This window comes from Phycisphaerae bacterium, assembly GCA_017999985.1.
Classification (GTDB): domain Bacteria; phylum Planctomycetota; class Phycisphaerae; order UBA1845; family Fen-1342; genus JAGNKU01.
This window is the reverse complement of sequence record JAGNKU010000022.1, coordinates 1-45,680: the sequence shown is the minus strand read 5'-3', so window position 1 is coordinate 45,680 and position 45,680 is coordinate 1. Positions and strand designations below refer to the sequence as shown.

General features: G+C 66.7%; 51 protein-coding genes and 1 tRNA gene. 41 read left to right on the top strand and 11 right to left on the bottom strand.

What is annotated here, in order from left to right; translation table 11 throughout:
- The first annotated feature begins 316 nt into the window (after positions 1-316).
- From KA383_19665 to KA383_19490, 36 genes are all read left to right on the top strand, one after another.
- On the top strand, positions 317-1,192 hold the full coding sequence (locus tag KA383_19665) for a hypothetical protein (GenBank protein MBP7748339.1): 876 nt from the start codon (positions 317-319) through the stop codon (positions 1,190-1,192).
- 16 nt (positions 1,193-1,208) lie between these two features.
- Positions 1,209-1,376, top strand: coding sequence for a hypothetical protein (locus tag KA383_19660; protein MBP7748338.1), 168 nt, complete (start codon positions 1,209-1,211; stop codon positions 1,374-1,376).
- Between the two features lie 126 nt (positions 1,377-1,502).
- Positions 1,503-2,543, top strand: coding sequence for a rod shape-determining protein (locus KA383_19655; protein ID MBP7748337.1), 1,041 nt, complete (start codon positions 1,503-1,505; stop codon positions 2,541-2,543).
- A gap of 85 nt (positions 2,544-2,628) precedes the next feature.
- On the top strand, positions 2,629-3,525 hold the full coding sequence (locus tag KA383_19650) for a hypothetical protein (GenBank protein ID MBP7748336.1): 897 nt from the start codon (positions 2,629-2,631) through the stop codon (positions 3,523-3,525).
- 285 nt (positions 3,526-3,810) lie between these two features.
- A complete protein-coding gene (rpsJ, locus tag KA383_19645) occupies positions 3,811-4,119 on the top strand; it encodes a 30S ribosomal protein S10 (GenBank protein MBP7748335.1) in 309 nt (102 codons plus the stop codon).
- Between the two features lie 85 nt (positions 4,120-4,204).
- The gene (rplC, locus tag KA383_19640) at positions 4,205-4,861 is read left to right on the top strand and encodes a 50S ribosomal protein L3 (GenBank protein ID MBP7748334.1); all 657 of its coding nucleotides are present in this window, start codon (positions 4,205-4,207) and stop codon (positions 4,859-4,861) included.
- A gap of 19 nt (positions 4,862-4,880) precedes the next feature.
- Positions 4,881-5,525: a 50S ribosomal protein L4 gene (rplD, locus tag KA383_19635; protein MBP7748333.1), complete on the top strand. Its 645-nt coding sequence runs from the start codon at positions 4,881-4,883 to the stop codon at positions 5,523-5,525.
- 6 nt (positions 5,526-5,531) lie between these two features.
- Positions 5,532-5,825 (top strand): 50S ribosomal protein L23, encoded by a 294-nt coding sequence (gene rplW / locus KA383_19630; GenBank protein ID MBP7748332.1) that lies wholly within the window; start codon positions 5,532-5,534, stop codon positions 5,823-5,825.
- A gap of 29 nt (positions 5,826-5,854) precedes the next feature.
- Positions 5,855-6,727, top strand: coding sequence for a 50S ribosomal protein L2 (gene rplB, locus KA383_19625; protein ID MBP7748331.1), 873 nt, complete (start codon positions 5,855-5,857; stop codon positions 6,725-6,727).
- Positions 6,728-6,745: 18 nt separating this feature from the next.
- A complete protein-coding gene (rpsS, locus tag KA383_19620; GenBank protein ID MBP7748330.1) occupies positions 6,746-7,024 on the top strand; it encodes a 30S ribosomal protein S19 in 279 nt (92 codons plus the stop codon).
- A gap of 16 nt (positions 7,025-7,040) precedes the next feature.
- Positions 7,041-7,373 carry a 50S ribosomal protein L22 gene (rplV, locus tag KA383_19615; GenBank protein MBP7748329.1) on the top strand — a complete coding sequence of 111 codons (333 nt, stop codon included), beginning with the start codon at positions 7,041-7,043 and terminating at the stop codon, positions 7,371-7,373.
- 3 nt (positions 7,374-7,376) lie between these two features.
- The gene (rpsC, locus tag KA383_19610) at positions 7,377-8,066 is read left to right on the top strand and encodes a 30S ribosomal protein S3 (protein ID MBP7748328.1); all 690 of its coding nucleotides are present in this window, start codon (positions 7,377-7,379) and stop codon (positions 8,064-8,066) included.
- Between the two features lie 21 nt (positions 8,067-8,087).
- Positions 8,088-8,510, top strand: a complete 423-nt coding sequence (gene rplP, locus KA383_19605; GenBank protein MBP7748327.1) for a 50S ribosomal protein L16 — start codon at positions 8,088-8,090, stop codon at positions 8,508-8,510.
- 9 nt (positions 8,511-8,519) lie between these two features.
- The gene (gene rpmC / locus KA383_19600; GenBank protein MBP7748326.1) at positions 8,520-8,759 is read left to right on the top strand and encodes a 50S ribosomal protein L29; all 240 of its coding nucleotides are present in this window, start codon (positions 8,520-8,522) and stop codon (positions 8,757-8,759) included.
- Between the two features lie 39 nt (positions 8,760-8,798).
- Complete coding sequence (rpsQ, locus tag KA383_19595) at positions 8,799-9,119, top strand: 30S ribosomal protein S17 (protein ID MBP7748325.1); 321 nt, start codon at positions 8,799-8,801, stop codon at positions 9,117-9,119.
- A complete protein-coding gene (gene rplN / locus KA383_19590) occupies positions 9,116-9,505 on the top strand; it encodes a 50S ribosomal protein L14 (protein MBP7748324.1) in 390 nt (129 codons plus the stop codon). The genes rpsQ and rplN overlap by 4 nt, the downstream gene beginning before the upstream one ends.
- A gap of 2 nt (positions 9,506-9,507) precedes the next feature.
- Positions 9,508-9,888, top strand: a complete 381-nt coding sequence (rplX, locus tag KA383_19585; GenBank protein MBP7748323.1) for a 50S ribosomal protein L24 — start codon at positions 9,508-9,510, stop codon at positions 9,886-9,888.
- Entirely contained in the window at positions 9,885-10,448 is a 564-nt protein-coding gene (rplE, locus tag KA383_19580) for a 50S ribosomal protein L5 (GenBank protein MBP7748322.1), read from the top strand. Before rplX ends, rplE begins: the two co-directional genes overlap by 4 nt.
- Before the next feature lie 7 nt (positions 10,449-10,455).
- Positions 10,456-10,641 (top strand): type Z 30S ribosomal protein S14, encoded by a 186-nt coding sequence (locus KA383_19575; protein ID MBP7748321.1) that lies wholly within the window; start codon positions 10,456-10,458, stop codon positions 10,639-10,641.
- A 12-nt stretch (positions 10,642-10,653) separates the two neighbouring features.
- Entirely contained in the window at positions 10,654-11,052 is a 399-nt protein-coding gene (rpsH, locus tag KA383_19570) for a 30S ribosomal protein S8 (protein MBP7748320.1), read from the top strand.
- A 4-nt stretch (positions 11,053-11,056) separates the two neighbouring features.
- Entirely contained in the window at positions 11,057-11,656 is a 600-nt protein-coding gene (rplF, locus tag KA383_19565) for a 50S ribosomal protein L6 (protein MBP7748319.1), read from the top strand.
- Positions 11,657-11,682: 26 nt separating this feature from the next.
- On the top strand, positions 11,683-12,051 hold the full coding sequence (locus tag KA383_19560) for a 50S ribosomal protein L18 (protein MBP7748318.1): 369 nt from the start codon (positions 11,683-11,685) through the stop codon (positions 12,049-12,051).
- An 18-nt stretch (positions 12,052-12,069) separates the two neighbouring features.
- The gene (gene rpsE, locus KA383_19555; GenBank protein ID MBP7748317.1) at positions 12,070-12,735 is read left to right on the top strand and encodes a 30S ribosomal protein S5; all 666 of its coding nucleotides are present in this window, start codon (positions 12,070-12,072) and stop codon (positions 12,733-12,735) included.
- The gene (gene rplO, locus KA383_19550; protein ID MBP7748316.1) at positions 12,725-13,252 is read left to right on the top strand and encodes a 50S ribosomal protein L15; all 528 of its coding nucleotides are present in this window, start codon (positions 12,725-12,727) and stop codon (positions 13,250-13,252) included. Before rpsE ends, rplO begins: the two co-directional genes overlap by 11 nt.
- A 33-nt stretch (positions 13,253-13,285) precedes the next feature.
- Positions 13,286-14,662: a preprotein translocase subunit SecY gene (gene secY, locus KA383_19545; GenBank protein ID MBP7748315.1), complete on the top strand. Its 1,377-nt coding sequence runs from the start codon at positions 13,286-13,288 to the stop codon at positions 14,660-14,662.
- 8 nt (positions 14,663-14,670) lie between these two features.
- Positions 14,671-15,327, top strand: coding sequence for an adenylate kinase (locus KA383_19540; protein MBP7748314.1), 657 nt, complete (start codon positions 14,671-14,673; stop codon positions 15,325-15,327).
- Entirely contained in the window at positions 15,327-16,124 is a 798-nt protein-coding gene (map, locus tag KA383_19535; protein ID MBP7748313.1) for a type I methionyl aminopeptidase, read from the top strand. The genes KA383_19540 and map overlap by 1 nt, the downstream gene beginning before the upstream one ends.
- Before the next feature lie 26 nt (positions 16,125-16,150).
- The gene (gene rpmJ, locus KA383_19530) at positions 16,151-16,264 is read left to right on the top strand and encodes a 50S ribosomal protein L36 (protein MBP7748312.1); all 114 of its coding nucleotides are present in this window, start codon (positions 16,151-16,153) and stop codon (positions 16,262-16,264) included.
- Between the two features lie 22 nt (positions 16,265-16,286).
- Positions 16,287-16,676: a 30S ribosomal protein S13 gene (gene rpsM, locus KA383_19525; protein MBP7748311.1), complete on the top strand. Its 390-nt coding sequence runs from the start codon at positions 16,287-16,289 to the stop codon at positions 16,674-16,676.
- A gap of 21 nt (positions 16,677-16,697) precedes the next feature.
- Complete coding sequence (rpsK, locus tag KA383_19520) at positions 16,698-17,102, top strand: 30S ribosomal protein S11 (protein MBP7748310.1); 405 nt, start codon at positions 16,698-16,700, stop codon at positions 17,100-17,102.
- 2 nt (positions 17,103-17,104) lie between these two features.
- Positions 17,105-17,746 carry a 30S ribosomal protein S4 gene (rpsD, locus tag KA383_19515; GenBank protein ID MBP7748309.1) on the top strand — a complete coding sequence of 214 codons (642 nt, stop codon included), beginning with the start codon at positions 17,105-17,107 and terminating at the stop codon, positions 17,744-17,746.
- A gap of 59 nt (positions 17,747-17,805) precedes the next feature.
- Positions 17,806-18,852: a DNA-directed RNA polymerase subunit alpha gene (locus tag KA383_19510; GenBank protein MBP7748308.1), complete on the top strand. Its 1,047-nt coding sequence runs from the start codon at positions 17,806-17,808 to the stop codon at positions 18,850-18,852.
- 19 nt (positions 18,853-18,871) lie between these two features.
- The gene (rplQ, locus tag KA383_19505; protein MBP7748307.1) at positions 18,872-19,552 is read left to right on the top strand and encodes a 50S ribosomal protein L17; all 681 of its coding nucleotides are present in this window, start codon (positions 18,872-18,874) and stop codon (positions 19,550-19,552) included.
- Between the two features lie 5 nt (positions 19,553-19,557).
- Complete coding sequence (locus KA383_19500; protein ID MBP7748306.1) at positions 19,558-19,977, top strand: HIT family protein; 420 nt, start codon at positions 19,558-19,560, stop codon at positions 19,975-19,977.
- Between the two features lie 50 nt (positions 19,978-20,027).
- Positions 20,028-20,100 (top strand) — tRNA-Ala (locus KA383_19495).
- A gap of 105 nt (positions 20,101-20,205) precedes the next feature.
- Positions 20,206-21,324, top strand: coding sequence for a DUF1573 domain-containing protein (locus tag KA383_19490; protein MBP7748305.1), 1,119 nt, complete (start codon positions 20,206-20,208; stop codon positions 21,322-21,324).
- A 175-nt stretch (positions 21,325-21,499) separates the two neighbouring features.
- Here KA383_19490 and KA383_19485 read toward each other — a convergent pair whose 3' ends face one another.
- From KA383_19485 to KA383_19470, 4 genes are all read right to left on the bottom strand, one after another.
- Positions 21,500-22,417 (bottom strand): prepilin-type N-terminal cleavage/methylation domain-containing protein, encoded by a 918-nt coding sequence (locus tag KA383_19485; GenBank protein ID MBP7748304.1) that lies wholly within the window; start codon positions 22,415-22,417, stop codon positions 21,500-21,502.
- Between the two features lie 435 nt (positions 22,418-22,852).
- Entirely contained in the window at positions 22,853-23,767 is a 915-nt protein-coding gene (locus KA383_19480) for a prepilin-type N-terminal cleavage/methylation domain-containing protein (GenBank protein MBP7748303.1), read from the bottom strand.
- A 406-nt stretch (positions 23,768-24,173) separates the two neighbouring features.
- Positions 24,174-24,572, bottom strand: a complete 399-nt coding sequence (locus KA383_19475; GenBank protein ID MBP7748302.1) for a hypothetical protein — start codon at positions 24,570-24,572, stop codon at positions 24,174-24,176.
- 224 nt (positions 24,573-24,796) lie between these two features.
- A complete protein-coding gene (locus KA383_19470) occupies positions 24,797-25,711 on the bottom strand; it encodes a prepilin-type N-terminal cleavage/methylation domain-containing protein (protein MBP7748301.1) in 915 nt (304 codons plus the stop codon).
- 321 nt (positions 25,712-26,032) lie between these two features.
- On the opposite strand from KA383_19470, the gene KA383_19465 reads away from it, so the two are divergent.
- Positions 26,033-28,414, top strand: a complete 2,382-nt coding sequence (locus tag KA383_19465; protein MBP7748300.1) for a DEAD/DEAH box helicase — start codon at positions 26,033-26,035, stop codon at positions 28,412-28,414.
- Positions 28,415-28,548: 134 nt separating this feature from the next.
- Here KA383_19465 and KA383_19460 read toward each other — a convergent pair whose 3' ends face one another.
- Together KA383_19460 and KA383_19455 are read right to left on the bottom strand one after the other, a co-directional pair.
- On the bottom strand, positions 28,549-31,395 hold the full coding sequence (locus KA383_19460; GenBank protein MBP7748299.1) for an insulinase family protein: 2,847 nt from the start codon (positions 31,393-31,395) through the stop codon (positions 28,549-28,551).
- Between the two features lie 1,384 nt (positions 31,396-32,779).
- A complete protein-coding gene (locus KA383_19455) occupies positions 32,780-33,778 on the bottom strand; it encodes a MoxR family ATPase (GenBank protein ID MBP7748298.1) in 999 nt (332 codons plus the stop codon).
- Positions 33,779-33,971: 193 nt separating this feature from the next.
- On the opposite strand from KA383_19455, the gene KA383_19450 reads away from it, so the two are divergent.
- Both KA383_19450 and KA383_19445 read left to right on the top strand, forming a co-directional pair.
- Positions 33,972-35,150, top strand: a complete 1,179-nt coding sequence (locus tag KA383_19450) for a Gfo/Idh/MocA family oxidoreductase (GenBank protein MBP7748297.1) — start codon at positions 33,972-33,974, stop codon at positions 35,148-35,150.
- A gap of 57 nt (positions 35,151-35,207) precedes the next feature.
- Complete coding sequence (locus KA383_19445) at positions 35,208-35,834, top strand: sigma-70 family RNA polymerase sigma factor (protein MBP7748296.1); 627 nt, start codon at positions 35,208-35,210, stop codon at positions 35,832-35,834.
- 47 nt (positions 35,835-35,881) lie between these two features.
- On the opposite strand, the gene KA383_19440 is transcribed toward KA383_19445, so the two are convergent.
- The 3 genes from KA383_19440 to KA383_19430 form a co-directional block, all read right to left on the bottom strand.
- Entirely contained in the window at positions 35,882-36,247 is a 366-nt protein-coding gene (locus tag KA383_19440; GenBank protein MBP7748295.1) for a PilZ domain-containing protein, read from the bottom strand.
- Between the two features lie 210 nt (positions 36,248-36,457).
- A complete protein-coding gene (locus KA383_19435) occupies positions 36,458-36,709 on the bottom strand; it encodes a hypothetical protein (protein MBP7748294.1) in 252 nt (83 codons plus the stop codon).
- Positions 36,710-36,800: 91 nt separating this feature from the next.
- Positions 36,801-38,846 (bottom strand): VWA domain-containing protein, encoded by a 2,046-nt coding sequence (locus KA383_19430; protein MBP7748293.1) that lies wholly within the window; start codon positions 38,844-38,846, stop codon positions 36,801-36,803.
- A 425-nt stretch (positions 38,847-39,271) separates the two neighbouring features.
- Between KA383_19430 and KA383_19425 the strand changes: the two genes are divergently transcribed.
- Both KA383_19425 and KA383_19420 read left to right on the top strand, forming a co-directional pair.
- Complete coding sequence (locus KA383_19425) at positions 39,272-40,363, top strand: DUF3466 family protein (protein ID MBP7748292.1); 1,092 nt, start codon at positions 39,272-39,274, stop codon at positions 40,361-40,363.
- A gap of 256 nt (positions 40,364-40,619) precedes the next feature.
- On the top strand, positions 40,620-41,573 hold the full coding sequence (locus KA383_19420; GenBank protein ID MBP7748291.1) for a ChbG/HpnK family deacetylase: 954 nt from the start codon (positions 40,620-40,622) through the stop codon (positions 41,571-41,573).
- Between the two features lie 260 nt (positions 41,574-41,833).
- Here the strand turns inward: KA383_19420 and KA383_19415 are convergent, their stop codons facing one another.
- Positions 41,834-43,942: a hypothetical protein gene (locus KA383_19415; protein MBP7748290.1), complete on the bottom strand. Its 2,109-nt coding sequence runs from the start codon at positions 43,940-43,942 to the stop codon at positions 41,834-41,836.
- A 524-nt stretch (positions 43,943-44,466) separates the two neighbouring features.
- Positions 44,467-45,318, bottom strand: coding sequence for a DUF58 domain-containing protein (locus KA383_19410; GenBank protein MBP7748289.1), 852 nt, complete (start codon positions 45,316-45,318; stop codon positions 44,467-44,469).
- Between the last annotated feature and the right edge of the window lie 362 nt (positions 45,319-45,680).

Genomic DNA, 45,680 nt, shown 5'->3' with positions numbered 1-45,680 from the left:
AAAAAACCGCAGCGCCCGTTCTGAAAAGCCGCTCCGTGCGCAGAAATGAGGCCCGCCGCGGGTACGCCAACCCGCCGACCTTCGTACGCATCCCACTCTGCGAGACTTATGACAACGCAACCGTCTCCGTCGACCGCCCCCCGCGCAGGCATTGCAGAACCGCCCCCGACTTGACACAATGTGCCCCGATGGTTGCAAAGTCGTCCGGTGGTCGTACAATCCGGCCGGCTTGTCCGGAGCGGCGGGCGACCTGCCCGGTGGGCGCCTTGCTCCGCAGCCCTACGCCCAGACCGGCGTCGTGTGAAGGAGTCTGTTCGTGAGCACACTGACGAGAGTCTTCGTGGTCCTGACCTCCGTCGTCGCCATCGTCCTGAGCTGCCTGACGGTCGCGACGGCCGCCCGCTGGTCCAACCAGAAAGAAAACCTCGAAAGCTACCAGCAGCTCTACCAGAGCGAACTCGTCCGGCGCATGAATGCCGAGGCCGTCATGGCCACCAATCTCGCCATGAAGGACGACGAGCTCCAGAAGCTCAACGCCGAGCTGGCCAAACGCGGCGACGATCTGCGGCAGACCGCCGATCAGCTTGCCGCCGCCCGCAACGACCTCGCCCGCCGGACGAACGAAGCCGTCGCCGCCGAGGCCGGCCGCAAGAAGCTCGAAGAGATCCTGAACGTGCAGATCGCCGAGCTGACCAGCACCCAGAAGCAGAACCAGATGCTGGTCGCCGAAAACATCCAGTTGCAGACGCGGAACCAGAACCTCGCCACGCGCAACCTGGAGCTGACCGGCCAGCTCACGATCGCCGTCGATGAGACCCGCAATCTGCAGGAGAAGCTCTACGCCGCCGAGCAGCTCGTCCGCGACGCGCAGCACACCGCGGCGGGCGGCGGGCGGACGGCCCCCGCGTTCGAGGCCCCGGTCGGCGCCGTGCCGGTCTCACGCCAGGTGGTCGGCCCGATCACCGGCGAAGTCACCCAGATCGACGGCCGCTACGTGAGCGTCAACGTCGGCCAGAGCTCCGGCGTGGTCGCAGGCATGGAATTCATGGTCTACCGCGGCCAGACCTACGTGGGCGATTTCAAGGTCGAGAGCGTGCGGCCGAAGGAAGCCGGCGGCAAGCTGACCCTCGTGCGCGAGGGCCAGCAGGTGCAGCCGGGCGACCGCGTCGTGTGTGGGCTGCAAGGCAGCTAGTGCGGCAGGTGCGTACATGACGAGCTTGAACACCGGGCCGCGCGGCGCACGGCCGAGCGGCGAGAACGACGTCTACACGGCCTTGCTGCTGGTGGCGTTTCTCTTTCTCTTGGTGGCGACGATCTACGTCGCTTACCGCTCCGTCGCCATGTTCGGCGGTCTTTTGCCCCCGGGCGGAGCGTGACGCCACGGAAGGCGGCAGGCTGGAAGAAGTGCGTGTGACGGCAGACCCCGTGTGAACGGCGCGGCCGAGGGGCTTGCCTGACCGAGTGGACCTCCGTGGGAGAACACGGTGCTTTTTCCTCGCCTGATGGGGTTGTTCAGCCTGGACATGGGCATCGACCTGGGCACGTGCAACACCCTGGTCTGCGTCCGCGGGGAGGGCATCGTCCTCAATGAGCCCTCCGTCGTCGCCGTTCGCAAGGGCACCAACGAGGTCCTCGACACCCCGACCGGCAAGGCCGTGGGCCTCGAGGCCAAGGCCATGCTCGGCCGTACCCCCGGCTCGATCACGGCGATCCGCCCTCTCAAGGACGGTGTCATCGCCGACTTCGAAATCACCCAGGCCATGCTCGGCTATTTCATCCGCAAGGTGCACGGCAATCGCGTCCTCGCGCACCCGCGCGTCGTCGTGTCCGTCCCTTCCGGCATCACCGCCGTCGAGAAGCGCGCCGTGCTGAACTCGGCCGAGCGCGCCGGGGCGCGCCGCGTGTACCTGATCGACGAGCCCAAGGCCGCCGGCATCGGCGCGGGCCTGCCGATCCACGAGCCGCGTGCCTCGATGATCGTCGACATCGGCGGCGGCACGACCGAGGTGGCGGTGATGAGCCTCTCCGACATCGCGGCCTGCACGTCCCTGCGCGTCGCCGGCGACGACATGGACGAGGCCATCATGAACTACATGCGCCGCACGTATAACCTCATGATCGGCCCACAGACCGCCGAGACGATCAAGATCCAGATCGGCTCCACCGCGCCGCTCCAGGAAGAGATGAAGATGGAGGTCAAGGGCCGCGACATGATCAGCGGCCTGCCGCGCCGCGCCGTCGTCAGCAGCGAGGAAGTGCGCGAGGCGCTCAAGGAGCCCACCGGCCAGATCATCGAAGGCGTGCTCCACACGCTCGAGCAACTGGAGCCCGAGCTCGCCGCCGACCTCGTGGACAACGGGATCTGCCTTGCCGGCGGCGGCGCCCTGCTGCGCGGCCTGGACAACATTCTCGCCAAGGCCTCCGGCCTCGACGTGCGCATCGCCGACGACCCGCTCACCTGCGTGGCGCGCGGCACCGCCGAGTACCTCGAAAACCTCGACGAGTGGGGCTCGGCGATGGATTCCGACGAAGACGAATACTGAATCGCTCGCCGGTCTGGGGGCGGTTCCAGCGACGCGTCGCTCCCGGCCGCCGGGGGCCGCGGTTCGGTGCCAGTGAGTCTGCGACATGCGGCCGCCTTCGAAATCAGCAACATTCTGGATACTGATCGCGTTGTCCGCGATCTCGGTCTTCGTACTGCCAGGCGCGTGGACCCGGCTCGGGCGGGGGCCCTTCCAGACGCTGGCCTTCCTGAAATGGCCCGCGACCTGGTTTGCTCACCAGGTTGGTGACGCCGTCGACGCCGCCACCCCCGAGAAGGTCCCCTCCGAAAAAGCCCGGGACCTGCGCCTCGAAAACGAGCGCCTCCAGCGGCAGGTCCTCCAGCAGCGTCTGCTCCTGCAAGCGGCCGAGCGACAGCTTGAAGAGGTGACGCGTATCGCCGGGCAGATGCCCGACGCCCACGCCGGCATCATCATCGCGCCGGTCGTTGCGTGCGACGCCGACCCGCGCCACGCGACGCTCCTGATCGCCAGGGGCCAGCAGAAACACTGGGTCATCGAGGGCGAGTGGGTTGTGGCGGCGGGCAAAGCCGCGCCCGCGTGGGACGCGGAGGCCACGCTGCGCGATTTGCTGTCGCGCGGCTGGATCATCGGGCGCATCAGCGAGGTTCACCCGAACGTCGCGCGCGTGCGCCTCACGACGGATCCACGGTTTGAGACCGAGGCGTGGTTGGCGCGCACGCTCGCCGACGGCGCGGTACAGGTGGCGCCGGACCCGTGCGTGCTCAACGGGCAGGGACGCGGCCAGATGCGCATCAGTCAGGCCCGGGCCGACTATTTCCGCAGCGGGCATGTCATCGTGCTGGTTCCCGAATCCCAGGGCTTGCCGGCGCCGATGACCGTGGGACGCGTCACGAGTGCCGCCGCGCGTGGTGACTCGGCCCAGCACTTCGACCTGCAAGTCACCCCATGGGGTCCCGCGGAAAAGCTGACGCATGTCTACGTAATTGTCACGGAGCGGTAGGACTCTGCTGCGGGAGTTCCTGTCAGCCGAAACGCGCTATTATCGGACGTGTTACAACACCCCGACGTGCGAAAGGGGGGCTAGTCCGCGTGGGTGCGCCCGGCCGTGTGGGTCGCCCTTCGCACGCGACGACACCGGCGCGCCCGCGAGCAACGTTTTGCTCATTTTGGCCGGTCGGCTCTTGACGCAAGTTTCCGCACGTGTATCCTAACCTGTCTCGGCGCAGCAAGGCCGGGACTGTGAGCCGGGGTAACGGTCGGACGCGCATAGGTAAAAGAGAAGTCTATGGCGGGAGAGCGAATTCGTATTCGGATGGAGGCGTACGATCACCGGGCGCTGGATGCCTCGGCGCAGGAGATCGTGGACCAGGCCAAGCGGACCAGCGCCACCGTGCGCGGCCCGATCCCACTTCCGACACGAATCGAGCGCTTCACGGTCCTCCGTTCACCCCACATCGACAAGAAGTCCCGCGAACAATTCGAGATGCGCACCCATAAGCGGGTGATCGACATCTTCGAACCGACTTCACGCACGGTGGAAGCGCTCAATCGACTGGTCGTTCCGGCCGGCGTCTTTGTCAAGATCAAGGCCTAGGCGCCTGCCGACGCCCGTGACGACGAGGTAAATACTGGCGGAGGGGCCGAGGGCACGGTCTCGCCCGATGTAGGAGTGCCGCGGTATGCTCCCGGCGATACTCGGAAAGAAAATCGGCATGACGCAGGTCTTCGAGCCGACCGGCCAGCGCGTCCCTGTCACGCTGGTCCAGGCCGGGCCCTGTGTCGTGCTCCAGGTCAAGCGGGCGGACGGCAAAGACCGCTACAACGCCGTCCAGCTCGGCTTCGCCGACGTGAAACCGCATCGCTCCACGCTGCCGGAGATCGGTCACGCCCGCAAAGCGCAGACGGCCCCCAAGGCCTTTGTGCGCGAGATTCGCCTCCAGGAACCCACGGACAAGGCCGTCGGCGACACCGTCACGGTCGGCCTGTTCGAGGACGCCGGCGTCAAGTTCGTCGACGTCATCGGCGTCACCAAGGGCCGCGGTTTCCAGGGCGGCATGAAGCGCTGGGGCTTTGGCGGCCAGCCCGCCTCCCACGGCACCGAGCGCAAGCACCGCTCGCCCGGCAGCATTGGCGGCCGCGGCCAGAACCGTGGCACCAGCGGCGCGGTCAAGAAAGGCAAACGCATGGCCGGGCACATGGGCAATGCGCGTCGCACGGCCCCGTGCCAGGCGCTGGTCGGCGTCGACGCGGAACACAACCTGCTCCTGATCGCGGGCTCGGTCCCGGGGCCGGTCGGCGGGTTCGTGGTCGTGCGCAAGTCGAAGACCCGGTCGTAACGCGAGCGGAAGCACTGCGATGGTTAAAGTCCCAGTCTACAACATGTCCGGCCAGAAGCTCGGCGAAGAGGCCCTCGACGAAGTCCTCCTCGGCGGCGAAGTAAGCCCGGCGCTGCTCAAGCAGGCCGTCGTCATGTACCACGCCAACCTGCGTCAGGGCACGGTCCAGACCAAGTCGCGGGCCGATGTCGAAGGCTCCAGCCGCAAGCTCTACCGCCAGAAGGGCACCGGCCGCGCGCGCATGGGCAACGCCCGCACGCCGCAGCGCCGGGGCGGCGGCATGGCCTTCGCCAAGCGCCCCCGCGATTTCCGCCAGGCCATGCCGGTCAAGATGCGGCGCCTGGCCCGCAATCACGCGGTGCTCGCGAAGATCCAGAGCGCCGACGCGCTGATCGTCGACGGCCTCAAGTTCGCGACCCCGAAGACCGCGCCGTTCGCGAAGCTGCTGTCCGCCGTCCACGCCGAGCGCGGCTGCGTCGTGGCCACCCGCGGCGTGGATCTGCCGGTCTACAAGAGCGGTCGCAACATCCCGCGCACAGAAATCACCGATGTCGCCGCGCTGAATGCGTACCAGATCCTGTCGCGCCGCAAGCTGATCTTCACGCGCGACGCGTTCGAGCAATTCAAGGAGATCGTCAGCGCGGGCCCCGCCGCCGGCGAGTAAGCTGCCATGGACATCTACCACACGATTATCCGCCCGCTGGTGACCGAAAAGAGCACACACCAGGCGCGCCAGACGGCCAGGGCCCACGGCGGCACCTACAGCTTCGAGGTGCACCCCCTGGCCAACAAGGTCCAGATCAAGGACGCCGTCGAGAAGATCTACGGCGTCACGGTCGTGGACGTCCGCACGTCGAACCGCCCGGGCAAGGTCCGGCGGTTCCGTTTTCGTTTTGGGCAGACGCGCCGCACCAAGAAGGCCGTCGTCACGGTGGACAAGGACAGCCACATTGATTTGTTCTAAGCCCCGGGCTTAGGGACGAGGATACGCGGATGGGTGTCAAGACATACAAACCGACTTCCGCCGGACGACGCAACTCGAGCGTCAACGACTTCTCCGAGATCACGTTCAAGCACGAGAACCGGCCCGAGAAGTCGCTGACCGTGCCGCTCAAACGCACCGGCGGCCGCAACCATTCCGGCAAGATCACGGCCTGGCACCGCGGCGGCGGCCACAAGCGCAAGTACCGGCTCATCGACTTTAAGCGCAACCTCGATAACACGCCCGCCAAAGTGCTCGAAATCCAGTACGACCCCAATCGCACCTGCCACATCGCCCTCCTGGAGTACGCGGGCGGCGAACGGCGCTACATGCTGGCCCCGATCGGGTTGAAGGCCGGCGACACGGTGGAGAGCGGCCAGAAGGTCGAGCCGAAGGTGGGCAACTGCATGCCGCTCGCCTCGATCCCGATCGGCCTGGAAGTGCACAACATCGAGATGTCCGCCGGTCAGGGCGGCAAGCTCGTCCGGACCGCCGGCGGCCAGGCCCGCCTTATGGCCCGCGAAGGCGCCTGGGCGACCATCCAACTGCCGTCGGGCGAGATGCGTCAGGTGCGCGTGGAGTGCCGCGCGACCATCGGTCAGCTCGGCAACCTGGATCACCAGAACATCACCATCGGCAAGGCCGGGCGCAAGCGGCACATGGGCCGCCGCCCGCACGTCCGCGGCAAGGCCATGAACCCGCATGCCCATCCGATGGGCGGGGGCGAAGGCCGCAGCAACGGCGGCCGGCACCCGTGCTCGCCGTGGGGCACGCTGGCCAAGGGCGGCCGCACGCGCAGCCCGCGGGCGCGCTCCAACCGCCGGATTCTGCGGCGGCGCATCACGAAATCGTTCGGGGAAGCGAAGCTCAAGAGGAAGTGGTAGTCGGCGAGAGGATTGGCGATGTCGCGCAGCTTGAAAAAAGGCCCGTATGTCGACGAGGTGCTGTTCCGCAAGGCGGTGGCAGCCCGCGACTCCGGGTCGACCATGCCCATCCGCGTCTGGAACCGGGCGTGCACCATCGTGCCCGAGTTTGTCGGTATGAATTTCGAGATTCATAACGGCAAGACGTTCATGAAGTTGTACGTGACCGAGGACATGGTGGGGCACAAGCTGGGCGAATTCGCGCCGTCGCGGACCTTCCGGGGCCACACTGCCCGGTCGGTCGCGAAAGCGCCGTAGCAGGAGACCGAGGCGCATGGCCTGGTTAGCAAAACATCGTTATGCCCGGATCTCTGAACGCAAGGTGCGCTTGGTCGCGGACATGATCCGCGGCCTGCCCTGCGATCAGGCCGTCGAAGTCCTCCGCTTCACCCACAAACGGGCGGCTGGCATGGTGGACCGCGTACTCAAGTCGGCCATGGCCAGCGCCAACGAGAGCGAAGCGGCGATGAACAAGCTGTTCGTGGCGGAGGCCCGCGTGGACGCCGGGCCGATCATCAAGCGCTTCCGCCCCAAGGACCGCGGGCGCGCCCATTCCATCCAGAAGCGGACGAGTCACATCATCGTCGCGGTCGACCAGAAGGATTAAGCCGTGGGCCAAAAGTGTCATCCAATCGGGTTCCGGGTCGGCGTCACCGAAGGCTGGAAGTCTCGCTGGTATGCGCCCAAGGCCGCGTTCGGCACCTTCCTCGTCGAAGACGAGATGATCCGCAAATACGTCGACAGCACGCTCAACAAGCAACCGCCGTTCGCCGGCGTGTCCAAGGTCGTCATCGAGCGGACCCGGGACGAGGTCAAGGTCATCCTGCATACCGCCCGGCCCGGCATGGTGATCGGCGCCAAGGGCTCCGAGGTGGACAAGCTCAAGGAGCGCCTCGAGGATCTCATCGACCGCCGCGTCTCCGTCAACATCGTCGAGATCAAGAACCCCGACCTGGATGCCTTCCTGGTCGGTGCGTCGATCGCCGAGCAGCTCAAAAAACGCATGAGCTTCCGGCGCGTCATGAAGCAGAAGTGCGAAGTCTCCATGGAAGCCGGCGCCAAGGGCGTGAAGATCATCTGCTCCGGTCGCCTGGGCAACGCGGAAATGGCCCGCACCGAGACGCAGATGCTCGGCTCCATTCCGCTGCAGACGCTCCAGGCCGAGGTCGACTACGCCCACACCACCGCCGTCACGACCGTCGGCTCCATCGGGATCAAGGTCTGGATTCATCGTGGCATGTACGGCGAGCAGCCGGCCGAACGCGGTGAAAGCCGCTTCCGCCGCCGGGCCCGCCGCTAGTTGTTTTGAGGAGTCGTCGCCATGCCGGCCAACATGCCCAAACGCGTGAAGTACCGCAAGGCCCAGAAGGGCCGCAACCGCGGCAACGCCACGCGCGGGAACACGGTGTCCTTCGGTGACTACGGGCTGCAGGCCCTGGAGCTGGGGCGCGTCACCGCGCGGCACATCGAGGCCGGCCGTGTCGCGGCGTCGCACTTTCTGGCGCGCGAAGGGCGGGTCTACATCCGCATCTTCCCGCACAAGCCCGTCTCCTCGAAGCCGCTCGAGACGCGCATGGGCAAGGGCAAGGGCGAGCCGGAGTTCTGGACCGCCCTCGTCAAGCCCGGCACCGTGATGTACGAGGTCGGCGGCGTGGCCGAGTCCGTGGCCAAGACCGCGTTGCTGCGCGTCGCCCACAAGATGCCCGTGAAGACGCGTTTCGTGTACCGCCGGCACGGCGTGTAGGAACCCGCGATGAAGATCGAAGCTGTCCGACACATGAAGATCGATGAGCTCCACAACGAGCTGGAGCACCTGCGCCGCCACCTGTTCGACCTGCGGGCGCAGGCGGTCACCGAGAAACTCGAAGACCCGACGCAGTTGCTCAAGACACGCCGGGACATTGCCCGAATCCTCACGGTCCTGCGCGAGCGCGGCGACACGCACGTTGAGCAGCGCCAGGCCCGGATGAGCGCGCAGGCGGCCCGACGATAGGCCCCGAACCTGGGAAGACGCTAGTACTGGAACGCTTCCATGACCGCACAGACCCAGCCCGACGCAACGGCCACGGCCCCCCGGGGTGCCCGCAAACAGCGCGCCACCCAGACGGGCGTCGTGACCTCCTGCGTCCGCAACAAGACCATCAGTGTGACCATGACCTACATGGTCCGGCACCCGAAGTACGGCAAGTTCGTACGCCGCCGGACCGTGTACCACGCCCACGACGAAAAGAACGAGTGCCGCAACGGCGACGTCGTCGAGATCGTCCAGACCCGCCCGCTCAGCAAGACCAAGTGCTGGCGGCTGCTGCGGATCGTGACGCGCGCCCCCGGTACGCCAGGGGGTGAGGCATGATCACCCAGTACACGCGCCTGGACGTCGCCGACAACACCGGCGCCAAGCGCCTGCAGTGCATCCAGGTGCTCAAGGGCCGCTCGGCGCGCCACGGCAAGCCCCGCCTGAACAGCGGTGGCGTCGGCGACATCGTCATCTGTTCGGTCAAGCAGGCCCTGCCCGCCTCGGACATCAAGAAGGGCGACAAGGTGCGCTGCGTCGTCGTCCGCACCAAGTACCCCACCCGCCGCAAGGACGGCAGCTACGTCCGCTTCGACAGCAACGCGGCGGTGCTGATCGACCCCGAGAACAACCCGCGCGGCACCCGCGTGTTCGGCGCCGTGGCCCGCGAACTGCGGGAGAAGAACTTCACGAAGATCATCTCGCTCGCGGAGGAGGTCTGGTAGCCATGGCGGCACGGATCCGCAAGGACGACATGGTGGTGGTGATCTCCGGCGATCACAAGGGCGCCCGCGGCAAGGTCCTGCGGGTGCTCCCGGAGAAGCAGCGCGTGCTGGTGGAAGGCGTCAACATGGTCTACCGCCACGTGCGCAAGAGCCAGCGCAACCCGCAGGGGGGCCGCATCCAGAAAGAGGCCCCGCTGCATATTTCCAACGTGATGCCGCTCGATCCCAAGGCGGACCACGGGACGCGCGTGCGGTATGAGTCGGTGCAGGACCCCTCCGGCAAGGTCCGCAAGCGGCGGGTCGCCGCGGGTCGCCGGGCCAGTGGCGCCGTCCTCAGTGACGTGACGCACGGCACGCGGGAGATGAAAGGCGGGACGCGCTGATGCCTCGCTTGCTGGACAAGTACCGGCAGGAAGTGCTGCCGAAGCTGAAGACCGAGCTGGGCCGGGCCAACCCCATGTCCCTGCCCAAGCTCGAAAAGGTCGTGCTCTCGATGGGCTTGGGCAAGGCCGTGGCCGAGTCCGGCAACAAGTCCCGCGAGAACAAGCGGTTCGCGGAGGCCGAGGCCGCCCTGGCGACCGTCACGGGCCAGAAGCCCCTGGTCTGCAAGGCCCGCAAAAGCGTGTCGAACTTCAAGCTCCGCGAAGGTTACGACGTGGGCCTGAAGGTCACGCTCCGCGGCCACCGCATGTACGAGTTTCTCGACCGCCTGATCTGCCTCGCCGTGCCGCGCATCCGCGACTTCCGCGGCCTGAACCCCGGCAGCTTCGACGGCCGCGGCAACTACGGCATGGGTGTGTCCGAGTACGGCGTGTTCCCCGAAATCAACCCCGACAAGGTGACGTACCAGCAGGGCATGAACATCACGATCTGCACCACCGCGCGCAACGATGGCGAGGCGCGCCTGCTGCTGACGCTGCTGGGCATGCCGTTCAGGAGCTAGACGGACGATGGCCAGGCTGGCGCTCAAACTCAAGTGCAAACGCGTGCCCAAGTTCAAGGTCCGCGCGTACCGCCGCTGCGAGCTGTGCGGCCGGTCGCGCGCGGTCTATCGCAAATTCAAGGTCTGCCGGTTGTGCTTCCGGAAGCTGGCCCTCGAAGGCCGCATCCCGGGCGTACGCAAGGCCAGTTGGTAGGGGACGCTGAGAATGCCGAGTTCCGACCCGATCGCCGACATGCTGACGCGGATTCGCAATGCCAACCGCGTGGGTAAGAAACGGGTGCGCATCAAGCGCAGCAAGGTGTGCCTGGGGGTGGCCCGCGTGCTCAAGGAAGAGGGCTACATCGCCGACTACGTGTCGATCGATGACGCCACCCAGGGGATCATCGAGGTCGACCTCAAGTACGGCCCCCTGGGCGAGAAGGTCATCCTCGACGTGCAGCGCGCCAGCCGCCCCGGCCGGCGGACCTACACCCGCGTCGACGAGCTCCGCCGCGTGCGCGACGGCCTCGGCATCGCGGTCGTCTCTACCAGCCGCGGCGTCTTGAGTGACCGGCAGTGCCGGCAGCAGCGCGTCGGCGGCGAAGTGCTCTGTACCGTGTGGTGATACCATGTCGCGCATAGGCAAGAAACCGATTCCCATCCCCGCCGGCGTCAAGGTCGACCTGGCCGGCGCGGTGGTCAACGTCTCCGGCCCCAAGGGCAAGCTAACCTGGAAGGTCCCCGCCCCGATCACCGTGGCCCTCGAGCAGAGCCAGGTGGTCGTGCGCCGCCCGGACGACGTCGCGCAGAACCGCGCGCTGCACGGCCTGGCCCGCGCGCTGATCGCCGACATGATCCACGGGTGCGCCGAGGGTTACAGCCGCGCGCTCGAGATCTACGGCACCGGCTACAGCAGCAGCGTCGAGGGCAAGAACCTGCTCCTCAACTGCGGCTACATGGGCCGCGGCGTCGGCAAGAAAGCCCAGTTCATCATCCCCATCCCCGAGGGCCTGCAGATCAAGGTCGAGGTGCCCACCGCCCGTGGCAACACCGAGCCGGCCCGCTTCGTCGTGATGGGGCCCGATAAGCAGCAGGTCAACCAGTTCGCGGCGGAAATCCGCAAGTTGCGCAAGCCCGAACCCTACCTGGGCAAGGGCATTCGCTACCTCGGCGAGCACATCCGCCGCAAGGCCGGCAAGGTGTTCGCGGGCGGCGGCGCCGGCGGCTAAAGCTTGAGATTGCGAGGATCGAGCGCGTGAGAAAAGAACTGATCAAGGCGTGGCGCGAGGCCCGGCGCGTCCGGCGCGTGCGCCGCAAGGTGATGGGGGAGACCCAGCGCCCGCGACTGACCGTCGCCCGTTCGCTGCGGCACATCTCCGCCCAGATCATCGACGACGAGTCGGGCCGGACGTTGTGCGCCGTGTCGACGGAGGCCCGCGAGCTGCGTGACCAGGTGAAATACGGGGGCAACGTGCAGGCGGCCAAGTTGATCGGCAAACTCCTGGGCGAGAAGGCCACCCAGCTCGGTATTGCCCAGGTCTGCTTCGATCGTCGCGGCAGGAAGTTTCACGGTCGGGTCCGTGCGCTGGCAGAAGCCGCGCGCGAGGCCGGATTGAAGTTCTAGCGAGCAGGACGGGAACCCATGGTAGCGAGGCCCGGAGCCCCCAGCGGCCGTAATCGACCCGGACGCGGCCCACGTGAAGGCGCGGAGTTCGGCGACGAACGGACCGTTGAAGATACCGTCGTTAAGCTCTATCGGTGCGCCACCGTCGTCAAAGGCGGCCGCCGATTCTCCTTCGGTGCCCTGGTCGTCGTCGGCGACCGCCAGGGACAGGTCGGCTTCGGCTACGGCAAGGCCAACGAAGTCCCGCCCGCTGTCGAGAAGGGCGTCAAGCAGGCGCGCCGCGCCCTGTTCCGCGTCCCGCTCCGCGGCACCTCGATCCCGCACCGCGTCATCGGCCGCTTCGGCGCCAGCCAGGTCGTCCTGATCCCGGCGTCCGAAGGTACCGGCGTCATCGCCGGCGCCGCGCCCCGCGCCGTGCTCGAGCTCGCCGGCGTCAAGGACGTGCTGACGAAATGCTACGGCTCGACCAGCCCGAAGAACCTGGTCAAGGCCACCATCAATGGATTGAAGGCCCTGCGGACGCGCGCCCTCGTCGAGTCGCTCCGGGGCGTGACCCTGGATCTGCCGCCCGAGCGCACCCCGCTCAAGCCCACGGTGACCACGGACCTGGACGAGCAGCCCGTGCCCGCCACGGACGAACCGGCCGCGCCCCGGCCGCAGGAGGAGCCCGGCCATGATGCTTAACCAGGTCACCGGTCAGGCGGGGGCCCACCAGCGCCGCAAGCGCGTCGGCCGCGGCGAATCCAGCGGACACGGCAAGACCTGTGGCCGCGGCAACAAGGGTTGCCAGTCGCGCGCCGGCGGCGGGACGCGCCCGCTGCACGAAGGCGGGCAGATGCCGATCTTCCGCCGCTTGCCGAAGCGCGGTTTCAGCAACTTTGTCTTTCGCACCGAATACCAGGTTGTGAATCTCGCCGCGCTGGACTCCAACTTCGAGAGCGGCCAGACCGTCGACGTCGCCGCCCTGCGCGGCCGCGGCCTGATCAGCGGCGCGGACCCGCTGGTAAAGGTCCTCGGCGCGGGCGAGCTGTCGAAGCCGCTGACCGTCGCGGTGCACGCGTGCAGCGCGAAGGCCCGCGCGGCCATCGAGCAGGCGCGCGGCACCGTGCAACTGCTGGCGCGGCCCGAGCGCGCCGCCCAGGCCAAGGCGAAACGCAACACCGCGAAGAAGAAGCCGGCCCCGCCCGCGGCCGGGAGCTGAACCGCCCCCGCCAGGGCACGAGGTTAAACGCCGATGTTCCGAGCGTTTGTCAACGTCTTCCGCGTTCCGGACCTCCGCAAGAAGGTCCTTTTCACGCTGCTCATGCTCTGTGTCTACCGCATCGGCTTCTACGTGCCGCTGCCCGGTGTGGACCAGGAGAAGCTCGCGCGGCACTGGGGCGGCAGCGGCGGCGCGACCGAGCAGGCCGCCGAGCTCTTCGCCATGTTCACCGGCGGTGACCTGGGCCAAAGCACGCTCTTTGGCCTGGGCATCATGCCCTACATCAGCGCCTCGATCATCCTGCAACTGCTGGTAACCGTCGTCCCCGCCCTGGAGAAGCTCCAGAAGGAAGGCGAGAGCGGCCGGCGCAAAATCATGGAGTACACGCGCTACGCCACGGTGGGCTTGTGTCTGATCCAGGCCGTCCTGTGGGTGCGCTACCTGAACAGCGAGCGCCTGGTCTACCCTGACTTCGAGAACACGTTCCAGTTCATCATCATGGCCCTCACCGGCCTGATGGCCGGCACCCTGATCCTCATGTGGGTCGGTGAGCAGATCGACGAGTTCGGCATCGGCAACGGCATCAGCCTCATCATCATGGCCGGCATCATTGCCCGCATGCCCTACGTCTTCATCGAGGTCTGGCAGGGCTTCGCCGCCAGCATCAGCGGCGGCACGACCACCGCCGCGGCCATGAACCCCGAGAAGATCGTCTTCCTGATCGTGTCCTTCGTGCTGGTTGTCGCCGGGTCGATCCTGATCACCCAGGCCCAGCGGCGCATCCCCATCCAGCAGGCCAAGCAGACCCGCGGCCGGCGCGTGGTCGGCGGCGCGCGGCACTACCTGCCGCTGCGTGTGAACCACGGCGGCGTCATGCCGATCATCTTCGCCAGTTCGTTCCTGCTCTTCCCGGGCGTGGTGTTCGGCTGGCTCTCCCGTGGCAACATCTGGCCGGTCAGCTTGTGGGGCTTCCTGCAGGAGGCCTTCAACCCCGGCGCCTTCATCTACGACTTTTCGTACGTGCTGATGGTCTACTTCTTCGCCTACTTCTGGGTCTCGGTCCAGTTCCAGCCGAAGGAGCTCGCCAACAACCTGCGCGACATGGGCAGCTTCATCCCCGGCCTGCGTCCCGGCAAGCGCACCGCCGACTATCTGGAAGCCGTCATGGAGCGCATCACGTACGTCGGCGCGGGCTTCCTCGCGATCATCGCGTTGATCCCGTCCATCGTCGCGACCCAACTGGATATCCCGTATCGGATCTCCGCCTTCCTCGGCGGTACCGGTCTGCTGATCGTCGTCAGCGTCGCGCTCGACCTGATCCAGCGCATGGAAGCCAACCTCATCATGCGGAATTACGAAGGCTTCCTCGGTGACCAGGGCGTGGGGCGCGTGAAAGGACGCATGTACTGATGCCCGCGCTGCGCCTCATCTTTCTGGGACCGCCCGGCTCGGGCAAGGGCACGCAGGCCCAGCGCCTCGGCGCCCGCCGCGGCCTCGTGCAGCTTTCCAGCGGCGACGTGCTGCGGCGCGAACGCCAGGAAGGCAGCCCCATCGGCCAGAAGGCCGCCCAGTACATGGATGCCGGCACGTTGGTGCCCGACGAGGTCATCACCGGGGTCATGCTGGCCGCGATCGATCGCCTGCCAGCCGGAACCGGTTTCATCCTCGACGGTTTCCCGCGCACGCTGCCCCAGGCCGAGACCCTCGACGCCGGCCTCGCCGAGCGCCAGCTGAAGATCGACGCCGTCATCGATTTCAAGCTCGACGACGAGGAGATCATTCGGCGGATCGTCGGGCGGCGGGTTTGCAACGCCTGCGCGGCCACTTATAATGTCAGTTTTCTCCCGCCCCAGGTGGACGGGAAGTGCGACAAGTGCGGCGGTGAGCTGATCCAGCGCAAGGACGATCGCCGGGAGGTCATCGTCACGCGGCTGGAAACGTATCGTGCGCAGACAGCGCCGCTTATTGAGTACTATGCGCGGCGTGGACGTTTTCATAGCGTCGACTCGGCCACCGGCGCGGATGCCGTGGAGGCCGAGGTCGCGCGGATCGTCTCGTCGGCGGGTCGCGGTTGATGCGTGCGGCGGCCGCCAAGATCGTGATCAAGTCGCCCCGGGAGATCGAGTTGCTGCGGGCGGCCGGGCGCGTGGTGCATCGGGTGCTTACGGAGTTGGGCGACCTGGTGCGGCCCGGTGTCACGACGGCGGCCCTGGATGCCCGCGCGGATGAGTTGATCCGCGCCGCCGGCGCCGTGGCGCTTTTCAAGGGCGTGCGCAACCCGCAGGCCAGGATGCCGTTTCCGGCCTGCATCTGTGCGTCGCTCAACGAGCAGGTCGTGCACGGGATTCCGGACGACCGTCCCCTCCGCGAAGGGGACATCCTCAGCATCGACTGCGGCGTGCGGCTGAAAGGCTACTGCGGCGATGCGGCGGCGACGTTCCCGGTGGGCCGCGTGGCCCCCGCGGTGCAGCGCCTGCTGGATGTGACTCGGGCAGCGCTCGAGTTGGCCGTGCAGGAGATTCGACCGGGCCGGCGGTGGAGCCAGGTGGCCCGGCTGATGCAGAAGTGTGTGGAGGACGGCGGCTTTGGCGTCGTCCGCGAGTTCGTCGGCCACGGTATCGGCCAGGAGATGCACGAGGAGCCGAAGGTTCCGAACTACTACGACCGGAGCCAGCGGCACGCGGACTTCGACCTGTTGCCCGGCATGACGCTCGCCATCGAGCCGATGGTCACCGCCGGACGGCCGGAAGTCCGGCTGGGCGACGCCAGCGGCTGGCCGGTCGTGACCAGGGACGGTTCCTGGGCGGCGCATTTTGAGCACAGCGTCGCGGTCACGGCGGACGGTGTCGAGGTGCTGACGGACGGTAACTGAGTCCCGCGCGGGCGGGAGGTGTGGTCATGAAGGTACGCAGCAGCGTCAAGCGGATTTGTGAGAACTGCAAGATCGTGAAGCGCAAGGGCGTGGTGCGGGTCATCTGCACCAACCCGCGCCACAAGCAGCGTCAGGGCTAGGCTTCAGAGAGGCGCGTTTCGTATGCCACGTATCGCCGGTGTTGACATCCCCGCTCAGAAACGGATCGACGTCTCCCTGCAGTACATCTACGGGATCGGTCCGACGCGGTCGGTGGAGATCCTGAAGAAGGCGCAGATCGACCCGTCGGTGCGGGCGAACAAGCTGACCGAGGAAGAGGTCAGCAAGATCGCTGGCATCATCGAGAACGACTACGTCGTCGAAGGCCAGTTGCGCCGCCAGGTGCAGCAGAACATCGCCCGGCTGCGCGAGATCCGCTGTTATCGCGGCATCCGGCACATTCGTGGCCTGCCCGTCCGCGGGCAACGCACCCGCACCAACGCGCGGACGCGCAAAGGCCCCAAGAAGACCGTTGCAGGCAAGAAGGGTATCAAAGAGATGCACCGCGGCTAAGGCCGCCAGGGAGCCGCTCCATTGGCTAAGTCACCTACCAAACGGCGTGTCCGGCGCAACGTGGCCAAGGCCATCGCGCACATCAAGGCCACGTTCAACAACACGATCGTCACGATCACCGACATCAACGGCGATACGCTCTGCTGGGCCTCGGCCGGGTCCGTGCCGGCCTCGGGCGGCGACAAGAAATTCGCCGGCGCCCGCAAGAGCACGCCCTTCGCGGCCCAGCGCGCCGCGCAGTTCTGTGCCTATGAGGCCAAGAAGCACGGCGTCGTCGAGGTCGAAGTGCGCGTCAAGGGCCCCGGTGCCGGCCGCGAGTCGGCCATCACCGCCCTGCAGGCCGCCGGGCTTCGCATCCAGTCCATCGAAGATGTCACGCCGCTGCCCCACAACGGCTGTCGCCCGCGCAAGCGGCGGAGGGTCTAAGCATGGGTCGTCTCCTCGGACCAAGCACGCGGCTGTCGCGGCGCGAAAGCGTCAAGCTGATGCTCAAGCCCATTCGCGACGAGACCGGCAAGAACCCGCTCGAACGCGAATACAAGAACTACCCGCCCGGCATGCACATGTTCCGGCGCGGCAAGACCTCGGACTATGCCGTCCGCCTCCGCGAGAAGCAGAAGGTCAAGCGGCACTACGGCGTGCTCGAGAAGCAGTTCCGCCGCTATTTCGAGCTCGCCAACCGCTCGCCCGGCAACACCGGCGAGGCCCTGCTCCAGATTCTGGAGCGCCGGCTCGACAACGTGGTCTACAAGACCCGCTTCGTCGCCGGCCGTCGCGGGGCGCGGCAGGCCGTCGTCCACGGCCACATCCTGGTCAATGGTCGCAAGGTCGATCGCCCGGGCTACCTCGTCGCGGTCGGCGATCGCATCACGGTGCATCCGCGCGAGCGCAGCCAGAAGTACGCCCGCGCCCAGATGGCGCTCCTGGAAGGCGTCTCCAACCCGCCGTCGCAGGCCTGGCTGCAGGTCGACCCCGCCAAGCTCGAGGCGACGGTGACGACCCTGCCGGGACGCGACGACGTATTGATTCCCGTGGAAGAATTGCTCATCGTCGAGTTCTGCTCGCGGTAACGGGTCCGGCTGGCTGAGATGCGGCGCCCCACGGCGCGATCTCGGGAGGCAAGTGCAAAATGCGGATCAGATGGCGTGGTCTGGAGTTGCCGACGCGGGTCGTCCGGGACGACTCGCTGAGCACCGACACCTATGGACGCTTCACAATCGAGCCGTTCGAACGCGGGTTCGGCACGACCGTCGGCAACAGCCTGCGGCGGATCCTGCTTTCCAGCCTCGAAGGCTCGGCGGTGACGCACGCCCGTATCGCGGGCGCCGATCATGAGTTCACGTCGCTGCCCGGCGTGCTCGAGGACGTCACCGACATCATCCTCAACATCAAGGACATCGTTGTGGCCCTCGACAGCGAGACGCCCAAGACCATGCGCGTCGAACGCCGTGAGAAGGGCCCGGTGCGTGCCGGCGACTTCCAATGCGACCCGGCCATCACCGTCCAGAACCCGGACCTGCTCATCGCCACGCTCACCGACGACGTCAACTTCTCCGCCGAGTTGACCGTCGCGCGCGGCCGCGGCTACGTGCCGGCCGCCGAGCACACCGATGAGAACACCGAAATTGGCGTGATCCCGGTCGACGCGCTCTACTCGCCCGTCACGCGCGTCCGCTACCGCACCGAGGACACGCGCGTTGGCCAGCGCGTCAACTACGACCGGCTGGTCATGGAAATCTGGACCAAGGGCACCACGCGCCCCGAGGACGCCCTGGTCGAGGCGGCCAAGATCCTGCGCAAGCACCTCAACCCGTTCGTGCAGTACTTCGAGCTGGGCGCCGAGGTCGCCGCGGCGCACAGCCGCGCCGAGCAGGCCACGCCCGCCGTCGACGATGAGCTGCGTCAGAAGCTCGAGCGGCCCATCGCGTCGCTGGAACTCTCCGTCCGCGCCAGCAACTGCCTGGACGCCGCCAAGATCACGACGATCGGTGAGCTCGTCCGGATGACCGAGCACGAGCTGCTCCAGCTCCGCAGCTTCGGCAAGACCTCCCTCATGGAGGTCCGGCAGAAGCTCGCCGACTGCGGCCTGTCGCTAGGCCTGGGCAGCGGCGGGGCCGACAGTCTGGCCGAGGACGACGACGCGGCCCACTCCGGGACCCCGGCCACCCTGGATTAAACGCTGAGGAAGTACCACCATGCGACACCGTGTGCGCGGCAGAAAACTGAACCGGACCGCCAGCCACCGCCTGGCCCTGCGCCGCAATCTGTGCCAGAGCCTCTTCGAGCACGGCGAAGTGCGGACCACGCTCGTCAAGGCCAAGGAAGTGCGCAGCTTCGCCGAACGACTCGTCACGCTGGCTGTCGCCGGCGACCTGTCCGCGCGCCAGCGCGCCGAGCGTCTGCTCCAGGATCGGGCGGTCATCCCCAAGGATAACCAGGACGACTACGACCGGATGAGCGACGCCAAGCGGCTCAAGACCCTGCGCGCCCGCTCCGGCCGGCGGCACCGCGTCAATACCACGCGCCCCGGCCTCAAGTTCAGCGCCGAGTCCGTCCTCCACAAGCTCTTCGCCGAGATCGGCCCGCGCATGAAGAAGCGCAACGAGGCCCGCCAGTGCAGCGGCGGCTACACGCGCATCATCAAGCTCGCCGACCGCCGGCTCGGCGACGCCGGCCCGCTGGCCATCCTCCAGCTCGTCGGCGAGGAAGACAAGCCGCGCCCCCGCAGCAAGGACAAGACCGAGCGCAAGCGCCGGGCCCGCGTCAAGTACACCGTCTACGCCGGCAAGCCGCGCCCGCACCCCGGTCGCCGCCGGTCCACCAAGGCGCCCGCCAAGCCCGCCGCGGGAGCGGAAAAGGAAGGCGCCGCGGAGTAGCCCTCGTGAGCGCCGCCGAACGGTCCATCTTTGCTCGGATCATCGCTGGCGAAATCCCCTGCCAGCGCGTCTTCGAGAACGCGCAGGTATTCGCGTTTCTCGACATCCACCCGCTGGCCGATGGACACACGCTCGTGATGCCGAAGCGCGCCGTCGCCCGGCTCGAAGACCTGACGGCTGCGGAGGCCGCCGACCTGGGGCAGCAACTCGTCGCCCTCGCGCGCCGGATCGTCGCCGCGACGGGCGCCGCCGGCTACAACATCCTGCTCAACAACGGCACCGTCGCGGGACAGGAAGTGCCGCACGTGCACTTCCACATCATCCCGCGCCGCGCCGGGGACGGTCTCGGGTTCCGTTGGAAGCCGCAGGAGCGCAGCCCGGCGGACCTGGCGGCACTGGCGGCCCGCATCGCCGCACTGCCGTGAGCGCGCGCGGGTTGCAGCGCTGGCCGGGTGACCTATAATGACACTGCCTTGGGGACGTAGCTCAACTGGGAGAGCGCCGCGTTCGCAATGCGGAGGTTGAGGGTTCGAGCCCCTTCGTCTCCAGTCCCCGAAAGCCCGTCGCGGTCGGCGGGCTTTCCTGACTTAGGGCGCACTCGCGCGCAGCGCCGCGCGCCGGATGACATCCCGCGACGATCGGAGGCAGACGATATGACAGTGCGTGAACGCAGGTGCTGGTTGGCGGTGAGCGTGGTTCTCAGCCTGGGCGTCTGGGCCATCGCCCAAGACCAGCCGCCCGCCGGTGAGCCGGCTCCGCGCCTCGAGCTCAGCCCGACCACCTTCGATTTCGGCACCGTCTGGCAGTCCGTGCCGGTCAAGCGCGAGTTCACCGTAAAGAACGTGGGCAACGCCGAGCTGACCCTCAGCGTCCGCAGCTCCTGCGGTTGCACGCTCGTGAGCAACCCGCAGTCGCCTCTGCTGCCCGGCGCCACCAGCACCTTCGCAATCCAGTACGACACGAAGCGCGCCGGCCCGGCCAGCAAGAAAGTTACCCTCACCACCAACGATCCCACGCAGGCCAGCGTGGATATCCCCGTCACCGGCATGGTCAATGCGCTCTTCACCATGACACCCGCCGAGCGCCTCACGTTCACCAACATCGAGCCTAGCGCCTCGGAGCGCCTGACGATGAAGCTCGAGAACCAGTACCACCGGCCCCTGTCGCTCAAGCTCAAGCCTGATCAGCAATTCGGCCGGTTTGACATCGCCCTTGCGGAACTCGAGCCCGGCCGCGTGTACGAGCTGACCGCCGCCACGCGCCCGCCGCTCAACAAGGGCTGGAACCAGACCGAGGTGCAGCTTGAGACCGGCCTGGAGGAAGTGCCCGTCCTGACGGTCCCGGTCGCCGCCAACGTGCAGCCGCGCGTGGTCGTCTTCCCCGGCACCATCCCCGTGACTGCGGACGCCAAGCAACCCACGCAGCGCGTGGTGAGCGTCGACTACCGCAAGGACACCCCGCTCAAGATCACCGGCGTTCAAACCAGCTTTCCCGGCATTCAGTGGGAGATTCTGCCGCCCGAGCCGCCCCTCGCCGACCGCAAGACGGCCTCGCAGAAGGTGCGCCTGACCCTGCCCGCCTTTGCCGACATGCCGGCCGACGGTGCCTCCGTGACGATCCTCACCGACGATCGCGAGCCGGCCTACCAGCAGTTGGAAGTCCGCATCATGAAGTTGTCGCGGCTGGGCGCCGCACCGCGCTCCGGCCCCGCACCGGCGGACCCGGACGCGGGCAACAAAGCGGCACAGCCGGGCGGTGCCGCAGGCCAGTAAACCGGCACGTGAGTGCCGCCGGACACGTCGACGCCGCCAACCGCGCGGATGCGCGACCGCCTTCTCCGCATCAACCAACGGCCCGTCAGCACTGCCTGACGGGCCGTTTCACGATTCTGGCCACTCTGCTGCCGCGGGCGGCGGCAGGCCGATGTTCTTGCGGCCCTGCGGCCGATTACGGAGGATCACAGTTCTTCGCGACGCCACCCACCGGCTGCCCGTAGTAGATCGGCGGGGTGTAGTCCACCGTCTTGGCCCAGTTCGGGTTGATCGCGGTCCAGCCCAGGCCGCACCAGCCGCGGGTGTCGGTGGCCTTGTACTCGGCGTGACCATCGAGGAACCCGAGTGGGTTTCGGCCGAACTTGCCGTGCGAGCCAATCTCGACCACGCTCTTGTTGATGGCCCAGTCCATCGGGTCTTCGAGGTACATCACGAACGTGCCGCTGTACTTGGCCAGAACGTTCTTGACGAGTTCGTGTCCGATGTCGGTCCAGTCACCCGGCTTGCTCCACGGGTCGCTGTCGCCGTCATACCAGACCACGTCTTGCAGGGCGTGCAGGTTGTACTGGTAGCTCGTGCCCACGTCGTCGTAGCAGGACCGCGCGAGCGCGCCGTCCGTTTCCGCCTGGGGATTGCCCCAATCCAGCGACTGGTGGCTCATGTGGTCCGACGGGCACTGCAGCACTGGGACCTCGGTCCGGCGCGGGTACGGCTCGCCCGAGATCACGAGGTCGTGTTCCACCTTGCCGCCCATCAGGTACGTGTTGAGTGGACGCTCATTCACGCGGATGTAGAACGCCGCATCGCCGTACCAGTCTTCGTGGTTCGTCTTGCCGCCGTAGGCCCAGGAGCAGATGCCGCCCGAGTGGCCGGGGGTCCAGAACGGAAAGTTGTCGTTGTAATCCAGGAAGTACTGGACCGTGCTGGTGGTCAACTGGCGGTAATTGGCCAGGCACTTGGCCACCTTGGCCTGCTCGCGCGCGTCGCGCAGCGACGGCAGCAGAATGGAAATGAGCAGCGCGATGATCGCCACTACCACCAGTAGCTCGATCAGCGTGAAGCCGCTGCGTGCGGTAACGCCTCTCCGGTGCATTGTCACGCTCCTACTGCGCCAGACATTGAGACATGTGCGGGGTCGTACGCTCGACCCGCCTTGCGATCCCTGGTCGCTGGCAGTCGCCAGGGCCGGCTGCGCCGCCCCCGAGGGCGCAAATAGACACACGCGACATGAATGTGTTCAGTGGAGTATTCCGCAGCAACGCGCCCGGGCGCCAAAAAAAGTGCCGATGCGCGATCGAACGGCACACAGGCCGGTCAGGTTACCGTCCGATAACTGGGCGTGGTGTGCACCGGCCCCACCTCGTTTCGGCCCGACGCAGGCTGGGGGTTATTCGTCCCGGCGCCGGCCACCGCGCCCCCGCCGGGCGCAGCAAAACGGCCCGTCAGCTCTGACGGGCCGTTCTGACTATGGTCGCTCCGCGGATGCGGATTAAGCTGCAAGCAGGCGGCGTTGCAGCTCTACGACCGATTACGGAGGATCACAATTCTTCGCGACGCCACCCACCGGCTGCCCGTAGTAGATCGGCGGGGTGTAGTCCACCGTCTTGGCCCAGTTCGGGTTGATCGCGGTCCAGCCCAGGCCGCACCAGCCACGGGTGTCGGTGGCCTTGTACTCGGCGTGGCCGTCGAGGAACCCGAGCGGGTTGCGGCCGAACTTGCCGTGCGAGCCAATCTCGACCACGCTCTTGTTGATGGCCCAGTCCATCGGGTCTTCGAGGTACATCACGAACGTGCCGCTGTGCTTGGCCATGACGTTCTTGACGAGTTCGTGCCCGATGTCGGTCCAGTCGCCCGGCTTGCTCCACGGGTCGCTGTCGCCGTCATACCAGATCACGTCCATCAGGGCGTGCAGGTTGTACTGGTAGCTCGTGCCCACGTCGTCGTAGCAGGACCGCGCGAGCGCATCATTGGTTTCGGCCTGCGGATTGTCCCAGTTCAGCGACTGGTGGCTCATGTGGTCCGACGGGCACTGCAGCACTGGGATCTCGGTGCGGCGCGGGTACGGCTCGCCCGAGATCACCATATCGTGCTCCACCTTGCCACCCATCAGGTACGTGTTGAGCGGACGCTCATTCACCCGGATGTAGTTGGCGTCGCCGATCCAGTCCTCGTGGTTGGTCTTGCCGCCGTAGGCCCACGAGCAGATGCCGCTTGCGTGGCCGGGCGTCCAGAACGGGAAATTGTCGTTGTAGTCCAGGAAGTACTGGACCGTGCTGGTGGTCAACTGGCGGTAATTGGCCAGGCACTTGGCCACCTTGGCCTGCTCGCGCGCATCTCGCAACGACGGCAGCAGAATCGAGATCAGCAGGGCGATGATCGCCACTACTACTAGCAGTTCGATCAGCGTGAAGCCGCTGCGAACTCCCGCACCTTTACTTCGCATCATGACGCTCCTAAAGACTGGCCAGACCGTTGATCTTCCCGTCCGCCGCGCGTGTCACACGCGGGCAACTCATCCCGAGCCTGTGCGGCGCTGGCGTCCGTCGCAGCCCGGTGCCGATATCATTCGGCGCGGCTCGCCCGATGCCCAGGCTTAACCTTGGAGTCCGTAAGAACGCTCCTGGTTGTCAGAAATCGTCGCCCCGTTTGTCAGATTGTCTGATCACCCCGCAACGTCCGTGATCGCTCACGGGCTGCCCTCCGCACGCGACCGATAACACACATCCCGGCGCCGCCCACAGGCCGGACGGCGGGCCAGTCCACGCACTGACCCGCCCCTGCGGTACACCCCGTTCCGACGCGGACGGCATGCACGCACGTCGCCGTCGCCGCCACCGACCGCAATCGCGCTACTTCTTCGGGGGCTTCGTCGTGCCTGACTTCGCGCCGCCACCCGCGCCCTTCGGCGGGTTCCCCTGCGAGTCCGCCGTCAGTTCCCATTCGCCGGTCGCCTTGTTCACGACAGCACGGACGACCGAGTAGGCCTGGCAGTTATCGCACCAAAACACGGTCAGGCGCGGCGGATAGTTCGAATCGCGCCGCATCTTGTCCTTGCTGTCCACCCAGTCCTTGTACTGCGCGGGGCTGAGCTCGAAATGCTTGCCGCACTTCTCGCACATCCAGGTGGTCTCGTACCCCGTCGTCGGATAGCTCGTCTCCTTGTCCTTGCGCGTGAAGAAGAACGCCGCCCCCCCCAGGACCACGAGCAGCACCGCCAGCAGAATTCCGTTCTTGACCGCAGGTGACATCCTAGCTCCTTCCAACGGCGTGCCTCGCCGCGTCAGACACCGTGTCCGACCGGTTGCGCCCGCACGAATTGTCGGCGACCCCGTCGCGGGTCAGCCGCGTCCAATGGCCTGCGCCGGCCGCATCCGGCCAAGCGCCAATTCAACCGGCACGAGTGTAATTGATGCCCGGTAACCCGTCCACGGCTGCGGACTGTTTGAAACCGGGCACCGCGCCTTCCACGTTCCTATGGCGGGTCGCAGTTCTTCTCCTTGGGGTTTGTGTATTCATAGGGATTGCCCGGCGCGTAGTAGAGGTCCGGCGGCGTGAAGTCCACTGTACGCACCCACGCGCGGCAGATCGCCTCCCAGCCGAGCCCGCACCAGCCGCGCGTGTCCACGGCTTTGTAGTCCGCGTGGCCGTCGAGGAACCCGGTCGGATGCCGGGCGAATTTGCCGTGATTGCCGAGCGTGGGGATGCCGAAGCCCAGGCCCCAGTCCAGCGGATCCTCGATGAACATCACGTATGTCCCGCTGTACTTGTCGAGGACCGCCCGGACCAGCTTTCGGCCGATCTCCCCCCATTTGTCATCCGGGTTCACCTGGCCGCCCCAGGATTCGGAGGTCACGTCGAACAGCGCGTGCAGGTTGTAATGGTAGCTCGTGCCGACGTCGTTGTAGCTCGACATCGAACTCACGTCGGCGTTCGCGTTCGTCCAGAAGATGCGCTGGTGCGACATGTTGTCCGACGGGCACTGCGCGACCGGAATCTCCGTGCGGCGCGGCGCGGTCTCACCCGGGAGATACAGATCCATGTCCACTTTCCCGCCCATCAGATACTTGTTCAGCGGGCGCTTGTCCACCGTGTAGTACAGCGCGTCGCCGTAGCCGCTCGCCGTCTTCCAGTAGATGTCCGGCGTCTTGCCGCCGTACGCCCAACTGCAGATCCCGCGGTAGGGATCGTAAAACGGAAAGTTGTCGTTGTAATCCAGGAAGTACTGGATCGTGCTGGTCGTCAGTTGGCGGTAATTTGCCAGGCACTTCGCGACTTTGGCCTGCTCGCGCGCGTCGCGCAGCGAGGGCAGCAGGATCGAGATCAGCAGGGCGATGATCGCCACCACGACGAGCAATTCGATCAGCGTGAAGCCGGCCCGCCGCCGGATACGTCCTCGGCACATGACGTGAACTCCTGACCTGCCAGTTCCGGACGAAGTGAACGGTGTGGCCGCTCCTGGACAGGGCCACGATCTATGCCGGTCACGCGCCGCCCCGGCGCTGGCATTCGCCGGGCCAAGCCCGACCGACATGAGTTCATTTTAGCCCAGCGCCGGAATCCGTAGAACCCGTCCGTAGAAATGCGCTCCCGTGTCAAGGCGTACCAGCCTGCTGGGCGCCCTCTCCCGGACCGCGGCGAGCACGCATGTTTGGCATCTGTTCGCACTCGTGCTATACTCCGCCGCCGGGGGCGCGGAGTGCCGCCGTTCATGGACGCCCGGAGCTTCATCGCGCGACTGCAGGCCGGCCGCCACTACCGCGGCCAGATCGCCGCCGTCCGCGAGCTCCCCGCCCGCGCCGCCGACTTCCGCCAACCGACCACGCCGCTCCCGACGACACTCCAGACGCTGCTCGCGGCTGACGGCATCAACGCGCTCTATCGCCACCAGGCCGACGCCTACGACGCGATTCGCGCGGGTCGCCACGTCGTCATCGCCACCGGCACCGCCTCCGGCAAGAGCCTCTGCTACCATCTACCTGTTCTGGCGACCCTGCTCGACGACACCAGCGCGCGCGCGCTCTATCTCTTTCCCGCCAAGGCTCTCGCCTACGACCAGCTCGGCAGCCTCGAACGCCTGATCGAGCAGGGGGGGCTGGCCGAACGCGCCCGCCCGGCGTGCTACGACGGCGACACCGCCACGCACAAACGCCCCGGCGTCCGCCGCAATGCGAACATCCTGCTCTCGAACCCGGACATGCTGCACCAGGGCATCCTGCCGTACCACGCGAAGTGGGCCGGCTTCTTCGCCGGTCTGCGGTTTGTCGTCCTCGACGAGATCCACACCTACCGCGGCATCTTCGGCAGCCACGTCGCCGGCGTCGTCCGCCGCCTGCAGCGCGTGTGTCGGCACTACGGCGCGTCGCCCCAGTTCATCTGCTGCTCGGCCACGCTGGGCAACCCGCGCGAACTCGCGGAGCGCCTTACGGGCCAGTCCGATCTGGTGCTCATCGACCAGGACACTTCCCCGCGCGGCCGCCGCTGGTTCGTCCTCTGGAACCCGCCATGGCTCGAAGATCGTCCGCCAACCCCCCCGCGCGCTTCGCTGGAACCGCTCGCGCGCGCTCTGAGCGGTCCGCCCGTCCGCGTCGCCCGCCGCAGCGCGAACGTCGAGGCGCAACACCTCATGCAAGCCCTGCTGGAAGAGGGTGCCGGCACCATCGCCTTTACCAAGGCCCGCGTTGTCGCCGAACTACTCTATAAGTACGTGTCCGAGTCCCTGCAACGCCGCCGCCCCGACCTCGCCCGCCGCCTGCGCCCATACCGCGGGGGCTACCTCCCACTTGAACGCCGCGAGATCGAGCGCCAGCTCTTCAGCGGTGAACTCCTTGGCGTGTGCAGCACGACGGCGCTGGAGCTGGGCATCGACGTCGGCGCCCTCGACGCCGCCCTCATGGTCGGCTTCCCCGGCACGCTGTGCAGTCTGTGGCAGCAGGCCGGGCGCGCCGGTCGCCGACAGGACGAATCGCTCGCCATCTTCATCGCCTACGATGACCCGGTCGACCAGTACCTCATGCGCAACCCGGACTTCGTCTTTGACCGGCCGCTGGAGCAGGCGATCATCGACCCGGACAACCCGCATATCCTCGCCGCCCAGCTCGGCTGTGCCGCGTTCGAGCTGCCGCTGTCCGACGACGACCTGCGCGACTTTGGCGCCCTCGCAGCCGATGTCACGCAGGTGCTGACCGAAGACGGCAAGCTGCGCCGCACCGCCGAGCGCCTCTACTGGTCCTCCGCCGAGTTCCCCGCCGCGCAGACCAATCTCCGCACGATCAGCAACGCGACCTTCGCGATCGTCGACACGACCGACGGCCGCGACGAGGTCATCGGCCAGGTCGACTCGATCTCCGCGCCCGAGCTGGTCTACCCCGAGGCCGTCTACCTGCACCAGGGCGAGAGCTACATCGTCCGGCAGCTGGATCAGGCCGCGCGCCTCGCCCGCGTCGAACGCCTCGCCGCCGACTACTACACGCAGCCGGTCCTCGCCGACGAATGCCGCCTCGGCACCGAGCGGTTCAGCGGTGACTGCCGGGGTGGCAAGCGCTGCTTCGGCGAGGTCACCGTGAAATGGCAGACCGTCGCCTTCCGCAAGTTCAAGCTCTACACCCAGGAGCTGATCGGCCAGACCGCGCTCGATCTGCCCGCGCAACAGGTCGAGACAACCGGGCTGTGGCTGCAGCCGCCGGAGCAGGCCCTCGCCGCCACGCGCGACGCCGGCGGCCGCGTCCACGAAGCCCTCAGTGGCGTGCGCAACCTGCTCATGGTCGCGCTGCCCCCGCTCGCCATGTGCGACCGCTACGACATCGGCGGCATCGTCAACTCCTCCCAGCTCGGTGTCAGCACGATCATCATCTACGACCGCTACGAAGGCGGCGTCGGCTACGCGCGGCACGGCTACGAGCGCTGCGCGGAATTGCTCGCACTGGCGTATCGCCTCGTCGCCGGCTGCGGCTGCAGCGATGGTTGCCCCGGGTGCGTCGCGCCGCCGAACCTGCGCATTCCCATCCACCACGACCCGGACGTCGGCCGCGGCTACGCGATCCCCGACAAGACCGCGACCGTGACGTTATTGAAGGCCTGGCTCGGCGCATAGCTCCCTTTCCTCCCAGGGCGGGGGCAGGGGGAGCGTTGGCGCACGAGCTTGTCGCCGGTCATAGAAAAGCACCGAGCGGGCTGCCCTTCGCGGCGCCAACCCACTCGGTGCTTCGCGTCTTCGCGCCTTGGTGGTTACTCCTGCGCGGCTCCTGCCGGCTCAGGCGTTTTCGCCGGCGCCGCCGTCGGCACCGCGCTCACGCGGAACTGCCGCGCGGGCGTGTAGTATTTGCGGAACACGTCGCGCACCTGCTCCGCGGTGAACGCGGCGTACGACTCCGGAATCCGCTTGAGGTCCTCCAGCTTTGCCTTGTGCAGGTCCAGCGTCTGCAACTGGCTGAACCAGAAGCTCGGCTCCTTCAACTGCGTGTCGAGCCGGTTGGCAAGCTGCTTCTTCGCGTTCTCCAGCTCTTCCGCGGTCGGGCCGTCCTCGGCGAACGCCTTCAGGATCGTCTCGATCTCCTTGATCACTTCCGCCGGCTTGTCCGGCGCACACGGGGCCCCGCTGAAGATGATACCAGAATCCACGTACGCCCGGCCCGGCCCGCTCACCGCCTGGATCGAGTACACGAGCCCCAGTTCCTCGCGCACCCGCTTGATCAGTCGGCTGTCGAGGATGTTCGCCGCCAGGTTCAGCGCCCGCACGTCGGTCACCGCGTTCGCATCGCACCCGACGCATCCGGCCAGCGCCATCGCCTGCGGCGTGATCGTGTCCACCTGGACGTGCTTCTCCAGCGGCCCGGCCGGCCGGTTGAGCTTGCGCAGCTGGTCGAGACCGCCGGCGTCGCGCCCCCGCTTCGGCAGCGACCCGATGTACTTCTCGAGCAGTGGCTGCACGTCCGCGAGCTGCATCTCGCCGACAACCGCCACCTCGAGCGGCGCCTCGCGCCGCAGCCGCTCGAACCAGGCCTGCGCGCGGGCCGGCGTCTGGGCCTCGATCTGCTCCGGCGTCAGCATGATGATCCGGCGCGGGTCGTTGCCGCTGATCAGCTTCATGAACGCATCGAACGCCGCGAATTGCGGCAGCTTGCTGGCTTGCGCGTAGCGCTGCAGCGCGCCCTGCTTCCAGTTGTCGAACGCACTCTGCTCCAGCTTGCCGTCCGTCAGCAGCGCGTGCGCCAATTGCAGCCCGCTTTCCAGGTCCTGCGGCGAGCCGGTCACCGTCAGCGTGAACGCGTCGTCCTGCGCGCCGCCGCCCACGCTGATGTTCTTGCCTGTCATGATGTCCTGGATGTCCGTCGACGCGAGCCGGTTCGTCGCCGGTTGGTCGACGATCAGCTCGGCCACCGTCGTCACGCCGACATTCTCGGCGGTCTCCTCGATCTGGCCGCCCGCCAGCGTGATGCTCACCATCACGGTGTCTTTCTTGTAGTCCATGAAGCGGTGATGGACCCGCACGCCGTTCGCGAGCCAACCGCTCGTGATCGCCAGCTCCTCGTCGGTCATGAGTTCGCCAAGCTTGCCCGGAGTCGGCTCATGTTCCAGCAGCGTGGTGGGGCGTTCTTCCCATTGGGGCGGCTCGACCCGGCGCGCCTCTGCCGCCCGGGCCGCGGCCAGCACGTCGTCCGTGCTCGGCAGCGTCACGTCCGCCTTCTCCGGCATCGTCAGCACGTACGCGAACGTGCCCGGCTTGTAGTGTGCCGCGAACGCCGCGTTGACCTCTTCGAGCTTGATCGTCGGCAGCAGCTTCTTCAGCAGGTCCAGTTCCTGCTGCGCCGACAGCACCGGCCGGCGGTCGTTCACCGCCCGCAGCATCCCCATCAGCAGGGCGCGCGCGTTACGCGTCGATTCCTTCCGGACGCCATCCTCCGCCGACGCGATCAGCTCCTTTTGGCACAGCTCGAACTCCGGCGCCAAGAACCCGTGCTCCCGCGCCCGCGCCACTTCCGTCACGAGCTGCTCGAGCATCTTTTCCCAGTCCTTCGGCTCGCCCACCGCGGTCGCGTTGACCAGCATTGCATCGTTGAAGAAGTTCGCCACCCGCGCGCTCGCCTCGCGATAGCTCGCCTCACCCTTCTTGATCCGTTCCGAAAAGCGCCGCTCGAGGATCCACGACCCCACGCGCTCGACCAGGTCCACCCGCGCCTGCTCGACCGTCGTCGTCGGCGGCCGCCCCGCCGAGATGTTGTACAGGTCCACGTCGCCCTGCGCGTACTCCGGGTCCGACAGCACCAGCGCCTGCGACGCCTTGAACGGCTTCAGCTCCGGCCCCGGCGGCGTCTGTGCCTCCAGCGGCGACTTGTACTGCCCAAACCACTTCTCGACCAGCGGCAGGTACGGCTCCGGCGCCGCGTCGCCCACCATCAGCAGCGTCACCCGCTCCGGCCGATACCACGTCCGGTAGAACTTCTCGAACTCCGCCCGCGGCGCCTCTCTGATAACCTTCTCGATCCCGATCGGCAGTCGCTGCCCCAGCCGGGTCCCCGCGAATAGCGTTTCAAACAGCTTGTCGCGCAGCCGCTGCTCGGCATTCATGCCGGCCCGCAACTCCGACAGGATCACCCCACGCTCTTTTTCGATCTCCTCCTCCGATAGCAACAGCCGAAACGCGTAGTCGCTCAAGACCGTCAGCGCCTTTTCCATCTGCTCCGGCGTCGTGTCCGGCAGGAACAGCATGTAGGCCGTCTGGTCGAAGCTCGTGAACGCGTTCAGGTCGCGCCCGAACTCCATGCCGATGCTCTCGAAATACGGGATCAGCTCGCCCGGCGGAAAATGCTCCGAACCGTTGAACGCCATGTGCTCCAGGAAATGGGCCAGCCCGCGCTGGTCGTCCGTCTCGGCGAGCGAGCCGGACGCGATGTGAATCATGAGCGCCATTTTGCCCGGCGGGACGGCGTGCTGCCGGTACATCCAGGTGACGCCGTTGTCGAGTTTGCCGGTCTTGATCCGTTCATCACTCGGCAATTGCTCGGCGCGGACGGGGCGGGTGAGGGCGGCGACGACGGCGACAAGCACGAGACTGCGGAAACGGAGCTTCAGCATGGTCGCGGTTCCTGTTGCGAAGAGACAACGGTCACGATTGACGAAGTTCTGGAGTATATCGCGGCACAAAGCCGTCAGGTGGCGTCGCCGACAATTCCGCGCAACCAGGATCATTGGGTCGGGCGTGTCGTTGTGCGCGCCGAGCCCGAGCTATGGTTATAGGACGTGCGCTGAAATTGCCTGAAGTTCTGTCGCGACTCGCTCGTCGACTGCATTCTCATAACTCGCTGTGTCTAAATAGGTAAACACCGCGTCTCTGGCTCAGGGTGGTGTTTTCTCGGCCCAACCGCTTGACCGACCGTGGAAATCCGGCCCCAGCGCCCTCTATAAACAGGTGTAGTCCGCCTTCCGTCCTTCAAGGGAGCCGAAGGGTGGAATGGATTAAAGGACGCGCGAAGTTGTTGGAGGACCGGCCCCGGGGTCGGTCCTCTCTTTTTTTGCCCTGAATGCACCACTGGCTCCCCCATGTGTGGTGCGGCGGAGGTGCGTCAGTCGCAAGCTGGTCGCCCTCCGCCCTTTTATTCCTGGTTGCCGGGTTAAACCGCGCACGACCGAGAATCACGCCTTTTTTTCCGGTCGGGAGCAGTTTTCCTTGAAACCTCGGTAGAAATCTCCGGCAGTCACTGCCTACAAGTTAGCATCTCCTCCTCCTCCTCAAGAACCCGCCAGCTGCGGGTTCTTCTTTTTTGCACGCTCGACTCGGCGGAAGGCGGGGAACCTGTGCGACCCAGAAAGCAGCGGCCAGTTCTGAGCTGCAAGCGTTTATCTGCAAACGCTTTACACCTGTTACCTGGGACCGCGGTACATTTTTTCTGGGACGCCGGTGGACTTTGGCCCGGTACGTTGCCTAACAGTTAGTACTCCTCCTCCTAACGAGGATCGCACAAGGTCCTCGAAACTCCTCCTCTCCTGAGGACCCGTCATCCGCGGGTCCTCTTTTTTGTGCGCTGGGGCGAGCAGGGCGGCCGCAAGCTCGCCGTTGGAGATCGGCCGCAAGGTATGCAGCGCTCACGCGAAACTGCTCCCGACGCTGGACATTTTCGTTTCAGCGGTACTACAGTTTTATGGGGAGCAGGATGTGTGCTCCCGCGCCACGCTGGCAAACGGGCGTGGAAAAAAAGAGAGCGAGGACCACTGGAGTGGCGGTCCTCGCTCCTTACAGCACCACCTGGCTCCCCAAGGGGTGGTGCAACCCATGGCGGACGGGCGCCTGTTCCGGAACAGGCAGCCCTCCGCCTAGGTATCTGGCTGCCCCCCCAGGCATCTCCGTTGCCCTAACCTATTTCCCATGGATCATTCTAGCCGGTTCCGCGCCGGCTGACAACATCCAATCGTGATCGTTTACGAGTCGCGGTCCCGCACCCGGACCGGGGCGCGTGATGCCCTACGGGACCGGAACGTGGTCCAGCACGTGCCGGATTACGTCTTCGCTCGTCTTTTCCTCGGCCTCGGCTTCGTAGCTCACAATGATCCGGTGCCGGAGGACGTCGGGGGCAATGTCTTTCACGTCCTGAGGCGTCACGTAGCCGCGCCCCGCCAGAAACGCCATCGCCCGCGAACCGCGGGCCAGGTAGATACTCGCACGCGGCGACGCGCCGTACTCGATCCAATCCCCGATCTTCAGGCCGAATTCCTGGGGCGTCCGCGTGGCGTGGACGACGCTGACGATGTAGTCCTTCACCTTGTCGTCCATGTAGATCTCGTCCAGAACCTGCCGGGCGGCGAAAATCTGTTTCGGGTGGAGAACCTCCCCGACCTGCGGCAGACCACGCTGCGGCGACATGCGGTCCAGAATCTGCCGCTCCTCGTCGCGCGCGGGATACTCGACCAGCAGTTTGAGCATGAACCGGTCGACCTGGGCCTCCGGCAGGGGATAGGTGCCCTCCTGCTCGATCGGGTTCTGCGTCGCCAGCACGAGGAACGGCTGGTCCAGCGGGAACGTTTCCTCGCCAATGGTGACCTGCCGTTCCTGCATGGCCTCCAGCAGGGCGCTCTGCACCTTCGCTGGCGCGCGGTTGATCTCGTCCGCCAGCACCAGGTTCGCGAAAACCGGGCCTTTTTTGACCGCGAAGGTACCGTCTTTCGGCTGGAAGACCATCGTCCCGACAATGTCCGCCGGCAGGAGGTCAGGCGTGAACTGAATCCGCCGAAACCGTGTCTGGATCGCCCGGGCCAGGCAGGCCACCGCGGTCGTCTTGGCCAGACCCGGGACGCCCTCGAGGAGGATGTGGCCATCCGCCAGCAGCCCCACGAGCATCTTGCGGAGCAGGTTGTCCTGTCCGACGATCACCCGACGTATTTCGGTCAGGAGCCGCTCGAAGCCCTGATAGTGCTCGCGCACGAGTTGCCCGACCTGCTGGATCTCCGAATGCGTCACAGCCATCGTTTGCCACCTCCAGGCCGAATTCGTCCGTGGTTGGAAGAAGGCTACCGTCTGTGGGGCGAAAATCAACTTTTGCGGGCGTTTGCCCGTGAATCCGCCCGAGTCCTCCCGCAGAGGTCGACAGGCGCGACCTGGTTGGATATATTCCCGCCCGCCACGCGTACCCGATGACCGACTCGCGGGAGGACGATGCATGTCGGAAGTCTGCAATGTGGCCCTGCTGGGGCAGAAGTTCATGGGACGGGTACACAGCAACGCCTACCTGAAGGTGGCGCGTTTCTTCAACCTGCCCCGCCGGCCGGTCATGCACACGATCGCCGGCCTGGATCTCATTGCCCTGGCACCGTTTGCGGATCGGTGGGGCTGGCGCAACTACAGCACGACTTGGAAGGACGTTGTGCGTAACCCGGACATCCATCTGGTCGATGTCAGCACGCCCAACTACATGCACGCCGAGCAGGCGATTGCGGCGCTCGGCGCCGGCAAGCACGTGGCCTGCGAGAACCCGCTGGCCCACACCCTTAAGGACGCCCGGGCGATGAAGAACGCGGCGCTGAAATCGCGGCGCGCCAAGACCTTCGTCTGGTACAACTACCGGCGCTGCCCGGCCGTGGCGCTCGCCTATCGTTTGGCGCAGGAAGGCCGGCTGGGGCGGATCTATCACGTTCGCGCCACATACCTCCAGAGCTGGGGTGGCCCCCAGACACCGCTGGCCTGGCGTTTCCAGAAGAAATACGCCGGGAGCGGCGCGCACGGCGACCTCAACGCCCACATCGTCGACCTGGCGCGCTTCATCACCGGCCAGGAGATCGTGGAAGTGTCTGGCGCGATCGCCGAGACGTTCATCCCCGAACGGTCCTTGCCGACCGGTAACGCGCGCACCGGACCGGGACCGGTGCGCCGCCCCGTGGGCAAGAGTGACGTGGACGATTGCGTGCTCTTCCTCGCCCGCTTCAAGGACGGCGCCGTCGGCAGTTTCGAGGCCACGCGCGTCGCCACCGGCAACCAGAATGCGAACTCGTTCGAGATCAACGGCGAGCTGGGCGCGCTGCGTTTCAGCTTCGAGGACATGAACGTGTTGTGGTACTATGACAACCGTGAACCGCGCGGCACGGCGGGCTGGCGGCGCGTCTTGTGCACCGCCGGCGGGGATCACCCCTACGCCGGAGCGTGGTGGCCGGAGGGCCGGATCATCGGGTATGAGCATACGTTCGTGAACATGGCCGCGGACATGCTCGCCGTCCTGGGCGACGAGCAGCCCATTGTGCCGCTGCCGAGTTTTGCCGACGCGTACGAGACGCAGCGCGTACTTGAGGCGGCGCTGCTTTCCGCCCGGCACCGGGCCGCGGTGAAGCTGTCGGAGATCAAGTAGCCGGCGCGTGTCCGGCGGGTGGGCGCAGCGTTCCAACTCCGAATTCGGAGGGCTGCGATGGGCGAACGCAAACGGGCTGCAGACGTTGAGCGCGTCATGGCCGGTGATGGCGACGCACTGCAGCGCCTGATCCTGCACTATCACGCGCCGCTGCGCGGCGCCGTGGCGGCCGCGCTGCCCGACGAGTATGCCGGCCGGATCGATCCGGACGACGTGTTGCAGCAGGCATACGTGGTGGCGTTTCAGTCACTCGCGGGCTGCCGCTTCGACGGTCCGGGCGGCTTCTACAAGTGGCTCGAGAAGATCGCCATCTCCCGTCTGCGCGACCAGCAGCGTGCGCTGCGCCGTCAGAAGCGCGACGCGGCCCGCGAAGTCGTGGCGACCAACGGCAGCCCGAGTGCGTCGTACCCCGACCTGTTGAATCGCCTCGAAGGCACCGAAGCCACGCCGAGCCGGCACGTCGCGCGCAATGAGGCCGTCGCGGCGCTCATGACCTGTCTGGCCCGGCTGGGCGAGGAGCAGCGGGCCGTGATTCGACTGCGCTTCCTCGAAGGCCGCTCCGTCGCCGAGGTTGCTGAGCGTCTTGGCAAGACCGAGGGCGCAGTGCACATGCTTTGCCATCGCGCCTTGAAAGCCCTGCGCGAGCAGCTCGTCTCCATCACGCACCTGCTGTCCGGCATGTAGGGTGGGCACCGCCCACCATCAGGCTTGGCATCCCGCGGCGACGTACTCTACACGAACGTCGGCGGCCGGTCCGTCTCGACCCCGATCTCGAAATGGGCCGTCATCGTCTGGCGACTGTGGACCACCGTGCCGCACAGGAACAGCGGGTTGCCGTTCGGCTTTGGCACCAGCGTCTCAACCCAGGTACCGATGGGTACGTCCAAGCCGATCTGCAGCGCCATGCCTCTCGATGAAATGTCGACTGTCTCGCCCGTGACGGTCCGCACTTCGCCGGTCGTGGAGTCGATCAGTCGCACACGACACGGCACGCGGTACGGCGTGCGCCGCTCGGCGCGCGGGCGACGCGTGCGGTCGCGCGTCCAGGTCTTCGAGGCGGCGGTCGGCGGGTTGGCGACTACGTTTTCGGGTTTCATGGACTGCACTCCGCGGACCGCCGGGCGGCTCTCCCTCGGACCGACAGGCCGTCGCGAGCCGCGTCACCACGTGCCTCGCCGACGGCTGTTCACCCCCGCAGTTTTCTATCGGCCGCGGTGCTCACGGAGCATGAATAGCCGCACAAACATCGAAGATTCGTCCCCCGTGTCCCGCCCCGTCCGCATCGTCGCACCGCCGCCGACGCGCGCTCAATCGGCGAGCAGCTCGACCTCCGAGTGCTGATCCAGGTTCAGCGTCGTGACCTCCCCGTCCGCTTTGACCAGCCGGATCCGCCGGAGCCAGAACCGGTTGTCCTTCGCGTGTGCATACCAGCTCCCCGTCTTCCCAACTTCCACCGCCTGAATCACACCCTCGGTCGTGCCGTGCCAGTCGCCCGCGCGACGGTCAATCGTCTGTCGCACGCGTACCCGCTGTCCCACCTTCAGCTCGTCGACCGTCATCGTCAGCCCACCGTTCGCTTGCCTGCACCGTGCGCTGCCGCGCGCGACGTATTCGGACTCGTTTCCCGGCCGCACCCGCGCGACCAGACCCCTACACCATCACTCGTCGATTGTAGACCCACCACTCCAGCAGCACCAACACCAGCGCCGCCCCGACGAACCACCGCCACACCTCCGGCGTCGCCGTCTGGATCGCCGCCATCTCCTGCACCGGCCGGTTGTCGACCTTCAGCGGTCCCGCCGGCGGCGCGATGTTGCTCTCCCAGTCATCCTCCAGGTTGACGGCAAACCGGTCCCGACCCGCCAGCGCACCCTCGGCCCGATAAACGCCCGCCCGCTCCGTGCCGCCGTAGTACGCGACCCCGCTCGCGTCCGGCGTCAGCGTCACGTGCGTGTTGTCCGGGCGGTAGAGCTTGGCCTCCTTCGCGCCTGCGGCCACCTGCACCCGCAAGGTGTCCCCGGGCCGCACCGGTCCGCGCTCGGCCTCGCTGTCGCCGCCGCCCAGGTAGCGGATGGCGTTGTACGCGAACACGCCGAAGCTGAGCTTGCTCCACCAGGTGCTGTTCTCGACCGCGAATGTCAGCACGAGGTACTGCCGCCCCTCCGCCGCGTACCGGAAGAGCACCGGACCCTGCGGCCCCTCAGCCAGCACCTCCGCTTGCGCCGGCAATGTCACGCTCAGGCTCTCGGCGACATACACGTAATCCAGCGACACATATCGCAGGACCGGGTGTGTCTCGTCCCACCAGATCAGCGCGTGCTTCTCAACCGGCGGCCCCGCCTCAATACCCGTTACCTTCGGGAGCGCGCCCAGGTAGATGTAGTTCCCTGGCGGTGGCGGCGTCTCAGGGGCGTACTTGTCAAAGATGACCACGTCAAAGCTCGATTGCCCGTCCGTCACGTAGTCCGCGTGCGACGCCTCGTAGTCCGCCGGCGTCACGAACGGGAACTCCTGCAACGGCAGCCCCCGGATCACGCTGTCCAGGAACGGGTACTTGCCCTCCGTTACCACCAGCACCTTCTGGCGGCGGGGGGGTGGCACGACGACGAACGCCGAGTTGTCGACCGGCAGGGCGTCCGAACGGGGCAGCCGCGCCTCGATCAGCGCCCCACGGTCCAGCAGCAGGTCGAAGCTCAGCGCCCGGCTGCTACCTTCTTCTTCTGTGTCGGGCTGTGTGGTCGGTACCGGCGAGTCTTCATCGGTGAGTTCCGCCTTCGACGCCGCCAGCTCGACCGGCTGGACTGCCCGCAGCGTCCCGTCCACGTACACGGCCACGTCCGTGGTCACCGGGTCCGGCCCGAAATTCCGTACCGTCAGGAACACTTCGAGGCTCTCGGGCCGGTCGAAATTGCGCTGCGTCCGCAGGGCGGTGACGCCGACGTTGTCGCGCCCTTCGCCGATGCGCACCACCTCCATCGACCCGCTCCGCAGCACGACCTTGTCGAGATTAGCGATTCGGCCGTCCGAGACGAGCACCAGTTTGGCCGGCACTTCCGCCGGCACCGGTGTGCTCTCCATGCCCGGGCTGAGCCGCGTCGGCGGGGCCATGTATGCCTCGGCCAGGTCCAGGGCCTCGCGCAGGTCCGTCCGGCCGTCGGTGGGCTCGATCCGGCGGATCAGGTCCACGAGGTCGCTCGTGTTCGTGGTGAACGGCGACACGATCGACGCCCGGTCGCTGAATGCGATGACCATGACCTGCGTCTGGGCCTTCGCGCCGCTGAGTGACAGGAACGACCGCCAGCCGCCGGTCCGGCGATTGAACACGCGGACGAGCCGCTCGGCCTGCTCCTTCGCGAGGTCGAGGCGCGTCACGTCGCCTTCGCGCGTGTTCATGGACGCGGAGCGGTCGATGAGGATGACCACGCGTTCCTCGTTGGCGACCTCGGTGCGGATGATCGGCCGTGCCAGCGCGAACACGCCGGCGCCGAGGATAAGCAGTTGCAGGAACAGCAGCAGGTTTCGCCGCAGCCGGCGGAAGGGGGCATTGACCTGGAGGTCCTGGATCGCGCGCTTCCACAGCAGCGTCGACGCGACCACTTGCTCGCGCCGCCGCAGCTTGAGGAAGTAGAGGATCAGCAGCGCCGGCACGACGACGGCCGCGACCGCCGCTGCAAACCACGGATTCAGGAAGTTCATGGCCGAATGTTACCCCGCGCGTCTCGTCATGGCGAGATCGCCGGCAGTAGGGCATGCCTCCCCAGTAGGGCAGGCCACCGCCCCTGCGCGCCGCGCCGTAGGGCAGGCCTCCGTGCCTGCTGCTCGAGCATAGACGCCGGCCAGTCTCTTGCCCTAGCCCGCGCAGCAGGCGTCTGAGAGTCGCCTCGGGCGCAAGCCCGTGGACCGCAGCAAACGCCTCGCCCCTGAGCCCGCGCAGCGGGCGAATGAGCAACTCGCGTCCGGCCGCCCGCGCTCGCGTCGCTACCTTGTCCCCCGCGATTGGCGACCACCTGTCGCCCGGCCGCACACGTCCTGCCGTCCGCCAGCGCCCGCCGGAACGTGGTATACTGACTCGTGCCAACGGCCGCGCGGGGTCACGGCCGTCCGCACACGGAGGAGACCGAATGAGCACCACGCAGTTGGGGGCACCATCGCGCGGGGCGGCTTGGCTGTTCCTGCTCGCATTGGTCTGTGGTGCCCAGGCCGACGTGCGCTTCACGATCACCGACATCGGCGTGCTGCCCGGCGCGGACTACTCCGTGGCGCAGGGCCTCGCGTCCAACGGGTTCGTGGCTGGCGATGGCGGCGCCTCCGGCTTCTTCTGGCGTGACGGGCAGTTGACGGCGGTCGGCACGCTGGGTGGTTCGTGGAGCAATGCGCTGGACGTCAACGCCAGCGGCCAGGTGGTGGGCTGGGCGCATCTCCCGGGCAACCACAGCCTCCACGCCTTCGTCTGGCAGCAGGGGGCCATGACCGATCTGGGCACGCTCGGGGGGACCAGCAGTGGCGCCCGCGCCATCAACGACGCCGGTCAGATCGTGGGCTGGGCCGAACTGTCGGGCGCGCTGGATCAACACGCGTGTCTGTGGCAGAACGGACAGGTGACCGACCTCGGCACGCTGGGCGGGGGCTACAGTGTCGCTTACGACATCAACGCCGCGGGCCGGGTCGTCGGACAGGCCGCCCGCGCCACGGGCCCGTCGCACGCATTCCTCTTCGTCGACGGCGTCATGCAAGACCTGGCTCCACTCGCCGACGAGTACAGCGTGGCGTTCGGGCTGAATGATGCGGACCAGGTTGTGGGGCGGGCGTGGCCGGCTGGCGGCGAACCGCGCGCGTTTCTCTGGGATGATGGCGTGATGACCGACCTCGGCTCACTCGACGGGCGCTATACCACGGCCCAAGCGATCAACAACGGGGGTCAGGTGGTCGGCTACTCGGAGGTGCTGGTGCAGCACTTGCCTGGCGAGCCCGAGCTGGAGTTCCACTCGTTCATCTGGGAGTCCGGAACCCTGCTCGATCTCAACGACCTGATCGCGCCGCAGAGCGGTTGGCGCCTCTATGAGGCGTTTGGTATCAACGACGGCGGACAGATCGTCGGCATGGGGGAGATTAACGGTGCGATTCACGGCTTTCTGCTGACGCCCGTCCCCGAGCCCGCCACGCTGGCGCTCCTCCTGGCCATCGCCAGCCTGCCGCCGCGCGGTCGCCGGTAGCGGGCGCGCAAGCCGGGCTGGTGGGGCGGGCGAAGGTGAAAGCGGAGGTGAAATAGGTGGCTGTCACTAATTATCTAAATAGGTGGCTGTCATCAAGTATCTCTAATTATCTCACAATCGTGTGCGCCGCAGGCCGGGGCGCGGTAGGATGCCCTTGCACGGCCCGACAGCGGAGCCGGGCCAAGTCATCTGGGAAATGTCGGGTGAGCGCGGTCTGACCGGTTACAGATCGGTCCCACAGGTCAGGAGCATTGATATGAAGCCGATTCGTCTCGTCCTGCTCTGCGGCGCTTTCACAACCTGTCTCGCTGCGGCCGATGAGCCCGCGACGCGCGCTGCCGCACGCGCGCGCGGCGCGGCCGAGCAACCGCGCCTGATTCTGCGGCTGGATGACATCGGGTTCTGTCACGGCGTGAACATGGCCGCGAAGCGGATCCTCGAAGAAGGCGTGTGCAGTTCGATGTCAGTGATCGTGAACACGCCCTGGCTCGACGAGGCGGTGGAGATACTCAAGCAGCATCCGGAAGTCAGCGTCGGCGTGCACCTGACGGTGAACGCGGAGTGGAACGAGTACCGCTGGGGACCGGTCCTGCCCTACAGCGAGGTGCCGTCGCTGGTCGACGAGTTCGGCAAGTTCTTCCCCTCGCGCGACGCGTTCTTCGCGAACAACCCGAAGCCGGAGGAGGTCGAGAAGGAGCTGCGGGCGCAGATCCGCCTCGCGCTGCGCAAGGGCCTGCCGATCTCGTACGTCGATTACCACATGGGCACCATCATGTCGACGCCGGAGTTGCAGCAGGTCGTCGAACGGCTCGCGAGGGAGTTCAAGCTGGGCATCTCGCAATACTTCGGCGAGATTTATGCGCCGAACGTCTATCGGGCCCCACCGGAGAAGAAGCTGGCCGAGGCCATCGCGATCCTCGAGCAGCTGAACGAGCCGAAGCTGTACCTGTTCGTGCTGCACGTGGGCACGAACACGCCCGAGATGGCGGTGCTGACGGACCGCAACCCGGTGGGACTGACGGCGATGGCCGCGCACCGGCAGGCCGAAGCGGATCTGCTGTGCAGCCCCGAGTTCCGCGCCGCGCTCGAGCGGCTCCACATCCGGCTGACGAACTACAACGAGCTGCGCGCGGCCGGCCTGGTGCACATGCAGCGCCCGTGGCTCGCCGACCCGTACCGGCAGAAGCCGCCGCCGGCGGAGGGGAGGTAGCCAAGGAGCCATGAAGGTGAAGACGTAGGGCAGGGCTGAGCGCAGCAAAGCCTGCCGCGTCGCTTCGATTCGGGATGGAAGCTGCCGATGTGAGTTTCTGAGCTCTGAACTCGTGGCTTTGCACCGTTGGCGCCTTGGCGGCGATCGAGCGCGGGACGCTTCCTGGTAACGAGTCACAAGGTGACAAGTTCGCTACTAACGCAGGTTCGCCAAGTGGTATCGCGGCGCGGTCAACCACCGATGAAGCAGCTCCCGCGACGTCATCCGCCGGTAAACACCTCCTGAAAAGCCGCGAAGTCGGCCAGGTCCACGTCACTGTCCGCATCGAGGTGCGCGGCGCCACAGGTGGCGGGGGGCGGGGTCTCCGGCCCGTTCAGGCAGTCCGCCAACACAGCAAGGTCATCGGTGTCCACGTCACCATCATGGTCCAAGTCACCGGCGCACCCCCATCGGGCCCAGAAACCCGAGACTTCACCGCCGGCAGAGGTGAACCGGCCCCCGGCGATCAGCTCGCCGTTGTGGGCGGTCAGGGCCGAAACACCGCTATTCATCCCGCTGCCCAGGGGGGTCCAGTTTGTTCCATCCCATTTGGCAATACGATTGGCGATCACTCCGCCCGCGGTGATGAACTCACCGCCAGCAACCAACGCGCCGTTGTAGGACGTCAGTGCCTGCACGGAGCTGTTCATCCCGCTGCCCAGCCGCTCCCAACCTGTACCGTCCCATCGGGCGATACGGTTGGCGCTCACCCCGTCGGCGGTGGTGAACAGGCCTCCTGCGACCAGCTCGCCGTTGTGGACGGTCAAAGCCAACACGGCGTCATTCATCCCGGTGCCCAGCGCAGCCCAGCTCACCCCGTCCCACTTCGCAATACGGCTGGCGCTCAGATCGCCAGCGATGGTGAAATAGCCCCCGGCGATCAGCTCGCCGTTGTAGACGGTCAGGGCCCTCACGGAGCCGTTCATCCCGCTGCCAAGCGGAGCCCAGGCGCTGCCGTCCCAGCCGGCGATGTAATTGCACGTGACGCCGCCGGCGATCGTGAAGTTGCCACCCGCGATCAACTCACCACCGTGGACCATCAAGGCTAACACCTTGGTCTCGTAACTGCCGCTCATTCCCGACCCGAGTGACAACCATGCACTGCCGTCCCAACGGGCGATTCGAGTGCACGTCACGCCGCCGGCCAGTGAGAAGTAACCCCCCGCGATCAGCTCGCTGTCATGGACGGTCAGGGCATGAATGCCCCTGTCCATTCCACTGCCAAGCGCCTCCCAGGTTGCGCCGTTCCGTTTGGCAATATAGGTGGCGCTCACTCCGCCAGCGGTGGTGAATGAACCCCCCGCGACCAACTGGCCGTTGTGAGCGGTCAAGGCGATCACGTGGTCATTCATCCCGGTGCCGAGCGGCGCCCAGTCCGTGCCGGCCCAGCTCGCAATGAAGTTGGCGCTCACTCCACCGGCGGTTTTGAACATGCCACCCGCGATCAACGCGTCGTTATAGCCTGTCACGGCGTACACGTAGTCATTCGTGCCGCTGCCAAGGGGCGCCCAGGTTGTACCGTCCCATCGGGCGATATGGTTGACCTCCTGGCCGCCGGCGGTGTTGAAACCGCCCCCGGCGACGAGCTCGTCCCCGTAGACGGTCATGGCCAGCACGACATCATTCATCCCTGCACCCACACGCGCCCAGCTCGTACCGTCCCATCGGGCGATGTGGCTGGCGCTCACTCCGCCGGCGCTGGTGAAGTAGCCCCCGGCGATCAACTCGCCGTTGTAGACGGCCAAGCCAAACACGGCGTCATTCACCCCACTGCTCAGCGGCGCCCAGCTCGTGCCACCCCACCGGGCGATGCGATTGGCGCTGGTTCCATCCGCCATGGTAAACGAGCCCCCGGCGATCACGTCGTCGCTGTAGACCGTCAGGGCGTCTACCGAGTCGTTCATTCCGCTTCCGAGGGGCGCCCAAGTCGCGCCGTCCCATCGTGCGACATAGCTGGCGCTCACGCCGCCGGCCGTTGTGAACTCGCCCCCGGCGATGAGTTCTCCGCTGCAGACGGTGAGTGCGCGCACGTAGCTGCTCATCCCGGCGCCCAGTGGTGCCCAGCTTGTGCCATCCCAGCGCGCAATGTACTTGGCGCTCACCCCGCCGGCGATGGTGAACAGACCTCCGGCGATCAACTCGCCGTTGTAGACAGTCAGAGCGCACACAGAGCCATTCATCCCGCTGCCCAAGGGTGCCCAATCTGTGCCGTCCCAGATCGCCACTCTGTTTGCCACCACATTCCATGCGACGGTGAAGCTGCCCGCCGCAACGAGTGCTTCCGGCGCGGGACCTGGTCCGTCAGGATCCCAGGTTGTGGTCGCATCCACGGGTCCGTCCAGCCCCTGCACTGCCTGGCCAGGACCTGTCAGCCAGGTCGGCACACACTCGGCCGATACCGGCGGCCCGCAGGCAGCGCCACTCAACACCGCGACAACCGCTGCCCACCGTGTGGTCATCGTGGCTCGCTCCGTAGCGGTGACGAGGTTAAGCCGACATTTTCCATTTGACCTGGCCCAATTCCGCTACCGGGTCGTGTGACTCCATTGTACCGCCGTCCGGCCTCGTGCGTACTCGCTTCTTGGACCCTTCTCCGGCCTCCCCGGGCCGAGGGGGCCGCTGCGGCCCGCCCCCAGGGCTCGTGGACACCCCGAATATTAGGGACAAATATTGGGACAAAATATTAGGGACAGGCACCTATTATCTGGGCATATCGGCCTGACGAGAGCTGGGAGGGCTGGAGTATTCTGCTTCATTCTGAGTGCTGCGCGAGCCCGCTCGCTTCCGCTCGGGGTTCTGAGCGCGCGGTGCGGCCCCCATTGTTACCTTGTTACCTGCTCCCCTTGTTACGTCTTCAGCGCAGCAGCCCCCGCTGCCGGAGGTACGACATGACGAGCACGTCGAACTCGACGCGTGTGCTCGTGAAGAGGTACGTGATCCCCCGCCGCGTGCAGTGGTTCTTCAGGTCGCCGCAGTACGCCTGCAGGTTCGCGCGATAGCGGTTCAGCAGCGGCTTGCTGATCGTCACCTCTGCCAGGTCCTCGTCCTCCACGTCGCGGAGCTTCAGATCGCCCGCCAGCACCGGGTCGATCTCCTCCGGCGACAGCACCTGGATCACGTACAGGTCGAGGTCACGGCTGAGCAGGTAGCGGATGCCGTCCGCGTAGCCGCTCTTGTCCATGAAGTCGCTCAGCACAACCACCACGCCCTTGCCCTGGTACCGCACGGCGAAGTGCTTGGCCACGGCGGTGAAATTCGACGTGCCGCCGTACTCGATCCCATCCAGGAAGCGGATCACCTGCGACACCAACCGCCGCCCGCGGACGCCGCGCATCTCGTGGCTCAGCGTGCCGGCGTAGCCGTGCAGGCTGACGCGGTCGTAGTTGACCAGGCCGATGTAGGCGAGGGCCGCCGCGACGCGTTTGACGTACAGCCCCTTGTGCGGGTCGCCCCAGTCCATGCTCTTCGATACGTCGAAGAGGATCGTGACGTTGAGGTCCTCCTCCTCCATGAACAGCTTGAGCAGCAGCCGTTCGAGGCGGGCGAAGATGTTCCAGTCGAGGAAGCGAAGGTCGTCGCCGACGACGTAGTTGCGGTAATCGGCGAACTCGACGGATTCGCCCTTGCGTTTGCTCCGCCGCTCGCCCTTCGTGCGGCCGATGAAGATCTTGCGCGAGAGGATCTCGAGCTGCTCGAGCTTCGTCATGAACTCGGGCGAGAGCAGTTGCTGGTCGGGCTTCGGTTTGTGAACGGGCGCCGTCGCCACGGGTTTACCTCACGCTATCCCGGCGGCGACATTCTACGCCCAACGGACGCCGAGCAATACTCCCCCCACGACCCGACAGAGCCGGGGTCGCTCTCCGGTTCTCCTGCTCGGTTGCTCTGCTGCTGCGCCTGCCGCTGTTCGCCGCCGTGGATCAAAGCACGAGGCACGGACAAGCGTTGCCTGCCCGTGCCTCGGTGCATTTCAGGTCAGCACTCCGCCTACGGTGCTGTCAGCAGGTTCACGAACGGGTTGATGTCGCCGAAGCCGACCGACCCGTCGCCGTTGATGTCGCCGTTCATGAT

Coding starts and splice junctions, on each gene's coding strand:
- KA383_19660 (MBP7748338.1), top strand. CDS start 1,209: ATGACGAGCTTGAACACCGGGCCGCGCGGCGCACGGCCGAGCGGCGAG.
- KA383_19655 (MBP7748337.1), top strand. CDS start 1,503: ATGGGGTTGTTCAGCCTGGACATGGGCATCGACCTGGGCACGTGCAAC.
- KA383_19650 (MBP7748336.1), top strand. CDS start 2,629: ATGCGGCCGCCTTCGAAATCAGCAACATTCTGGATACTGATCGCGTTG.
- rpsJ (MBP7748335.1), top strand. CDS start 3,811: ATGGCGGGAGAGCGAATTCGTATTCGGATGGAGGCGTACGATCACCGG.
- rplC (MBP7748334.1), top strand. CDS start 4,205: ATGCTCCCGGCGATACTCGGAAAGAAAATCGGCATGACGCAGGTCTTC.
- rplD (MBP7748333.1), top strand. CDS start 4,881: ATGGTTAAAGTCCCAGTCTACAACATGTCCGGCCAGAAGCTCGGCGAA.
- rplW (MBP7748332.1), top strand. CDS start 5,532: ATGGACATCTACCACACGATTATCCGCCCGCTGGTGACCGAAAAGAGC.
- rplB (MBP7748331.1), top strand. CDS start 5,855: ATGGGTGTCAAGACATACAAACCGACTTCCGCCGGACGACGCAACTCG.
- rpsS (MBP7748330.1), top strand. CDS start 6,746: ATGTCGCGCAGCTTGAAAAAAGGCCCGTATGTCGACGAGGTGCTGTTC.
- rplV (MBP7748329.1), top strand. CDS start 7,041: ATGGCCTGGTTAGCAAAACATCGTTATGCCCGGATCTCTGAACGCAAG.
- rplP (MBP7748327.1), top strand. CDS start 8,088: ATGCCGGCCAACATGCCCAAACGCGTGAAGTACCGCAAGGCCCAGAAG.
- rpmC (MBP7748326.1), top strand. CDS start 8,520: ATGAAGATCGAAGCTGTCCGACACATGAAGATCGATGAGCTCCACAAC.
- rpsQ (MBP7748325.1), top strand. CDS start 8,799: ATGACCGCACAGACCCAGCCCGACGCAACGGCCACGGCCCCCCGGGGT.
- rplN (MBP7748324.1), top strand. CDS start 9,116: ATGATCACCCAGTACACGCGCCTGGACGTCGCCGACAACACCGGCGCC.
- rplX (MBP7748323.1), top strand. CDS start 9,508: ATGGCGGCACGGATCCGCAAGGACGACATGGTGGTGGTGATCTCCGGC.
- KA383_19575 (MBP7748321.1), top strand. CDS start 10,456: ATGGCCAGGCTGGCGCTCAAACTCAAGTGCAAACGCGTGCCCAAGTTC.
- rpsH (MBP7748320.1), top strand. CDS start 10,654: ATGCCGAGTTCCGACCCGATCGCCGACATGCTGACGCGGATTCGCAAT.
- rplF (MBP7748319.1), top strand. CDS start 11,057: ATGTCGCGCATAGGCAAGAAACCGATTCCCATCCCCGCCGGCGTCAAG.
- rpsE (MBP7748317.1), top strand. CDS start 12,070: ATGGTAGCGAGGCCCGGAGCCCCCAGCGGCCGTAATCGACCCGGACGC.
- rplO (MBP7748316.1), top strand. CDS start 12,725: ATGATGCTTAACCAGGTCACCGGTCAGGCGGGGGCCCACCAGCGCCGC.
- secY (MBP7748315.1), top strand. CDS start 13,286: ATGTTCCGAGCGTTTGTCAACGTCTTCCGCGTTCCGGACCTCCGCAAG.
- map (MBP7748313.1), top strand. CDS start 15,327: ATGCGTGCGGCGGCCGCCAAGATCGTGATCAAGTCGCCCCGGGAGATC.
- rpmJ (MBP7748312.1), top strand. CDS start 16,151: ATGAAGGTACGCAGCAGCGTCAAGCGGATTTGTGAGAACTGCAAGATC.
- rpsM (MBP7748311.1), top strand. CDS start 16,287: ATGCCACGTATCGCCGGTGTTGACATCCCCGCTCAGAAACGGATCGAC.
- rpsD (MBP7748309.1), top strand. CDS start 17,105: ATGGGTCGTCTCCTCGGACCAAGCACGCGGCTGTCGCGGCGCGAAAGC.
- KA383_19510 (MBP7748308.1), top strand. CDS start 17,806: ATGCGGATCAGATGGCGTGGTCTGGAGTTGCCGACGCGGGTCGTCCGG.
- rplQ (MBP7748307.1), top strand. CDS start 18,872: ATGCGACACCGTGTGCGCGGCAGAAAACTGAACCGGACCGCCAGCCAC.
- KA383_19490 (MBP7748305.1), top strand. CDS start 20,206: ATGACAGTGCGTGAACGCAGGTGCTGGTTGGCGGTGAGCGTGGTTCTC.
- KA383_19485 (MBP7748304.1), bottom strand. CDS start 22,417: ATGCACCGGAGAGGCGTTACCGCACGCAGCGGCTTCACGCTGATCGAG.
- KA383_19480 (MBP7748303.1), bottom strand. CDS start 23,767: ATGCGAAGTAAAGGTGCGGGAGTTCGCAGCGGCTTCACGCTGATCGAA.
- KA383_19475 (MBP7748302.1), bottom strand. CDS start 24,572: ATGTCACCTGCGGTCAAGAACGGAATTCTGCTGGCGGTGCTGCTCGTG.
- KA383_19465 (MBP7748300.1), top strand. CDS start 26,033: ATGGACGCCCGGAGCTTCATCGCGCGACTGCAGGCCGGCCGCCACTAC.
- KA383_19460 (MBP7748299.1), bottom strand. CDS start 31,395: ATGCTGAAGCTCCGTTTCCGCAGTCTCGTGCTTGTCGCCGTCGTCGCC.
- KA383_19455 (MBP7748298.1), bottom strand. CDS start 33,778: ATGGCTGTGACGCATTCGGAGATCCAGCAGGTCGGGCAACTCGTGCGC.
- KA383_19450 (MBP7748297.1), top strand. CDS start 33,972: ATGTCGGAAGTCTGCAATGTGGCCCTGCTGGGGCAGAAGTTCATGGGA.
- KA383_19445 (MBP7748296.1), top strand. CDS start 35,208: ATGGGCGAACGCAAACGGGCTGCAGACGTTGAGCGCGTCATGGCCGGT.
- KA383_19440 (MBP7748295.1), bottom strand. CDS start 36,247: ATGAAACCCGAAAACGTAGTCGCCAACCCGCCGACCGCCGCCTCGAAG.
- KA383_19435 (MBP7748294.1), bottom strand. CDS start 36,709: ATGACGGTCGACGAGCTGAAGGTGGGACAGCGGGTACGCGTGCGACAG.
- KA383_19430 (MBP7748293.1), bottom strand. CDS start 38,846: ATGAACTTCCTGAATCCGTGGTTTGCAGCGGCGGTCGCGGCCGTCGTC.
- KA383_19425 (MBP7748292.1), top strand. CDS start 39,272: ATGAGCACCACGCAGTTGGGGGCACCATCGCGCGGGGCGGCTTGGCTG.
- KA383_19420 (MBP7748291.1), top strand. CDS start 40,620: ATGAAGCCGATTCGTCTCGTCCTGCTCTGCGGCGCTTTCACAACCTGT.
- KA383_19410 (MBP7748289.1), bottom strand. CDS start 45,318: ATGACGAAGCTCGAGCAGCTCGAGATCCTCTCGCGCAAGATCTTCATC.